Source organism: Nitrincola nitratireducens, assembly GCF_000585235.1.
Taxonomy (GTDB): domain Bacteria; phylum Pseudomonadota; class Gammaproteobacteria; order Pseudomonadales; family Balneatricaceae; genus Nitrincola; species Nitrincola alkalisediminis.
In genome coordinates, this window is the sequence record NZ_AONB01000016.1 from 56,525 (window position 1) to 97,670 (window position 41,146).

Sequence of the window (41,146 nt, forward strand, 5' to 3'; positions counted from 1 at the left end):
TGGTACATTCCTGCTAACTGAATAGGTTTCGAATTGCAGCGATGATTTCACGCTCGGGCACGATCCCTTCAGGCAAAATGACCTGAAAGATGAGGCGAAAAACAACGTAAACAGTAATTAACGAAATGAGCGCCAATCCTAATGTAATTAAAAAGTGCTTTCGGTATAAAAACTGAATACTGATGACCAAAAAGGTAAACGTCGAAACAATAAATCCTAGTTTTTCAAGTACAACGGAATAAATTAAAATAAACGCTAATATAATTGAAACAATCGGAGGTAATACGTGTGTAAAAAACAACGTGTGGTTTTCTAAAGGTTTTTTTAGCGTTTTCACAAAACTAAAACAGGCTGACATAACCATAATAGCGGAAGCAGCTAAGGGCAAAGAGCCGGGCGAGCTGATTGATGAAAATCCTGATATTGAATAGGCTTGCCAAAAAATCACTAAACTTAATATAACCAGTACGAAGCTAAAAACAACTTCACCGGGCATTCGTGTGCTGATACCAGTCATCCTGCCTCCGAATTTTACAAATTTTTAATATGAACGATGAGGAAAGGCATATAGCCTTGCCCCATCGTGTAATAACCTTAGTTATTTGGGCGAGGTATACCAAACTCTTCGGGCGAGTTTTTAGAGAAGCCTGCGTCATGCACTAACCAAGATGATACTGAGCGATAGCTGTCAAGGAACTGACGTGCTTCATCTCCAGAAATGTTCATCATGGTAAAGCCGCGACCGTTGATCAGGTCGACAAAGTCAGGATGCTCTGCACCTTTGCTATACGCATTGGTCAGTGTTTCTACAACACTGTCAGGCGTGCCATTTTTAACGAAGACACCAAAGAAGGGTCCCCAAGGCAAGTAAGAGCTAAAGCCAGGGATTTCATCGACGATTGGTGCAACACCGGGTAATAGATCGTTCGCTTCAACGTCGACGAGACCAATCGCTTTTAAGCGGCCTGCACGAATATGCTCAATGGCAGCACCGAGTACCGCTGGCATGATATCAATTGTACCGCCTTGAAGTGCTGTTAAGGCAGGACCATCACCATCGTATGGAATGGTAGTTAAATCAACTTTAACTTGGCTATCAAGCATAGCAAGGACGATGGATGTTAAACCGCCTGCTCCTGTAGAGCCTGTACGGACTTTACCAGGGTTGGCTTTAGCGTATTCAACAAACTCAGTCATTGTATTAAATGGAGCATCATTATGCGCAACAAAAATGGGGGTACCACGTGCAATAATGTTCACAGGGATCATATCGTTGTAATCGATATCCGCAAGTCCCAAGACCTTGTACATCTGTGGGTTTTCGGCGCCCAGTAATAGTGTGTAGCCATCAGCGCGTCTGGATTCGACAAAGCGTGTTGCAATGACGCCAACGCCACCTGTTCTGTTTGATAAAATAATGCTTTTACCCAGCTCTTTTTCGACATGAGGCGTGATGGCTCTCATGACGGTGTCTGTTGAGCCACCCGCACCCCATTGAATGATGCCTTGAATGTCTTTAGTGGGGTAGTCAGCCAACGCGGCACTTGAAAAGGCGATAGCGGCAATCGCGCTTATTATTGTTTTTTTCATAGGTTACTCCAATTATTATCATTCTGACTAGCAAACAAATTTTCTCTCATTATAAACTCTATGTTAACAATGAGATACTTGTTTAAGGCTGATTGAAAAATGCTATTCTGATAGAAAGGCCTACAGAAATAACGATTCAGACTTGGTACGAAGTATTGTTTGGCCCGCGCCATAAGACAATTCCATTTTTCTGACAATAATATTGTATTTTTAGATAGCGATTAGATTTTTTGCATTTTTGAAATTTCTTTTATTTCTTAAATTATTGATTTATAAGTATATATATTTTTCGTTTTTTGTTAGTTTGATATTGGCTTTCAAGGGCATTATTCTATTTTAGTATGTGTGGCTCACTCGAGAAATCTGGCACTTACTCCTAAGAAATAAGCACCAGAAGGCTGCTTTTAAATGCTGCACTGCATCAAGGCTTGGGTATTCCATACTCCTCAGGTGAGTGCTTTGAAAATCCGGCTTCATGAACAACCCAAGATGAGACAGAGCGATAGCTGCTTAAAAAGTCTTCCGCTTCTTTCCCAGAGGCATTCATGATGATGAAGCCACGGTTTTCCATTAATTCAACAAACTCTGGATGCTGAGCACCTTTGTTAAATGCGTTCACTAACGTATCGACTGCCGCGTCGGGTGTGCCTTTTTTGACGAAAACACCAAAGAAAGGCCCCCAGGGTAAATAGTCTTTGAATCCAGGGAATTCATCGGTAATCGGTGCGACCCCCGGAAGTACGGGATAGAACACTATAAGCCATAGGAGCTAGCCCATCCAGGTCAGCATGATTAAGGACAGGCTTGGAAAGGCGATGATGAGAATGTCGCTTTTGCTTCGGGGGCAAGCCTGACCACTACGATTAGGAAAATCATTATTGAGTGGTCAATTCTTCTTTTTCCAGTTATCAAAAAAATTGACTTACTAACCTTCTCGCCAGTAGTGTCTGACAAAAATGCAGAAGATCCAGAGTTGGCAGGCGTTTCAGTCGATCCGCTTATGACATTTTTAATGCAAATGTTAGTAGATCGTTAGTTATTTGATTGATGCATCCTATAATAAAATGGTCTGCTTAGAGTCTGTTTTAACCAAACGAGCATAATGGAGAGTATTATTTTATAAAAGGGGGGCAAATGACTCGATTAATAGCTCAATTGAAACTAAGAACCGTGTTGTTGATGATTTCGTTGATTCCATTGCTGTTTGCTTTTGTGATGTCAGTTTTTTGGTGGCAACAAATTCGTGTTGAAATTCAACAAGCTGATCAAGAGTTAACGACTGTAGAATTGGGTCAATACCTTGGAGCTCTGTCTCATGAAATGGCAATAGAGCGTGGGTTAACGGCTGGTTTTTTAGGGTCAGGAGGTCAAGCGCAACAGCAAGTGGCCATGCAACAGCAGCGGCAAAAAGTGGATATGTTTGTTGCATCATTTAAACAGTACGCGTCAAGTTTGCCTCAGAGTCACCGCTCGCTTGTCGCCGAGGTGCAAGCAACGTTAGAGCAGCTTTCCAGTCTTCGTGCTGACGTTGATCGCTTAAATGGCCGCCAGAGTTTTGCCTATTATTCGGAATTGAATCGGTTGGCTTTAGAGGCTAAGAGTTTGCTGATTGCGTCGGTGGTATCACCCAAAACAACAGAGCTAATGGAAGCCAATTTGTCCTTGATGTGGATGAAAGAGCGGATTGGGCAATATAGAGGAGCATTAAATGGAGCCTTTAATGCTAAAAGCGTGTCCATGGTGAATTTGGCCGAGATCCAACGTTACATCTTGGATACAAATTTGCGAGAAGCTCGGTTTCGGTACTTTGCGACAGACGAGCTACTGACGCGCTTGGACAGTGCAAAATCACAGTCACATTGGCAACAGGTGCAGCAGGTTTTATCTCAGCTCAATGTCTATCAAGAAGGGAATGAGCTGCAGGGACCCGCCAATTGGTTTGCGCTTGCAACTTCAATGATTGGTGATATAGATCAGATTTCTCAATACGCGGTAACGACTTTGATGCAAAGTGCTGAATCCACTCATGATAAAGCGGTTCAAAAACAAGTTGTGGCAATGGTGTCTTTCCTTTTCGTGCTTGGGGTTGTTTTATTGATCACAATGAGTGCGATTCGTTCGATTAATACGCGGGTTAAGCGAATTAATGGTTTATTACATCGAGTGGCAGATCAAAGTGATTTAACCTTGCGCCTGAAGGATTCCTCTGCGGATGAACTGGGGGATATCGGGCAATCACTGGATAAGCACTTATCATTTTTAGCCGCATCCATGCAACTCATTGCTAGTGAAACCGACTCAACTCAGAAGGCTTTAAAGCAGGTCAAAACAGATGTCTCGGATTCTTTAGAAAATGTGAAGTCTCAAGCAGATAACTCGGATGCGGTGGCCACTGCGATCCAAGAGCTTTCGTATACCAGCCAAGATATTGCAAAAAATATGCGTGAAGCTTCGGACCAAACGCGCCATGTTAACGAACTTGGCATAAAGAGCAGTCGTGTTTCTGACGATGTGCTTAGCGCGATTAGTGTCATAAACGAAAGCATTTTGCGCAGCCAAGGATTGGTGCAAACCCTGAAGGATGACTTTAGTGGTGTTGAACATATTCTGGAGACCATACGAACGATTTCTGAACAAACTAACCTGTTGGCTTTAAATGCGGCCATAGAATCGGCAAGAGCTGGTGATGCTGGGCGAGGGTTTGCGGTGGTGGCCGATGAAGTCAGGCAGTTGGCCAAGAAAACGCAGGACTCCACAGAACAAATAGGGCAAATGATTGTTAAACTCAATCAAAGCAGTGAGGCGGCCCTTTCATCAATGATGACCAGCGCTGAAGCGGCATCGGGTAGTAGCGATTTAGTTGCTGAAAATCAGCACGCCATTCATGAGTTGTTCACAGCAATTGAAAAAGTGAATAGTTTAATTACGCAAGTGGCCACAGCCGCTGAAGAGCAAACAGCTGTAACGGAAGATGTGTCGGGTAATGTTCAAAACGTCGCTAATTTAGCTCAATCGACTCGTGATCGTGTTCTTCATCTGAATGCTTCCCTCGATCAAATGACCACGGCGTTTGGGCAAATTGCGAAAGATGTGGGTCACTATAAATTGCGTTAATGCTATGATCCTTTTATTTTTTACAGTGATCTATGAAAAATGCGGCTGACTCAGTATTTAAGTCAAGCGGGCGTGTGCTCACGAAAAGTGGCAAGCCGCTTAATTGCAGAAGGGCGCGTTCAACTGAATCAGAAAACCGCTACGCCTCATACCCCTTTCCGAGGGGATGAGAGCGTGACGGTCGATGGTCAAAGGGTTCTGTTGTCTGAGCAGCATTTATATGTGCTCTATAACAAACCTGTCGGCATTGATTGCAATTGTCGAGCAGATGACCCCGCCAGTATTATCCATCATCTCACTTTACCACAGCGCTTATTTCCTGTAGGTAGGATTGATAAAGACTCACGAGGTCTGATGTTGTTAACAAACGATGGTCACTTATGTCATCGATTGCTTTCTCCTCAATACGAGCACCCTAAGCAATATGAGGTTCAGGCAAGACCCCATTTTCAAAACGCTGCACTTAATACTGAATTTAAAGAAAAGATGGAGCAGGGGGTCGTGCTAGATGGGCAACTCACTCAGCCCTGTCAAGTAACATTGCTCTCTCATGATCGTTTTAAAATATGCTTAACTCAGGGGATAAATAGACAAATTCGGCGAATGTGTCGAGCGCTTGGCTATCATGTGGTGGATTTGCAACGAACACACATTCTGCAGTTGAGCCTAGACGAGCTTGCTGAAGGGGAATGGCGTTACTTAACTCACAGTGAAATTGAAGCCATCAAGACACAGATTTTTCATTAAATTTGTGTTTTCCAATCTTCACAATACATGGATGATCTCATCCTAGATGATAGAGTGTTTTTCTATAACTTTAGTCGATATGGGCTGTTCATTTGTGTCGTATTTGCTAAACTTCACGGCGTTTTGAAATATATCGGGAGAGACTGCAGGCATAGCCGTAGCAGCGCCGAAGGAGCAACCACCCCGGAAACTCTCAGGCAAATGGACCGATTATTGAATAAAACTCCGAAGAGCTGTCGGTGAATCGTCACCCGGCACACCGAAGGAGCAAGCTTGGCATCATGCTGGGTGAATCTCTCAGGTCCCGAAACGGAGGGGGTATTCCATTTTAAGGTGGGATTTAACCTTTGACGTCTTTGGGAAAAATATGAAACGTATTGCTGTCATTGGTGGTGGCATCACTGGTGTTACTTCCGCCTATGCACTCTCCAAACGTGGCTTTGATGTCACTCTCTTTGAAAAAAGCCGTTATTGCGCAATGGAGACCTCCTTTGCTAATGGAGGACAACTGTCGGCCTCTAATGCTGAGGTTTGGACGCATTGGTCAACCATCTTCAAAGGCTTGAAATGGATTTTAAAATCGGATGCTCCCCTATTAGTCAATCCTAAGCCTTCTTGGCACAAGTTGTCTTGGTTTGCTGAATTTATTGCATCGATCCCCCAATATGAGCGCAACACCATTGAAACCACACGTTTAGCAATCGCCGCGCGTCAGCATCTTTTCAGCTGGGCGGAGGACGAAGGCATAGACTTTGATTTGAAAAAACGTGGAATTCTACATATTTACCGTGATAAGTCAGGCTTTGACCATGCCCAAACCGTGAGTGCTTTATTGGCTAAAGGTGGGCTTGAGCGTTACGCCGTCACACCAGAAGAAATGCGCGCGATAGAACCTACCCTGGCAGGCCAGTATTACGGTGGTTTTTACACAGAAAGTGATGCAACGGGCGATATTCATAAATACACCCTTGGCTTAGCATCGGCTTGCGAAAAACGTGGTGTCAAAATTTTATATGGGCAAACCGTTAAGTCGGTTCGTGCCGACAAGTTTTTTGCGCAAGTCACTGCGGAGTCGGAGGGGACGGTCTCAACCTCTGACTTCGATGCGATTGTGATTTCGGCAGGAACTGCCAGTCGTGGTTTGGCCGCATCGTTGGGTGATCGCGTCAATATATACCCTGTAAAAGGTTACTCAATTACCGTCAATTTGACGGATGAGGTCAGTCAGCAGTCTGCGCCGACGGTGAGTCTGCTGGACGATGAAACCAAGCTGGTGAGCAGTCGTTTGGGCGATGATCGTTTCCGTGTGGCGGGAACGGCTGAGTTTAATGGCTTGAACAAAGATATTCGAGCGGATCGTATTCGACCCTTGATTGATTGGGTTGAAAGCTGCTTTCCTGGGGTATGCACCCGCAGCGTTGTCCCTTGGGCGGGATTGCGTCCGATGATGCCGAATATGATGCCTAAAGTCGGCAAAGGCAACTTACCCACTGTCTTTTACAATACAGGCCACGGCCATTTGGGTTGGACGCTCTCGGCCATTACCGCCGATATCTTGGCTGAGTCTATTCCTCTCGATTGAGGCGTATTGCCAATATCGTTTTAATGCATAAATAACCGCATATCTCTGAAAAAGACGGAGGTGTGCGGTTTTTTTATGGTTGAACAGGGCCTAATCAGTATTTTTCGGTTTGTTGAATAAGGTATCATGTTCTGTCGATAACGGCTGACGCTTATAAAAGCGTAATCAAGGCACAATTCAAATAGTAAGTGCGTCGATCCGATGTCTGGTTTTAAGAGTAACGATATGAATGAATCTGTTCACCTGAAGGAGTGGTTATGGATATGACCTCTTCAGCACAGGCAAGTGTGCGTATAAAAGGAAGTATGACCAGTGTAGCCTGTATTCAGTTAACAGGAATAGATGAACATCAGCTATACCTGTTGCAAGATAAGTTAGATGATTTTATTGATAATGCACCGGCACTTATTCGTGGCATGCCCGTGATTCTGGAAATGTCGAACTGTTACTTAGATAGCCGAGTGTTTGCAGGCATTGTAAGTCTTGTTCGGCGTGTGGGAGCAAACCCCTTTGCGGTTCGAGGTTGTCCAGAGTATCAAGATCTGTACGAAGCACAGGGCGTTAGCTATTTAGGTGATCAACTCGACACTCAACGTCGTGCAACACCCGTAAAATCTGAGCCCAGTGTTAGCCAAGCCCCTGTGATCATTGAAACACCGATCGCAAATGAAGCCCTTATTATCACCACGCCCGTGCGTTCAGGCCAGCAAATTTACGCAAGACAGCGTGATCTGATTATTGTCTCGAACGTTAGTAATGGCGCAGAAGTCATGTCGGATGGCAGTATTCATGTCTATGGGGCGTTGCGTGGGCGTGCAATGGCTGGTGTAACTGGAAATGAAAATGCTCGGATCTTTTGTTCATCGATGGATGCTGAGTTGCTGTTGATTGACGGTGATTACCTAATACGTGACTCCATACCCGAGCATGTATTGCATAAACCGTGTCAGACGTTTAAGCACGATCAAAAAATGATTATTGATTTACTTTAACTGGCCTTGTTGATTTGTTTGGGCTTTTTCGGGAGGAATACATGAGTAAAGGTAAAGTATTTGTCGTCACCTCAGGTAAGGGTGGAGTGGGTAAAACCACAACAAGTGCCTCAGTTGCGGCAGGTCTGGCATTGGCTGGTAAAAAAACCGTTGTAATCGATTTTGACGTAGGCTTGCGCAACTTGGATTTGATTTTGGGCTGTGAGCGTAAAGTGGTGTTTGATTTTATTCAAGCCTTGAAAAAAGAGTGCAAGCTGAATCAAGCGATTATTCATGTTAAGCAAATTAGTGATAATTTGTATATGATTCCGGCATCTCAAACGCGTGACAAGGATCATTTATCGCACGAAGGCGTTAAAGAAATCATCAGCCAGTTGGTTGAAGATTTTGATTACGTGATCTGTGATTCCCCCGCAGGTATTGAAAAGGGCGCTAAAATGGCCATGTATTTTGCGGATGAAGCCATTGTCGTGACCAATCCTGAGATCTCTTCGGTGCGCGATTCTGATCGAATCCTTGGCTTCCTGGACAGCTCCACACGCTTGGCCGAAGAAGAGGGCAAACGCATCCCTCAGCACTTGTTGATCACGCGTTACTCGCCGGATCGGGTGGAGAGCGGCGAAATGCTGAGCATACAAGATATCGATGATATTTTGAGCATTCCTCTGGTTGGGGTTATTCCCGAATCGAGAGTCGTTTTGGATTCATCTAACCAAGGTAAGCCCGTTGTACTGAACTCACAAGATCCTGCCGGGCAAGCCTACGAAGATGTGATAAAGCGTTTATTGGGTGACGATGTCCCTATGAGATTTACGGAAATTGAGAAGAAAAGCTTCCTCGGACGCTTATTCGGAGGTAGATAAAGATGTCAGGTATTTTTACCTTCTGGAGAGCAAACAAAAAAACATCGGCCAGTATCGCAAAGGATCGGCTGCAAGTGTTGGTTGCTCACGAGCGCTCTGCCAATCAGCAGCCAGACTGGATGCCGAAAATGCAGCGTGAGATTCTCGAGGTGATTCGTAAATACGTGCCTATTGCCAGTGATGATTTGAAAATGGAAGTACGTAACGAGGGCGAGAACGTATCGGTTATCGAAATCAATGTTGACTATCCAATCGGCAAATAAGCCGTGGGTGCCAGCATTAAGGTTGCGACGTTTGGTTGAGTACATAACCGATAGCTTTGAAACAGGCTATCGGTTAAGTTCACTCCGTGAACAAAGGCGTAAGACGTTAAAGCGGCTTTTCAGCATTGGCCTTGGTGATGTCTAACATGCACACATCAATCGGGCTGGGTTTAGCGAAGTAGTAGCTTGGTAGGCTAAGCAGCCAAACTGCTCAAGTTGTTTTTGTTGCTCTAGGGTTTCGACCCCCTCTGCAATGATCTCCAGTGATAAGGCTTGCCCCATTGCAATAATGGTTTTAACAATTACGGAGTCTTCATTGTCTGTGGTGATGTCTTGTACAAAGGACTGGTCAATCTTCAGTTGGTTTAGGGGCAGCCTCTTAAGATATTGCAAGGACGAATAACCTGTTCCAAAATCATCCATCGAGAAGGTGACACCAATCGCTCGTAACTCAAGCATTTTTGAAATGGTCTGTTCTATATGTTCAAGGACAATAGATTCCGTAATTTCAAGCTTTAAGCGTTTGGGGTTGACCTGAAAGTGTTGTAGCGCGTCTTTGACATCCGCAACAAAGCTGTCCTCACGGAATTGGCGAGCACTGACGTTCACTGAAATCGTCAGGCTCTCGGTTGTTGGAGAGTTGGCCCATTTTGCCAGTTGTTGGCAAGCTGTCTTGAGAATCCACTGCCCCATCGGGATAATCAATCCTGTTTGTTCGGCAAGCGGTATAAAATTAAAAGGAGGAATCAATCCTTTATCTGGATGTAGCCAGCGTATTAACGCTTCAGCGCCGATAACTCTTCCTAGATGGTTGTATTGAAGTTGGTAGTAAAGACGTAATTGTGCCTTCTCAGTCGCCAGTCTTAGCTCATTTTCTAAAAGTGTGCGCTCTTCAAGTGCCTTTTGTAGATCAGGATCGTAAAAACAAACGGTGCTTCGTCCCGCTTCTTTTGCTTGATAAGCGGCAATCTCGGCATGATTTAGCAGTGCTTCTGCTTTGAGTTCTGAACCTGAGAATAATGTCACACCAATGCTGGCGCTGGAAAAATGCGTGTACTCTTCTAGCGTATAATCTACTGTTAAATGTGAGCAGAGTTTTTCAGACAAGGGTTCAATTTCAAGTGCGGCCTCGGCTAGGCTATTCGAGCGTAACTCAAGTAAGAGTGCGAATTCATCCCCACCAACGCGGGCCAACGTATCTGCCTCAGGGATCAGTGACGCCAATTGGACAGCCGTTTCTTGCAGGATTCGATCACCTGCTTGATGCCCTTTTAAATCATTAACTGATTTAAAGCGATCCATATCAATCCACAAGAGCGCATAATGGGCCGGATGATGTGCAAGTGTGCTGATTAGATGTTCTAATCGATCAATTAAGAGGCGTCTATTCGGGAGTCCAGTCAGGGCATCAGAGTATATTAAGCGGTGGTTTTCTTCTTCGGCGCGAATACGCCGTACCATGTCGTCTCGGAAGTTTAGCAGTAAATCCGCAATCCGTTTAAACTCGCCAGAAGCACTATTGGCGAGGGTTTCAATTTTGGCAAGCTTGATTGAGGGTGATTGATTGTAGGCAAGTTGACTCAGGGCATCGGCAATCACACGAATGCGACTGGAGGTTCGGTGGCTAACAAAGAGGACCAACACCATCAGCAAGGAGGCGGTAATCATCGCTAACACAAGGTAATAAAAAAACTCTTTTTCATAAATCCGTTGCTCTGCTAGATGGCTCCTCTTCGATTGTTCGGTTAGGAGTACGCTAAGTCGATTGCTAAACAAGGAAAACTGGGCATAGCTATCTTGGGCAGACGAAAAGAAACGTGAAGCGATATTTGGATCGATGGCAATGATCTCAGTCGACATAATCATTAAGCGGCGGTAGTTTTTAAACTCTTCTTGTAGAGATATAGCAGAGCCATGATTAACTATTTTGACTAACTCGGAGTTCGCTAAGCGATCCACAATTTGATTTTGCAGAGCAAGTTCATCGACAATTTCTCGATGAGCATAGTAAAGTTCAATTTCACTGAGTTGCTGCTCATCTGCTTGTTTTAAAAGCTCAATGACTCGGAAGTTCAATTGCGCAACGGTTTGATTAAAATGGGCGGCAAGTGCTAATGTGTCAATATTGGCTTCTAAAATGCGGCTGTTTTTGACAAAGTGATTTTTCAGCTGTGATAATGCCACATAGTTAAAGATAAAAGCCGCTATGAGCGTGAGTGTAGCCGGTAGAATCAACAACATGAACAGTGTTTTACCGGCTTTCATCCCTCGTTACTCCATCGTACTGATCAAGGATGACCAGTCATGCAATTCAATGGTGCCGAGGTACTCAAATCCGCTCTCTTGGCCGGACGGTTTAAAGATAATAAGCGCGCCTTCTGTTGGGAAATAATCCATCACTTCAACGAGGTTGGGGCCGTGTGCTACCAGTAGATAGTTTTCACCGGCTTGGGGTGGGGTGCTTAAAAGTTCACGAGTTCGGGCAATAATAGGTTGTTTTTCTTCAGTGGTTAGGGCGGCTACATAAATTAAATGATCATCAATGGTGTAGGTGTGATTGGGCAAGACAAGTTGGATGGTGTCTGTTGCTCTGCACAGAGGGCTTGAAAATATTTGAGTAATTTTTGGGATCAAAACGGGCAGTTGAGTCCCAAGTTGTTGCATTTGAATACGGCCATCGTCACTAAGGGGGCGCTGGGTTGAACAGTCGGTTAAATCCACCGGGACTTGATCCGGCTTCGAGGAGTCGGATGGGCCGTGGCGCAAGAAAAAGATGAATCCACCTTGGTTGAGTTGTTGGAGTGTCTCGGTTGCAGGGAGAAAGGGTGTAAACCTCGCAGGGGTTGCCTGTGCTAACGACCATTGAGGCCAGAGTAACAGGGTCCAGAGTCCAAGCATCGCATATGTTTTAAACATATAATATCCTTATGCAATATACTGAATAGACTATAGGAGTCATTCAACTACTTCAATGTCGACATTGTAAAAAAAACGTATTTAAGACGAATGTCTCAGAATGTTTGTTCATACGGATGAATAGGTTAGATCTCTACTTCTTTCACCAGTTTGGGGCTGGGTTTGCCGATATAGTAGCCTTGACCGTAATCGATACCCATGGCACGTATGGCTTCCATGATCTGTTCATCCTCTACAAACTCAGCAACTGTCTTGATATTCAGTCCCTGTGCTAGGGTAACAATGCTCTTAACGAAGGCAAGATCTGTTGTATCAGTTAGCATGTTGCGTACAAAATCCCCTTCGATTTTGATGACATCAATCGGAAAATGCTTGATGTAGTGAAAGGAAGAGAAGCCAGAGCCGAAATCATCAATTGCAAAATTAAAGCCTTCTAATTTTAAATCCTGTACGAATTTTTCAAGTAAAGCCATATTGCTCACGGTTTCGCGCTCGGTTAGCTCGAACACGATTCGACTTGGATGTATTGAGAACTCCAAAGCCAATTGCCGCACTCTTGAAATAAACTCACCAATGATCAAAGATTTGGGGGAAAGGTTAATAAAGAGCATGCCATCGTAGGCTTGCTCATTCATTTGTTCAAAGGCCTTTTCAATCAATAAATAGTCCATCTTATGGACAACACCTATCGATTCAGCAATATCAATGAACTCAACAGCTGAAACGATACGATCACCTAAGTCAATTCGCATCAGCAACTCATGGATTTTGACCTGTTTGGATTCTACGTCGAGAATTGGCTGAAAATAAGGTACGATGCGTTTTTCTTCCAATGCATTCAGTACCATCAGGTTTTTTTCACCAACGGCCTTAAATACCTCAGCCATTTCATCTTCATTTGGAATGGCAATTTGATTCTTACCCTCACGTTTTGCCTTATACATCATGTTGTCTGCAACCACAAACAAGTCTCGTGGGTCAGCTGCATGCCGAGGGTAAATAGCGATACCAATGGATGTGGTTCCTCTGACTTTTGAACCATCAGGGGCTGTTAATACCAATGTTTCAAGTGAACTGGCAATACGTTGAGCAACACTGTGAGCTTGCTCTTCGCTGGTCTCAGGTAAAATAATGGTGAACTCATCGCCACCATAGCGCGACACAAAATCACCGGGGCGAACGGCCAAGGCAAGTACCCGTGCAAAAGAGTGTAAAAATTGATCGCCAAAGCTGTGGCCGTATCGATCATTCACGTGTTTGAAGTTATCAAGATCCAGCATTAAGAGGCTGAATTCTTGATGATGGCGTTGAGATCGGCCGACTTCATAGCCTAACAGCTCGTGAAACATGCGCTGATTGTGTAAATCGGTTAAAGGATCTCGAGTTGCATAGTATTCAAGATCTTTTGTGTATTTGTAGATGGCTTTTACTGAGCCAACCAGGTTAAGTAAGGTTGTCAGAATGCTATCAATGACGATATGTCGGATCGGGTCGCGTGCCATCTCCGACTGCACACCGATGCCCACGACACCGCCGATTTTTGGGGTTTCAAGCAATAAGGATTTGGTTTGCAGTTCTATTTCATGGATGCCCAGTGTAAGTTTGTCTGAATCCTTCGCGGAAGAAGGGCGAGCGATGTGATGAACAATTTTGAGGATTGGGCAGTCTTTTTGATAATGATGGCTCGAGGCCAGTTGTTTTGATACAACGGCCTCAAAATCGGACTGCGTCTTTTTGCAGACATCGTGATGCCAGAAGACTTCAAGCTCATAGCCTTCCTCTTCAATTTGAAAGATGGTCACAAGTGTATGGGCCGTAATAATACTGTTGATATCGATCAAAAGGTCTTTGATGAAATCTCGCCAATCTTTGACGACTTCAGACGTGATGATGAATTTGCTGAGTAAACGAATCTCAAATTCGAGAATGTCTTTATCGACGGCGACATCTTTCAGGCGCTCAGTTAAAATACGGATATGCGAGAAGGTGTTGTTGAACTCTTCAAAGTAGAAGTCAACATCACTGATGTCCAAGTGTTTAAAATCAGTGACGGTATTAACTGACTCTAAACGGGTTCGTAAATGATCCATGGACAGATTGATGCGTTTGGCCACTTTATTGGCAATGATCAGTGACACAATCAGCGTTAAAATGCCACAAATAATGAATAAAAGCAGGTGTCCACGACGAATTTCATCGCTGATTAAGCGCTTATCTTCTATTATTTCAATCACGCCTAAGGCATCACCGATTGATGCGTTTGTGTGACAACTAAGGCAGGTTTGCTCAGCTTTTAGCGGGAATAGTCGGCGAGTATGGCTAGCATTTTCAATGACTTTCGCGTCGCTGCCAGTAAAAAGTTGTTGGACGTGCGTATCCGCATCCCGTTGATTAATAACGCCGTAAAGTGCAGAAACTTTGTCGCTTCGATAAATTTCAAATTCGAAAGGGCTGTTTTCATAGGCGGCTTTTGTGGTGCTAATAAAGTGCTCAAGCTCTTCTCGTGTCCATCCTTGACTCATGATTTCAAACATCAAACTGAAGGTGTGATCAGCGATTGATTCAGACGTTTGTTGGGCTTGGCGTGTGAAAATATTCTCGTAAAGAATGGATGCAGCTAAGGTGACACCTAGAAACACAAAAAGTGTTACCGCCATAATGGCGGCTACGACAAAACCCCGCAAGGTTTTAAACAGCCTAAAAATATTCTTCAACCCTATTGCACTCTTATTGTCTTGTTACAAATTCGAAAAAGGACAAAATAGGGATAAAACACGAAACTGTCAATCTAGCGACAAGTCTTAGATTCTAAATTGAAAGTAATTTGATACAAATCAAATTTGTATGTCTGACAAGAATCAGAAGAAATATAAAAGGTCAAATGTTTAAATCTGATTTGATGTTCGAGGGGAGGCATAACTTAAGTATTGAAACGCCCATGTAAGTGTACTTTACGTGGTACCAGTGGCCGGACTCGAACCGGCACGCTTTTAAGGGCAATGGATTTTGAATCCATCGTGTCTACCAATTCCACCACACTGGCGTAATTCGTAACTTCCTAAGCATTTCGTGGTGCGCATTATAGAGACTTTCGCAAGAAGGTCAATGATGACTGAAAAAAAAATTTTAATCAGTTAAAATGCAGTACCTTTTAAGTAATGAAGAAGCCCTATGCGTGTTCGTGATTTTTATTTTGAGTTGCCCGATGAATTGATTGCTCGATTTCCGTTGCAGGAACGATCACACAGTCGGCTGTTATGTCTTGACGCCCAAGAGGGGCGTCTTCAACATCGCATCTTCAGTGATATTCTTGAGCTGTTAACACCGGGTGACTTATTGGTTTTTAATGACACTCGCGTGATACCTGCTCGTCTCCATGGTCAAAAGGCCAGTGGAGGTAAGGTGGAGGTGTTAATTGAGCGCGTGTTGACTCCTAATACTGCGTTGGCACATGTGCGCTCAAGCCGTTCACCAAAACCTGGCAGTCGACTGCAGTTAGAAGGCGGGGTCGACGTTGAGGTCACCGGACGCAAAGAGAATTTATTTGAACTTAGTTTCAACATTGAAGGTCATTTGCTGGAGGTGTTAGACGCCGTGGGTCATATACCCTTGCCTCCGTATATGCAGCGTGAGGATCAGGCGTCAGACCGTGAGCGTTATCAAACGGTTTATAATCGTAAACCGGGAGCGGTTGCGGCGCCGACGGCCGGATTGCACTTTGATCAAGCATTACTAGATGCACTTAAGCGTAAAGGGGTTGATATTGCCTTTGTGACCCTCCATGTAGGAGCAGGGACCTTTCAACCCGTAAAAGTGGATCGTATCGAAGATCATGTGATGCATGCTGAATACATTGAGGTGCCAGACGATGTTGTCGATGCTGTTAAGGCGGCACGAGCGCGTGGAAAACGTGTCATTGCCGTAGGCACAACCAGTGTTCGCTCGCTAGAAAGTGCGAGCCAAGCGGGTGAAATCGCCCCTTTTTATGGAGACAGCCAGATTTTTATTTACCCAGGTTATGAATTCAAAAGTGTGGATGCGTTGATCACCAATTTTCATTTACCTGAGTCCACGTTATTGATGTTGGTCTCCGCTTTTTCGGGGTATGACAATATAATGCGGGCGTATCAAGAAGCCATTGAGCAACGTTACCGTTTTTTTAGCTATGGCGATGCCATGTTTTTAACGCGTCTTACCCAGTCAGAGGAATTAGTGTGAGTAGACAGTGTTTTATGCAGTTTGAGCAACTGGCAACCGATGGAAAGGCGCGTCGAGCACGTTTAACTTTTCCGCGCGGCACCGTTGAAACACCTGCTTTTATGCCTGTGGGGACCTACGGGACCGTTAAGGGTATGTTGCCAAGGGATATTAAAGCACTGGGTGCACAAATTATTTTGGGAAACACTTTTCACCTTATGCTGAGACCGGGTACGGATATCATCAACCTGCATGGTGATTTGCATGATTTTATGCAATGGCAAGGCCCGATCCTAACGGACTCGGGTGGCTTCCAAGTCTTTAGTCTTGGCAAAATGCGTAAAATCACTGAAGAAGGGGTGTCTTTCCAGTCTCCAGTTGATGGCAGTAAGGTTTTTTTAAGCCCCGAGCGCTCAATGGAAGTACAAAAGGCATTAGGCTCTGACATCGTCATGATTTTTGATGAGTGCACGCCGTACCCCGCTACAGAAGATGAAGCGGCTAAGTCGATGCGGATGTCGTTGCGCTGGGCACGTCGTTCCAAAGATGCGCATGGCGACAGTCCTTCAGCCTTGTTTGGTATTGTTCAAGGCGGGATGTACCCAGATCTACGTGATGAGTCAATGGCTGGATTGGCTGAAATTGATTTTGATGGTTATGCAATAGGCGGGCTTTCAGTGGGAGAGCCTAAAGATGAAATGATCAAAGTGCTGGATCATTTAGCCTACAAAATGCCAGAAAACAAACCTCGCTATTTAATGGGGGTTGGCAAGCCAGAAGATATCGTCGAAGCCGTTCGCCGTGGGGTTGATATGTTTGACTGCGTCATTCCGACCCGCAACGCGCGTAATGGTTTTTTGTTTACCTCGACTGGGGTTGTGAAAATTCGCAATGCAGTGAATAAAACGGATACGCGGCCTTTGGATGAAAATTGCGATTGTTACACCTGTCGCAATTTTAGTCGGGCGTATCTCCATCATTTGGATAAATGTGGTGAGATGCTCGGAGCACAACTGAATACCTTGCATAATTTGTATTACTATCAAACGCTGATGGCAGGTTTGCGCAAAGCGATTGAACAAGGTAAATTGTGCGACTTTGTTGATGATTTTTATCAGGCAAGGGGGCTTGAAACACCGCCCTTGACTGACCAATAACCTGTTTCTTAAACAACACTCAGGAGAGAGCCTTAATGAGCTTCTTGATTTCCCCTGCATATGCAGACGGTGCTGCGGGCATGGACCCAGGCATGTTTAACATGCTGTTCCTAGTCGGTTTTGCCTTGATATTTTATTTCTTTTTGTGGCGCCCTCAGGCCAAGCGTGCAAAAGAGCACAAAGCGTTGATTAACGGCTTGGCTAAAGGTGATGAAGTCATTACGGCTGGCGGTATCATTGGTAAAGTCACACGCTTAACAGACGCATATGTAGTACTAGAAGTAAGTAACGGTGTAGAGCTGAAGTTCCAGAAAGCACATGTTGCTGCGGAACTGCCAAAAGGTACGATCAAGGATATCTAAGGCTAGACACACCTAAGCGCCACGATACGTGGCGCTTTTTGTATGACTGAGGACAGAGCAACATGCTCAATCGTTATCCCTTGTGGAAAAATTTACTGATTTTATTGGTGCTGGTGGTTGCAGGTATTTATGCTGCACCTAACCTGTTTCCTGAGGACTATGCTGTTCAGATCTCAGGCTCCCGAGCTGTGCACCAGGTTGATGAAAATGTCATGTCAAACGCTGTGCGAGCGCTTGAAAGTGATGGAATTACGTTTAAGTCGAGTGAATTAGAAAACGGCGCCGGAATGCTGAGGTTTTCCGATGGAGATACTCAGCTGCGCGCAAGAGCTACCTTGCAAGAGCCTTAGGTGAGAATTTTGTTGTCGCTATGAATTTAGCTCCCACGACGCCTGATTGGTTAACGGCCATTGGTGCAGGCCCAATGAAACTAGGCTTAGACCTTCGCGGTGGCGTGCATTTTTTGATGGAAGTAGACACGGTTCAAGCGGTATCGCAGCGCTTGGAAGTTTATGCAAGTGATATACGTACGACACTGCGTGAGCAGCGTATACGCTATCGCTCGGTGGATTTAGACGAAAGCTCAGGTCAATTGGCGGCTCGTTTTGCAGATCAAGAGTCTCGTGATCAGGCTTTGTCGCGCTTGCGTCGTGATTATTCAGAGTTCACCTTTGAGTCTACTCAGGTGGATGATGCCTTCTTCTTATACGTCACATTGAATGAGCAAACCGTGCGTGAGATAGAAGACTATGCGATCCAGCAAAACTTGACAACCTTGCGTAATCGCGTCAATGAATTAGGTGTTGCTGAGCCATTAGTGCAGAGACAAGGTCGTAACCGTATTGTTGTCCAGTTACCGGGTGTGCAAGATGCGGCAGCGGCTAAGCGTGTTATCGGTCAAACGGCCAATCTTGAATTTCGTTTAGAGGCTACCTCCGATGCAAGTCGTGCGGCCACTGAGGTTTTTGAGTTCCGTAACGATCCAAATCGTCGAGGAACATTAGAGCGGGATATCATCATCACAGGCTCCAGTGTCGCCAATGCCAATGCGACCTTTGATGAAAACGGCATGCCTCAAGTATCTATTACTCTGGATGCACGTGGTGGGCAAATGATGAGCCGTGTCACTCGGAATGCGATTCAGCGCCGTATGGCCGTGGTCTTTGTTGAACACAAAACACGCACCGTGATCGAGCGCGTAGATGGAGAGTCGGTCGAGCGCCGGATTCCGTATACTGAAAAACATTTGATTTCATTAGCGACCATTCAAAGTGTGTTAGGTAATTCATTCAGAATTACAGGGTTGGATTCGCCAAGGGAGTCTTCTGAGTTAGCCCTCTTGCTGAGAGCCGGTGCGTTAGCAGCGCCTATTTACTTTGTTGAAGAGCGAACAATTGGACCAAGCTTGGGTGCAGCCAATATCGAGATGGGGATCACCTCTGTTAAAATCGGTTTTGCGCTGGTGCTGATCTTTATGATCTTGTTTTACAGAGCCTTTGGTTTGATAGCCAATATTGCCTTGACTTTGAACCTTGTCTTAATGATTGCAGTGATGTCCCTTATGTCAGCAACGCTGACGTTGCCCGGTATAGCCGGTATCGTTTTGACCGTGGGCATGGCGGTGGATGCAAACGTATTGATCTTTGAAAGGATTAAAGAGGAGTTACGAAGGGGAACACCGGTGCAATCAGCCATACATTCAGGCTTTAGTCAGGCATTCAGCACAATATTGGATGCGAACGTTACGACCTTTATAGCTGCGATTATCTTGTTTGCTATGGGCACCGGGCCAGTGAAAGGCTTTGCAGTGACCTTATCGGTAGGTATTGTTACCTCGATGTTTGCTGCACTTGTGATTACACGTGCCTTGGTTAATTTGGCCTATGGTGGTCGTAAAGTCCAGAAGTTGTGGTTATGAGGTTAAATGATGATTCAATTTAAACGTGATTTTAACTTCATGGGGGCGCGCAAATTTGCAGCGGCCTTCTCTATTCTTTTAATTCTCATTTCGCTTGGTTCTTTGGCGATCAACGGATTGAAATTTGGCCTTGATTTTACAGGGGGGAGCCTGGTTGAGGTTACCTATGGAAACCCTGTTGAGTTAGAGGATGTGCGTGCGAGTCTTCGTGCTGAAGGCTATGCCGATGCTGTCGTGCAAACCTTTGGTGCGGCGAATGATATCCTTATTCGCTTGGGCGAAGCGCATGATCCGCAGCTGGGGAATACAATTCTGAGTATCCTTCAGGCGAGCACAGACGATACGGTGACATTGCGCCGTAATGAGTTTGTCGGCTCGCAGGTTGGGGAAGAGCTGAGAGAGCAGGGTGGTTTAGGCTTACTGGTGGCGCTTGCATGGTGATGCTTTATTTGGCTTTTCGCTTTCAGTTTAAGTTCTCGGTGGGCGCGGTTTTGGCCTTGGCGCACGATGTGATTTTGGTGTTAGGGTTCTTCTCTATCTTCCAAATCGACTTCGATTTGACAGTGCTGGCCGCCGCCTTAGCGGTGATAGGGTATTCATTGAACGATACCATCGTTGTCTATGATCGAATTCGTGAAAACTTTCGTATACTGCGCGTGGAAGAGCCGATAGAGGTATTGAATACTTCGCTCAATCAAACGTTGAGTCGTACCATTGTCACGTCTTTAACGACGATGTTGGTATTGGTGGTATTGGCAATGTTTGGCGGTGAAATGATCTATGGTTTCTCAATTGCACTGTTGGTGGGTGTGGTTGTCGGAACCTATTCGTCCATCTATGTCGCAGGAAATATCTTGTTGATGTTGAAGGTGTCTCGTGAAGACTTGATACCTCCACCACCCAAAGAAGACATTGAGGTTGAAGAAGTTCCTTGATCAAACAAAAAAGCCGGCAGTTGCCGGCTTTTTTAATGTTTTACTGGAGCATTGCGGGTGTTAGAGTTAAGGTAGTGTCTGAGGCTGATGAAAGTCCTCAAGAAATAAAATTAAAATGGAAGACATATGAGTAAAAAATGGGTTGATAAAGATCCCGCAGCCGAATTAGAGGCTCAAAAATACGAGCGCCCTGTACCAAGTCGTGAATTTCTGACGGCATTTCTTAAAAAATGGGGTGCACCCATTTCTCATGCAAATGTGTGTGATGAGTTGGGTTTGTTCGATGAAACGGATCGAGAAGCGATTCGTCGACGTTTAATTGCCATGTGCCGTGATGGGCAATTAATCTCAAACCGCCGTAATGAATACGGTTTAATCGAAAAAATGAATTTAATAGCCGGGCGAGTTATCGGCCACCGAGACGGCTATGGTTTCTTACGTCCAGATGAAGGCGGAGATGATCTTTTTCTGAGCGCCCGCAATATGAAAGAAGTGTTCGATGGTGATCGAGCATTGGTTCAAAATGTTGGCTACGATCCCAAAGGTCGCAAAGAAGCCAAAGTCGTTGAGGTCTTGGAGCGTGGCACGCGCAAGCTGGTCGGTCGATTTGACGGTCAAAATGGATTTGGTACGTTAATTCCTGAAAGTCAAAAAATTACGCAGTCAGTGGTGATCGTTCCTGACGAAGGCTTGGCACTCGAATACCATTCAGGCCAGTTAGTGGTTGCAGAAATTATCCAATATCCGACGCGTCGTCAGCCAGCGCGAGCAAAAGTTGTAGAAGTGCTTGGCGAGCAAATGGCAGAAGGGATGGAAATCAAAGTTGCTATTCATAATTATGACATTCCGCATGAATGGCCTGCTGATGTTCAGGAAGCAGCAAGTAATCTGAGTCCTGAGGTTGCCGAGTCAGATAAGACCAATCGGTTTGATTTGCGTGATTTGCCTTTTGTTACCATTGATGGTGAAGATGCCAAGGATTTTGATGATGCCGTGTATGCTCAGAAAAAGCGTCTTGGCGGCTGGCGTCTATGGGTGGCAATAGCGGACGTGTCCTACTATGTTCGCCCCGACAGTCCTTTGGATCGAGAGGGTATTAAGCGTGGGAATTCTGTTTATTTCCCAGGCTATGTTGTGCCCATGCTACCAGAGCTCTTATCGAACGGTTTGTGCTCGTTGAACCCACATGTGGATCGCTTGGCGATGGTGTGCGAGATGACCCTGAATCGGTCAGGCAAGCTCACGGATTATCGTTTCTACGAAGCGGTAATCAATTCTAAAGCACGCCTTACCTACACGAAAGTGGCTTCGATACTGGGTGATATTCAAGATGGTCAGCAAGATGAACTCAGAGCGCAATATCGAGAGGTTGTGCCACATCTAGAGCAGCTGTTTAACTTGTATAAAGCCTTACGCAAGGCACGTGATGAGCGTGGTGCCATTGATTTTGATACCGTTGAAACACGTATTCAGTTTGGGCCAGACCGGAAAATAGAAGAGATCATTCCGGTTCATCGCAATGAAGCACATAAGATCATTGAAGAATGTATGTTGTGCGCGAATGTGGCAACGGCACGTTTTCTTGAAAAGAACAAGAAACCTGCACTCTACCGCATACATGAAGGGCCCAAGGATCAGCGATTACAGAATCTACGCGCCTTTTTGAGTGAGTTAGGCTTGAACTTGCCGGGTGGAAGTCAACCTGAGCCGAAGGACTATTTGTCCTTAGCGACGGCCATAGAGGGGCGCCCGGATCAGCACGTCATTCAAACTATGATGTTGCGGTCGATGCAGCAGGCTATCTACAGCCCTGAGAATAAAGGGCATTTTGGTTTAGCATATCCAGCCTATTCGCATTTCACTTCACCGATTCGCCGTTTCCCTGATTTGTTGGTGCATCGAACGATTCGTTCTGCAATTCATTCCGGTAAGCGAATAAAAGAGGTTGAACGTCCATCAGGGTTTGTGCCGAATCCGGCGTTTGATAAAACCTACAGTATTGAACAAATGCTGGCGTTGGGTGAGCACTGCTCTATGACAGAGCGTCGAGCCGATGAAGCGACGCGTGATGTGGTGTCTTGGTTAAAATGTGAGTATATGTTGGATCAGGTCGGCAATCACTATCGAGGTGTTGTGGCTGCGGTGACTGGGTTTGGTTTGTTTGTTGAGTTAAGCGATCTGTATATCGAGGGTTTGGTGCACATTACGGCTTTACCGAGCGATTACTATCACTTTGATGCTGCGAAACAGCGTCTTGTGGGGGATAGAACGCGTCGAGTCTTCAAGCTAGGCGATCATTTGTCCGTCAGGGTCGTGCGTGTTGATCTGGATGAGCGTAAAATTGACTTCGAACTTGAAGAAACCTTGAGCCAGAAAGCACCGCCAAAACCGAGCAAGCGTGAGTTGCTAAAAAAGGGTAAGGTTGAAGAAGCCTCAAGCAAAGATGGCAAGCGGCCTTCTTCGGGACGTTCAAGGTCTTCGGAAAGGTCCTCAAGAAAACCTAGAGCGGCTAAAAAAGCCTAGTTAAAGACTGAATCAATGAATGAAATAATTTTACTGACCATTTCAGGTAAAGATAAGCCGGGCGTGACATCTGCTATCACGCAAACCTTGGCAAATTTTGACGTTAATATTTTGGATATCGGGCAAGCCGTTATCCACGATACCCTTTCATTGGGAATTTTGGTGCAAGTGCCTGTCCAAGCCGAGTCGTCGCCGCTGTTACGGGATGTGTTGTTTAAAGCGCATGAATTGGATATGAATGTACGCTTCCAGCCAGTGTCTGATGAAGCTTATGAGCACTGGGTTGATGGGCAAGGTAAATCACGCCATATCATCACGCTTTTGGGGCGGAGAATCCGTGCTAATCATATTGCAAGCGTTACGGAGATTGCGGCACGCCATGGGCTTAATATTGATAATATCAGTCGTTTATCTGGTCGTATTTCGTTAAAGCCTGAGCTTGTTGACCAGAAAAACAATGCCTGTGTTGAGTTTTCTGTCAGGGGGATTCCTGCCAATGCGTCCGCACTGCGTGAGGAATTTCTGCAAGCAGCCTCTGAATACGATGTTGATATTGCGTTCCAGAAAGATGATATCTATCGCCGGAATCGACGTTTAGTTGTATTTGATATGGACTCTACGCTGATTGAAGCTGAAGTGATTGATGAGCTTGCACGCTACGCTGGTGTCGGTGAGCAGGTGGCAGCCATCACGGAAGCGGCGATGCGGGGTGAGTTAGATTTCAATGAAAGCTTTAGAAAACGTGTTGCCTTGCTTAAAGGGCTTGATGCAGGCGTGCTGGAAGAGATTGCGCAGAGTCTAAGGCTAACCGAAGGTGTAGAGACGCTTGTGTCTCAGCTTAAAGCGTTAGGCTTTAAAACGGCGATCCTTTCCGGCGGCTTTACCTACTTTGCAGAAGGTTTGCAACGGCGTTTAGGCTTTGATTATGTCTACGCAAATGAGCTTGATATTCAAGAAGGTAAGGTCACTGGAGAAGTTAAAGGTCAAATTGTGAATGGTGAGCGTAAGGCTCAGTTGTTGCGAGAGATTGCTGAAAAAGAAGGTGTTCGTCTTGAGCAAACCATTGCAGTAGGCGATGGTGCGAACGATTTGCCTATGCTGTCGATTGCAGGGTTGGGAATTGCGTTTCGTGCCAAACCTTTAGTGAGGCAGAGTGCGAAACAGTCTATTTCTACGTTAGGCTTGGATGGAATTCTGTATCTAATTGGGTTTCGTGACAGAGACGAGTTGTAATCCGTCTGTGACTGCTCACCGCCCGATTGGGTGATGGCTCTTGCGCAATATTGCTGATTTTCTGCTCTAGAGCTTCATCCGTTTGGTTCACATGGATGGAGCTCAGTCTTCAAAAAATACATAGTCCATTTTAGGGCGAGGGGGCTGTAAGTAATACCCCTGGACGTAATGTATCCCTAGTTTAAATAGACTGCTCATAATTTGAGTGCTCTCGACCATCGGCATGATCAGCGTTAAATTACGCTCTTTGAGTGGATCGAGTAACTCATGTTGCTGGTCCAGGGTCATTGTCTGGCTAAGCATATCTTTCATGAAGTTAGGATCCAATTTTATGAAATCCAGCTTGGCAAGCGCAAGCAAGTGCTGAGACTCGGACGAGCTGCCATAGTGCTTTAAGCATATTTTGCAATGGAGTGATTTAAGGGCTTTTGCAAAGGCTTTAAAATATTCAGGACTGGATAAAGCGTCGGATTCGTTGATCTGAAACACGAGGTGGTCGGCAGGTAGTCTGAGGCTGCGAAGTTGTTCAGACAGCTTTATCAATATCGATTTGTTGCGAAGGGTGATGCCTGTGATATTGATAAATAAGCGGCTGCGACGTTTATCGATGATGGCATCTCGCAATAGATGCGTGGCTTTGTCTAAAACCCATTGATCCATTCGGCTTAAAAGTTTGTCATTGTGCAGGGGATCAAGAAATGTGCTGGGCTGCATTTCTTTGCCCTTGTCATCGACTAAGCGTAACAGCAGCTCATACGACGGTATTCGATCATCACAGTTCAATGGAACGATCGGTTGAAACAAGAAAGTGAAGCGATTGTGTTTAATTGCATCAACCATGACTTCAGTGGCTGAATAGTGGTTATTTCGTCGTGTTAGGCTCGAATGACTCCGGTATACATTTGTGGCATTGTCGGATGTATCTCTATGTTGGATGTCTTTGGCCGCCATACGGGCACGGCTCAGCGCTTCGCTGCTGCGAACCGTGTTTTCATTTAATATGGCAATTCCAATCGAGCATTGCGTTGAAAGAGTCTCCGTGCCGAGTGTAATACGGAGCTGATTAATCGATGATGCGAGGTCTTTTGCGATGCTGTGTGCTGTTTCAAGATTGGAGCTGGGCAGGATGATGCCATAGGCTTCATCCTCAAGATGCGACATGGGATGAAGAGCAGGGTCTAGAAAGGTTTGCAGAAAGTTTCCTATCTGCTGGCTTAGTAGATCCGTACCCTCACTGCCATGTGCGTTAAACACCGTTTTATATGCATCGAGCGTCAAATAGAGTAGATGGCTGTCATGTCCGCCCTGGCTTGCTTTGCTGATGCAGTTATCCAATTCGGTCATTAAAAAATTGCGGTTTCTAAGCCCACTAATTGGATCAGCCGAATGAATAAAGTTGGGGCTTTGGGCGGCTTCATCTTTGAACTCAAGGCGAAGGATGTTTTTGGATTCGTCGGTGGCTTGCGAGATCTTGACGCTTGCTGCGATTTTGGTACTAGTTGACGTTAAAATATGAAGCATAACGTCTACTTCGGTGCTCTCTTCGGTTCTTACTGAGTTTAAAGCCTCTTTAAACAGTTCTTTTGAAGGGGGGTAATCAGAGTGTCGATACTGATTTCATCAAGGGGCGTTTCTAAGTCTAGGCCAAATAGATAAAAAAAGCTTTCATTGGCATAGGTAATGTCATTTTCAGCTAGGTAGCAAACTGCAGATCTTAGGTCGTCAGTTAGGAGTTGAATTTGGCTTTCGCATTTTTCAAGTTGGTACTCTAAGAGTCGACAGCGCCGCCGATGATTGAGCTGTTCAATCTCTTGAGTGATATACATCAAGGTTAATAAGGGTTGTGATTGGGTGAAGATTGGCCTGATGCCTTTTGTCAGCAGTTCTGAGTGATCTTCTTCGCTTAGATAGGCGTCAGTCAGAAATAAAAAAGGAATGTCCTTGTTAAGCTCCTGGAGCTTTTCGGCTGCACGCTCAGCGGTTAAAAGTGGCACCTGCTCATTGCTGTATAGAATGATATCCCAACTGCGTTCGGAGAGGCTGTTGGAAAAGCCATCAATATCGTTAATGAGCTTATATCTCGGGCTGGTATTTCCCGAAAGCATCAAGGTTTGCAAGCTGGCTGCAGACTCGCGACTAAAACCGATAAATAACGCAGAAACTGATTGATCGGTACTTTGTTGCGGATCGTTAGAGAAGGCGTTTAACTCATCCATTGAATTTAGGTTTACCATAGCTTAATGCGTGGTTAGGGTCATTGGCTTAATAGTAACGGTTAAATTCAGAAATGTCAGTAACAAAAAACGAATGTTTGGATGAAGGAGGGTTTTAAAATAGATGGCAGGGGTAGGAGGATTCGAACCTCCGCATGACGGGATCAAAACCCGTTGCCTTACCGCTTGGCGATACCCCTGTAAAATCAGGTCTTTTGTATGGTGGCAATAGCGGGACTCGAACCTGCGACCCACGCATTATGAATGCGTTGCTCTAACCAACTGAGCTATATTGCCAACATGAATATGGCAGGGGTAGGAGGATTCGAACCTCCGCATGACGGGATCAAAACCCGTTGCCTTACCGCTTGGCGATACCCCTAAAAACCTTTTGTCCTCAAAGTGGTGGCAATAGCGGGACTCGAACCTGCGACCCACGCATTATGAATGCGTTGCTCTAACCAACTGAGCTATATTGCCACTGTGCTTTGAAGGCGGCAAATTATTCGCTTTTTACGCTTAGTTGTCAATAGTCTATGTGTAAAAAACTTTAAAATGCCTTTTTGATGAAGCGATAAGAGGTTAATCTTCCTCTCGCCCCATCCATTATTACGCGCGAGATTTTATACGTTAAAGCGGAAATGAACAACATCCCCGTCTTTGACTATGTAGTCTTTGCCTTCAAGGCGCCATTTTCCGGCTTCTTTTGCACCTTGTTCGCCTTTAAATTGCACGAAGTCTTGGTAGGCAATGACTTCTGCCCGAATAAAGCCTTTTTCGAAGTCTGTGTGAATCACTGCTGCCGCTTTAGGGGCGGTGTCACCCACTTTAATCGTCCAAGCCCTGACCTCTTTAACGCCTGCTGTAAAATAGGTTTGCAGGCCTAACAGTTCGTATCCTGAGCGGATAACGCGATCTAGGCCTGGTTCGTCCATGCCCATTTCTTGTAAAAACTCTAGTTTTTCTTCGTCGTCAAGTTCTGCAATTTCAGATTCAAGTTTGTTGCAAATGGCGACAATACTAGCGCCTTCTGAAGCCGCAAGGGTTCTGACCGTCTCGAGGTGTGGGTTGTTCTCAAATCCATCTTCGGCCACGTTTGCGATATACATAGTGGGCTTTGTAGTCAGTAGATGGAAGGTTTTGATTAAGCGCTGCTCATCTTCGTTGAGTTCAAGCGAGCGAGCGGGTAAGCCTTCGCTGAGATGAGGGAGTAGCTTTTCAAGTAATGCTTTGGCGGCTACGGCCTCTTTATCGCCACCTTTGGCGTTACGGGTAACGCGCTGTAGCTGTTTTTCAACCGAATCGAGATCTGCCAGTGCAAGCTCAAGATTGATGGTTTCAATGTCGTTTAAGGGGTCGATCTGGTTGGCAACGTGGATTACATTGTCGTCTTCGAAGCATCTGACAACGTGGGCGATGGCATCTGTTTCACGAATGTTGGCTAGAAACTTGTTTCCAAGTCCTTCACCTCTGGATGCACCCGCAACTAATCCAGCGATATCGACAAACTCCATGGTGGTGGGTACGACGCGCTCAGGCTTGACGATGCTTGCAAGCTCATTGAGGCGAGCATCAGGCATAGGGACAACGCCTGCATTGGGCTCAATGGTGCAGAAGGGAAAGTTCTGTGCTTCGATGCCAGCTTTGGTTAGTGCGTTGAAAAGAGTCGATTTGCCGACATTGGGCAGTCCGACGATACCACATTTAAAACCCATGATCAGATCCTGTATTTTTTAATCAGCCTTTAAAGCTGTGCAGTTGATTCATTGCTCGTTGCCACTCACCGGAGACGGCTAACGGTAAGAAACGCAGTGCTTCATCTATAGCGGCTTGAGTTTGCAATTGTTCGGCTTTGGGTGCTTTGGTTAATACGTAGCCAGAGACTTGGCTAGCGTGGCCTGGGTGACCAATGCCGATGCGCAAGCGATAAAAGTCTTTCGTATTGCCTAAACGTGAGATGATGTCTCTAAGTCCATTGTGGCCACCATGTCCGCCGCTAAACTTGAGTCTGGCAGTACCGGGCTGTAGGTCGAGTTCATCATGCGCCACTAAAATTTGATTGGCCTGAATTTTATAGAAATTTGCGAGCGCTGCAACGGATTGACCGCTCAGATTCATAAAAGTCGATGGAATAAGTAAATGAACGCTGAGGTTGTTCAGATTGACTTTCGTTGTGAATCCGTGGAAGCGTGGTTCAGGCTTGAGAGGGGAGTTGAGGTGGGCAGCAAGCTGCTCCACCAAGTCGGCGCCGGCATTGTGACGGGTGTGCGCATATTGTGTGCCTGGGTTTCCTAAGCCTACAATCAGAGCTATTGGGTCATTCATGCCGGACACCTAGTGTCAAGAATCTTACTTCTTAGCGCCACGTGGAGCGTAGCAGTAACCGATACCTTGGTCGTGGTCTTCGCCGCGACGCAATGCAACGATTTCAACGCCTTCTGGTAAAATGATGTCTGACAAGTGGGCAATTTGTCCCATTTCGATGTTAGACAAATCAACATCTAGAACTTCTGGCAGATCTTTTGGCAAGCAAAGGATTTCAGCCGTTGAAGCTTCAGCTGCGAATTTAGCTGCTGCTTTAGACGCTGCAGATTTTTCGAAGTTGATGAAGTTCAATGGAACCTGGATTTTGATTTTTTGATCATCAGCAATGCGTTGGAAGTCAACGTGCAGTACAACAGGTTTAGATGGGTGACGCTGCAAATCTTTGATGATAACAGCTGTGTCATTACCGTCTAAGCGAACAGTTAGGATAGAAGAGTAAAAACCGTCTTCTAACAGCATACGGTAGAGATCTTTACCGATAACTGAAACGGCTGTTGGTGTTTCAGTTCCGTAGATGATACCTGGAACCATGCCTAGGTGACGCAGGCGGCGGCTCGCACCTTTCCCCTGATCTGCACGGCTAACTGCATTAACAATAAACTTTGACATTATAAATTACCTTTTGGTGTTAAAAACTGCAAAGACTCGCGACCAAATATTTGCAGTGTTAGGTTGTCCCCTAAGGGAGTAAAGCATTAGCAATGCTAGTGCTTTCAGGCTGAATTGCCTGTATCCGTACAATATTATCTGAACATTGCACTGATGGATTCTTCGTTGCAGACGCGTCTAACGGCTTCTGCCAGCATGGGTGCCAGCGTCAGTTGACGAATCTTGCTGCATTTTTTAGCTTCAGCTGAGAGTGGGATGGTGTCGGTCACCACTAACTCGTCTAATTCTGAGTTGATAATATTACTGATAGCAGGGCCTGATAAAACCGCGTGTGTAACATATGAAACGACGCGTGAAGCGCCTTTTTCTTTAAGTGCTTTTGCGGCTTTGCAGAGCGTACCAGCGGTATCACACATGTCATCAACGAGGATGCATGTACGCCCCGCGACATCACCGATGATGTTCATGACTTGCGATTCATTTGCACGCTCGCGGCGTTTATCAATAATGGCCAGATCGCAATCGAGTTGCTTTGCCACTGCACGAGCGCGAACAACGCCGCCGACGTCAGGAGATACAACCATAAGATCGGAATATTGTTGGTCTACGATGTCGTCAAGTAAAACAGGCGAGCCGTAGACGTTATCAACGGGAATATCAAAAAAACCTTGGATTTGATCGGCATGAAGATCAACGGTCAAAACGCGGTCAACACCTGCGCTGGTCATCATGCTTGCCACCACTTTTGCACTGATGGGTACGCGAGTTGAGCGTGGGCGGCGATCTTGGCGGGCATAACCAAAGTAAGGAACAACGGCTGTGATTCTCATGGCAGATGCACGACGCATCGCATCTGCAAACACAATGAGTTCCATTAGGTTGTCATTTGTTGGTGCGCAGGTCGACTGAATGATGAACACGTCTTTTCCGCGCACGTTTTCTTGAATCTCAACACTGACTTCGCCATCACTGAAACGACCAACATCTGCTTTCCCTAATGGGATATCCAGGCGTTCTACCACCTTTTTTGCCAGGTCTGGATTGGCATTTCCGGTGAAGATCATCATGCTTGACATGGGATTTACCTTCTTGATCGTTTCTGGGTGATCGACAGATGTTGAAAGGGATTCGTTCATAGTTTTTGGCTGGGGTAGGAGGACTCGAACCTCCGCATGCTGGAATCAGAATCCAGTGCCTTACCAACTTGGCGATACCCCAGTCGTCTCCTCTGCAGATAACTGCATATTTAGGAAGGGCAGTATTCTCTTTAAAACAGAGTGAAAAATCAAGTCTAAACGACAAAAAACCACGAATTTAGCGGGATCCAGCCTATTTTATTGAAAATTATAGGCGCCATTGGCTCACAATGAGAGTGATGGTTAGTCCCTCCCTCTCCATCCGAATGCGTCGAGGAAGCAACAGGTTAGGATTAACTTGTTCGAAGCGGCTGGCATCAATTTTCCAGCCTGATTGCGCAAATGAAAAACCTCGTTCGCTTTCATGCGTTTCAAAGATGACATTTGGGTCAGGGATGCCTTTTACCCAGTAAATGCCGTGACTCACTGGTAGGCTCCAGCCAAGCATGGCATTCATAAGGGCTTCAGGTGAGCGTGCTGTGTAAAGTGTTTCTTCGCCTGCTACCTGCATTTCAACAAACCCGGGTCTGCCCTCAAGGCGAGCGACGGATTGGTTAAAAGGCCCAGCACTGACATTGATTTCATAATCACGTTGCTTTTGTTGCCAATGAATTGAAACAGAGTCGGATCGATCTTCCAGTCGCAGGCTCATTCGGCCCTCAAGTATCCAATCATTTAAATCGTAGACAGGGCGCTGTGCCTGCATGCTTTCAGGTAAGAGGGGTGGTTTGCTGCTACACCCCACTAGAAGGGATAGCAACACGAGTAAAATTAAAAACTGGCGCACGGTTTACTGGACCCTGATTTTTTCAGCGGCATTCAACAAATGTCGATCATCTGGATTGTCGCGTAGGTGGTTCAATAAGAGCTCTTCAGCGGCATCTTGCTGTCCTAGCTCTGATAATACCCGGATTAAATGAGCCGCAACTTCTGTATCAGGATACAGTAGATACGCGCGTTGTAAGTAAGAGAGAGACTCGTTTAAGCGACCCAGTTTAAACAATGCCCATCCCATTGAGTCTAAGATAGCAGGATCATCGGGTTTTTGTCTCAGTGCATCTTGAATCAGTTGGTAGGCTCTATCGTAGTTATTTGTATGCAATAACAAACTGTATCCGAGTGCATTCTGAATCATAGCACTGTTTGGGTCGATTGAAAGTGCACTTTCCAAGTCTGCCAGCATTAGGCTCGAATCTTGGTCATCATAGAGCAAAGCGCGGGTGTAGAGTAATCGGGTATCGTTTGGGTGAATGCGAATGGCTTCCGATAGGTGTTTTACCGCTTCTTGCTGAAAGTCATATTGAGTGAGCCAATTTGAAAGAAGAATGGTGAGATCTGTCGTGTATTCCGGCTGAATGTCTTGAGCAAGTGCGATGGTGTTAATCACATCGTTTAGGTACTCGCTGGTGTTGTAGAGTTCGAGCAGACGCGCACGTGATTGTAAAAACGTTGAGCCAGCGCTTACAGCTTGGTAGTGCGCCATAGCCAGTTCTCGTTGACCCTGGAGTTGGGCAATGTGGCCTAGATAAAACTGAACCTCTTGCATGTCAGGATAGAGCTCGGCTAAGCGATGTAAAAGGCTCTGGCTTAGATCGAGTCGTTGATGGTCCAGTAACAGCAGTGCAAAGTAAATGTGAAGTTCTGGATCATCAGTGTGGTCATCAAGGAGGTCGTTAATTAATTTTTCCGCTTGAGACGTTCGATTGCTCAGCAGTAACAGTTGAGCGTACTGAATTCGAATTTGTTGTTGGTGTGGATGGCGAGCATGTGTTTCTTGCACAAGTCGAAGGGCTTCGTTGAGTCGTTCTTGTTGGCGGAGCAGTTCCGCTTTTTGCAGGATCAAGGGTGGGTAATAGGGTGTATGGGTTAAGCCTTGATCGAAGATGCGCATCGCCATCTCTGGGTTGTTTTCACGAAGATGCAAAAGACCGAGGGCAAGGTGTACATCCGAGCGGGTGGGGTGCTCTTGTAAGGTGGCGGTTAGTAATCGAATGTATTCGCGTGCGATATCGGCACTTAAGGATTCACTTTGAGAACTGACCAACAATAAAATATCGGATTGAGGGTCGTTGATGACTTCACGAAGTAGGGGGAGCGCCTCGCTGAAGCGTCGCTCATGCAACAAAATGCTGACCACTAAGTGTTTTGGTTCGGCTGCGCTCGGATCTGCGGCAGACCACAGGCGAGCGGCCGCAATAACGGCTTCACTGTTGCGTAAGAACTGCGCGATACGTGTGGCGCGTTCTGCCACCGCTGCGTCTTGGGTTAAGTGGGCTTGGCGAAGGTAGCGCTCAAGAGCTTCATCATAATAGCCGAAGCGGCCGCCCATTTCGGCGACGAGTAAATCAAAAAGGATTTCACGATTGAGTTGGCCGGGTAAGTAGACGACGGGCTCAAGAGGGATATCGTTAATAATTACATCCGTTGACTGATTATGAGTGTCAACACGGCTCGCGCAGCCAGACAGCATCAATGCACTAAGTAATCCCGCCAAAAACATTTTCATCTACACACAGTCCTCTGTATACACGGATTTTATCACTATAGAGTAACTCAATAAGGCTTGTCGATTGATACATTCATCATTTTAATACGCAGGTGTTTTGGGCTTGGTTTGCTAACGGACAGTCTCTGTCGCTCAATTGACTTAATCCTTGCAAGGGAAAGGTGTATGATTGGCGACTTAATTTTAGGTTGTTAGGTAGTGTATCTGTCCTTATGGCATTGCTGGCGTTAGGTATTAATCATAAAACAGCACCTGTGGAGGTGCGTGAGCGTGTTGCTTTTGCTCCAGAAAAGCTGGCGCAAGCGCTGCATGATGCGCAGCTTAAAGCAGGCTTACAGGAGATTGCAATCTTATCAACCTGCAATCGAACTGAGTTGTATTGTTGCGCACATCAAACGTCTCATGAAGCGTTGATCGATTGGTTGGCGTACTATCATGCGCTCAATCCAGATGCATTACGCCAGTGCCTGTATCTGCATCAAAATGATGCAGCCGCGCGACATATGATGAGAGTTGCCAGTGGTTTGGACTCCTTGGTACTGGGTGAACCTCAGATCCTAGGGCAGCTCAAATCGGCATACAGTATTGCGCAAGAAGAAGGTTTGGTCGGAGCTGAATTGGGGCGTTTATTCCGGCATACGTTCACGATTGCAAAAAAAGTAAGAACACAAACCGCCATTGGACAAAATCCAGTATCCGTGGCCTATGCAGCTGTCAGTATGGCCCAGCATATTTTTGCTGATTTAAGTGAAAGCAAAGCCTTGCTGATTGGAGCTGGTGAAACGATTGAACTGGTTGCACGTCATTTGCATCGTGCAGGTGTGCGCAGCCTAACGGTTGCCAATCGTACGCTGCCACGTGCTTTGGATTTGGCCAGTATTTTTGACGGAAAGGCCATCGCATTGGGTGATATTCCCGATGCTTTACCCCATGCCGATATCGTTATTTCGTCAACGGCGAGTCAGTTGCCCATTTTGGGTAAGGGAGCCGTAGAAACCGCATTGAAAAAACGCAAACACCGCCCCATTTTTATGGTGGATATAGCGGTGCCAAGGGATATAGAAGCCCAAGTGGGTGACCTTGAGGATGTCTATTTGTATACGGTAGATGATCTTAAAGAAGTCATAGAAGAAAATCAGCGTGGGCGAGAGTCTGCCGCGCGTGAGGCGCAAACTCTGATTGATCAAGGCACTGACGAGTTTATGCGACAGCTTCGTGAATTGGATGCGGTGGATACACTCACGGCTTTACGAGAGCATGGACATGCCATTTGTGAAGACGCGTTGCAAAAAGCATTAAAGCAACTTCATGCCGGAAAACCTGCAGAGGAAGTTCTACAGGTGATGGCACGGGGACTAACCAACAAGTTATTGCATCAGCCAACCGTTCGATTACGTCACGCCTCAGCTGAAGGGCGGGATGATTTACAGAGATTGGTGACCGATCTTTTTCAGCTCTCCGAGCGTTCGACAGTCGACGATCGATAACAGGACCTAGATTAACATGAAAATTTCGATACAAAATCGGCTAGACAATCTCGCCGATCGTTTTGAAGAGCTTTCTGCATTGCTAAGTGAAGCAAGCGTCATTACTGACCAAAATAAGTTTCGCAGTTATTCGGTAGAGTATTCAGAACTTGAACCTGTGGTCGTTAAGTTTAAACAGTGGCAGGGTGCACAGAGCGATCTTGAAGAAGCTAAGGTAATGGCCAGCGATGCCGATCCTGATCTTAGAGAAATGGCGCAAGAAGAGATTGAGACAGCGCAAGAACGTATTCAGCAGTATGAAAGTGAGTTGCAGCTCTTACTTTTGCCGAAAGATCCTAATGATAACCGCAATGTCTTCTTAGAGGTGCGTGCGGGCACCGGAGGCGATGAAGCGGCCATTTTTGCCGGGGATTTGTTCCGCATGTATTCACGCTATGCTGAGGTCAAGGGCTGGCGTGTCGAAGTGATCAGTGCAAGCGAAGGTGAGCACGGTGGTTTCAAAGAAATTATTAGCCGTATTGTTGGACAGGATGTATATGCGCATTTGAAATTTGAATCGGGCGCACACCGTGTGCAGCGTGTACCCGAAACTGAATCTCAAGGGCGCATTCATACCTCAGCCTGTACCGTGGCAGTGATGCCGGAGATGGATGAGGCCGCCGCCATCGAAATTAACAAAGCCGATTTACGTATCGATACCTACCGTGCGTCTGGAGCGGGCGGGCAGCATATCAACAAAACGGATTCCGCAATTCGTATTACCCATCTTCCCACGGGGTTGGTGGTTGAGTGTCAAGAAGAGCGGTCACAGCATAAAAATAGAGCCAAAGCACTTGGTTGGCTGGCCTCCAGACTGCAACAAGCGGAATTGGATCGTCAGCACGCCGAGCAAGCCAGCACCCGAAAAAGCCTAGTGGGCAGTGGCGACCGTTCAGAGCGTATACGGACGTATAATTTTCCGCAGGGGCGCGTGACGGATCATCGGATTAACCTGACGTTGTATAAGCTTAATGAGATTGTTGCGGGCGAGCTAGAGGCCGTGATTGCTCCCTTGAGGCAAGAGTATCAAACGGAGCAGTTGGGTAATCTCAGCGATGAAGGTTAAGGATGCCTTGGCGTGTGCGCGGATATTAACTGATTCCGACTCGCCGCGAGTGGATACCGAGACCCTTTTGCTCTGGGTGCTGGATAAGCCGCGAAGTTATGTGTACACATGGCCCGATGCAGATCTGAGCCCAGCGCAAGCTGCACAGTTTACTGAGCTGATTGAAAAACGTCGCCAAGGTGAGCCCGTGGCACACTTGATTGGCTATCGTGACTTTTGGACACTTCGACTGGCCGTGTCGAATGCAACCTTGATCCCTCGCCCAGAGACAGAGATGTTGGTTGAGTGGGCGTTGGAGCATTTGCCATCCAGCGCTCAACGAGTGGCCGATCTTGGGACGGGAACGGGGGCTATTGCGCTTGCGTTGGCCAGTGAACGGCCTAGTTGGCAGCTAATTGCAACCGATCGAATACCTGAAGCGATTGAGCTGGCGCGCAGCAATGCTTGGCGCTTAACTTGCCACAGGTGGATTTTCGATTGGGGAGTTGGCTGGAGCCTCTGCAAGAAACGTTTCATTTGATTTTAAGTAATCCTCCTTATATCGATCCGCAGGACCCGCATTTAGATAAAGGGGATGTGCGGTTTGAACCGAGGTCAGCGTTGGTTGCTGACGAGAAGGGATTGGCCGATATTCGGTGGATCATTGCTCAGGCACCTTCATATCTAGTGTCTGGCGGCTGGTTGGTGTTTGAGCATGGCTTTGATCAAGCGGCAGAGGTACGGGCCCTTTTTGAAGCACAAGGATATCAAGATGTGTTTACGCGGCAAGATATAAGTGGGCACGATCGTATTACCGGTGCTCGCACTCCTCATTAAGCAAAGGTGAACAGTATATGGCCAAATCAAGGGTTGAATTAGATGATGCGGGATTGTTGCGTTACAGCCGTCAAATCATGCTGCCTGAGATTGATGTTGCGGGGCAAGAGATGCTTCTCAATAGCCGTGTACTTGTTCTGGGCTTAGGTGGTCTAGGGAGCCCGGTTGCACTGTATTTGGCTGCAGCGGGTGTCGGTGAGTTGTGGTTGGCGGATGATGATGAGGTCGATGTCTCAAATTTGCAGCGCCAGGTTGTGCATGCTGAGCACAGTGTGGGCCTTTCAAAGGTTGCGTCCGCCATCAAGACATTAAAAGACTTGAATAGCCAGACAGTTTTCAAAGCCATTGAACAGCGGCTCGAAGGGGCGGCGTTGCATGATTGTGTGAGTCAGGTAGACCTTGTTGTTGATTGCACGGATAACTTCAAAACACGTTTTAGTTTGAATCGCATGTCCGTAGCCACAAAAACACCCTTGGTATCCGGTGCAGCAATCCGTTTTGATGGACAAGTCAGTGTTTATGACCCTCGTGATGCGGCTTCGCCCTGTTATCAGTGCCTGTATGATGAAACAGACGATGAGCGTTTGACCTGCTCAGAGTCGGGAGTCATCTCGCCTCTTGTGGGTATTATTGGGTCGGTACAGGCACTTGAGGCCGTTAAGCTTCTCACAGGTGTAGGGCGTTCACTCCAAGGACGCTTGTTGTTGCTCGATGGTCGTCGCATGGAGTGGCGAGAAATGAAACTGTCGAAAGATCCCGCCTGTCCTGTGTGCAGCTCACCTCAAACTACTCACACTGCTTAAGTCACACCACGCCTAGCAGTCTAACCAAATAAATGGCGACGCTAAGGGTAAGGACTGATCCTAGTGTTGTGGTTAAAATAATATTGGCAGACAGCTCGGCGTTTGATCCCATCGTTTTAGCCATCACAAAGCTTGCTGCAGCCGTTGGGCAGGCAAACAGCACCATCATTATCGTCAAGTCTTGGCCTCTAAAGCCCATTATCCATGCACCGCTTGTCAATACTAAGGGCAACAAAATGAGTTTAATGCTGGTGGCCCAAAAGGCTTGATAGGAGGTATCTTTTAAACTTTTCAGGTTCAAAGTGCCACCGATTGCCAGCAAGGCTAAGGGTAAGGTCAGGTTTGCAAAGTAACGACCCGTTGTCGAAACAACCTCGGGTAAGGGCACCGAAAAGTAGGACAAGGGTAGAGAAAATATCACAGCTAGAATTAAGGGGTTTTTCAAAATCTCAGTGAGCATTGAACTCAGTTTAACGGATTGGTTGCTGCGCAGCGGAACCGTTAGGCAGATAATCGCCAAGATATTGTATAAGGGAATCACCAAGGCTAGCAGTAAGGAGGCTTGCGCCAAGCCATTGTTTCCGAATAGGTTGAAACTAACAGCCAAGCCAATAATGCCAAAGTTACTGCGGAAGGCACCTTGAATAAATGCACCGATATCGGTTGGTTTTTTTATCCAATGATATGCCGCAAGCCAAATGAGTACATAGGTCACTAACGTGCCGATCAGCACATATCCGAGCTGACCTGGGTTGAAGACAGCATGAAAATCCGTCTGCGCCACTGACATGAAGACGAGAGCGGGCAGGGTGATCGTGAAGACCAGCTTTGAACTGATGTTGATGAATTCAACATTGATTAACCCCATGCGTCTTAACAGATAGCCTAAGAACACAATGAAAAAAATGGGGGCGACAATGTTGCTGTAAAGCCAAGGGTTGATAGATAAAGATCCAATGTCTAGATTCCTGTGATTCAGACCTATATGGAAGGCGTGTGGTTAGAAGTAGAGCGCCCGCTGTTTATTCTGAGCTATTATGACATATTCTTTATCTCGATTTTATGAACCTATGAGCAATAAGGGAAAAGCATCTTGTGTTTTTTCCGTTTTTCAGAAATGGCGTATACGAAGAGGTTGCTGGACTTTGCCAAAATCAGCCTCTTCGCAGCCGATCCCTTCTATGTTCGACAGCCGAATAGTATGGATGGAAAAGTGAAAAGCCAAATCAAGGTTGACCTTTCAACGTATTAATTGTTTAAATGCTCACTTTACAACAAGGAAGTAGTCGCTGCTTCATGGATGAACACCCTCTGTGCTGAGCCTAATCGCTTTGCGTCCTGTTTTTCCATAAGCATCAGTCCTGCTAAACAGTAGGTTACATTGATGTATTCACAAAAATCCCGCTTGCATGCAATCGACGCACCCTCAGGTGAAAATGTTTTTCTATGGCTCCGCGTCGAAGATGAAGGCCAAGAAGCTCTGCCAATTCCGTTTTTGTTTGCTCAGTGCTTGTTTGTCTTGCTTAAAAGTAGAAACCTCCTCCTGCTTAAAAAGTGCTTTAAAAAAAAGAGATTCTATATCAGCGAGGTCAAGTCATGACTCCCTTTCTTAGCCGTTGCTACGCCTCCCGCGGGGCTGAGCATGTAGAGCTGATTGCGGCTGCGCTTTGCGCAGATCGGCAGGATTATGAACTGCTGGTGATAGAGGCGCTGAGTGATAAGGGGTATCAGTTTTATTGGTCAGGCACTGTTTTGCCTGCAACCTCTTGGGTGAAGCAATACCCAGCAGAGGCTGCCTATGCTGTGGCTTTGGCGCGCTCGGTGAATGAGGGGCGGCAGCGAGTTGCGCTTGGAGCGATGACGCGTCAGCCTGGTTCAAGAGATGTGGCGGAAGACGATAAATGGCTTCAGATAGAAACGCTTGGTCCTTTTACACCTCTTGACGCGCAGTTTTCTGTCTATCCGAAGAAAACAGTCCCCAATATGCTACGTGAAACTCTGTTCGGTCAGCCTGACCCGACCAAAGCCGAGCGCGATGAATTCGGAGACCATACTCCACCGTTGGCCACCTATGCAGTTTTAGATGCGGCCAAAATGCCCTATTTGCTGACTAGTTTTCTGGAGGATTCAGGTCTTCGGTATCAGTCGCTTTTTCAGGGCAAAGCGCAAGAAGAGCTTGCCGAGCATGCGCCTTATTTGGTGGAACTCACGGAAGACAATCACTTTACCTGCCGTTTGTTCACGGGTCCTGACGGAATTGGCGGACTGTGGGAAAAAGAGTTGGGGATTTTTTTGCGTTGTAGGGCTGGGTTTGACGCGTTACGCAAGCACCTGCGCAAATTCATTCGTTTGCAAGATGCAGATGGGCGTTGGTTTTACTTCAGGTTTTGGGAACAGCGCTATGCGCATTGTTTTTTCAGTACCGCTTGTGCTGAAACACACTGGATGATGATGGTCACTCAGGAACACAGCCTCGCGGTCATCTGCCCTAAAGGCTCATCAATTATAATTGCTCACGCGCATAGATCTGTAGAACACACGAATATCATCGCATCAAAACCGACCGAGGAGTGGGTGGCCGGATTAGCTGAAGAGGAAAGCAATAGGGCTTTTCAAAATAAGTTGATCGATAAATTCATTTTTTCTAATTCAAAGTATGGTCATATTGAGCATGAGAAAGCTCAAGAGATTGTAAAAATCTTACTTGAGCAAGCACAAGGTTATGGGTTTGAAAGTGAGTATGCCCTTAGCACCTATGTAAGCGTTGCTCTAGAGTTGTCGCAATTCCCTGCAGAAAACGAATGTTACCGAAAACTCCTTGAATCAGCTAAACATCCGGATACCAAAGCCGAGTTAATGCTCAAATCAATTGTCTATGCAAAAGGTGATGCTGATGACTGAATTTTCCCGCGACCGTATTCCAGGTCAGGTGTGTACGCCGTGCCAACAATTCAACTTGTTTCGCTTCTCTATTGCCGACGGTATTGATTGTGACAGTGTGATCTCCTGTAGTGTTGGGGGTAAAATCACACCCAGTTTGCCAGAGAACTACACTTTGCGCTTTCCTAATAGCCTTGCTGAAACGAGCGGTCCTTTAGTTGTAACGGTTGATGGTAAAACACATCGAATATTTGAAGATGTTGGAGCTTTTGGTCGTCTAAAAGCACCGGAAGATCTCCGCTTTCATATGATACTTGAGCCAGCGCCCGCCGCTCCGGCGATCATTCGTCCAGAGGTACAGGCGCTAGAAGACCGTTTTTCTAATCAGACAAACCGTACCCGACAGACGGATCAAATTTTGAACACATATGAGCAGGAGATATCGTGTCGTGCAGATGGTCGCTATGACGAAAATGGCATGCCAATAGCAGGGGGTGATCCATATATCATTACACTTGAAATACCCGCGGGTGGTTTGGGGGATGGTGAACATGACGTCTCTGAGCTAACAGAGGAAGCCGCCGCTTGGCTACGCCACGCTATTTATCAAACCCTCAGCGATGAAGCCATCGGGGTGGTGACACGTGAAACAGGCGCCGCGGCCATCGGCTATCAACAGATGCTGCGCGAAGGCAACAATCGTCGTTTTTTGCAGGAAATGGCGGGTAGTAAATTGACGATAAAACGCTTAAAAAATGGAACGCGCGTACTTGCCTTTGAAGGCAACTGGCATAAAGCGATGTTATGGCACAGACCTCATCTACAATATGGAGCCGCGGGCATGAGTCGGTTGCAGGTGACCTCTATGACAGTT

General features: G+C 46.2%; 34 protein-coding genes, 6 tRNA genes, 2 pseudogenes and 1 riboswitch (1 of these 43 only partly in view). Of the genes and pseudogenes, 20 read left to right on the forward strand and 22 right to left on the reverse strand.

Annotated elements, in window-relative coordinates:
- From D791_RS22200 to D791_RS13345, 4 genes are all read right to left on the reverse strand, one after another.
- On the reverse strand, nt 1 holds a 1-nt sliver of the coding sequence (locus D791_RS22200; RefSeq protein WP_272944848.1) for a tripartite tricarboxylate transporter permease. It extends 827 nt beyond the left edge of the window; only 1 of the gene's 828 nt is visible here; the start codon is cut by the window's left edge — 1 of its three bases falls inside, at nt 1; the stop codon falls past the left edge of the window.
- 12 nt (nt 2-13) lie between these two features.
- Nucleotides 14-517, reverse strand: coding sequence for a tripartite tricarboxylate transporter TctB family protein (locus D791_RS13335; protein ID WP_036512560.1), 504 nt, complete (start codon nt 515-517; stop codon nt 14-16).
- 77 nt (nt 518-594) lie between these two features.
- Entirely contained in the window at nt 595-1,590 is a 996-nt protein-coding gene (locus D791_RS13340) for a tripartite tricarboxylate transporter substrate binding protein (RefSeq protein WP_036512562.1), read from the reverse strand.
- A 421-nt stretch (nt 1,591-2,011) separates the two neighbouring features.
- The gene (locus tag D791_RS13345; RefSeq protein WP_036512565.1) at nt 2,012-2,344 is read right to left on the reverse strand and encodes a type 2 periplasmic-binding domain-containing protein; all 333 of its coding nucleotides are present in this window, start codon (nt 2,342-2,344) and stop codon (nt 2,012-2,014) included.
- A gap of 380 nt (nt 2,345-2,724) precedes the next feature.
- On the opposite strand from D791_RS13345, the gene D791_RS13350 reads away from it, so the two are divergent.
- From D791_RS13350 to minE, 6 genes are all read left to right on the forward strand, one after another.
- On the forward strand, nt 2,725-4,704 hold the full coding sequence (locus D791_RS13350; RefSeq protein WP_036512568.1) for a methyl-accepting chemotaxis protein: 1,980 nt from the start codon (nt 2,725-2,727) through the stop codon (nt 4,702-4,704).
- Nucleotides 4,705-4,743: 39 nt separating this feature from the next.
- The gene (locus D791_RS13355; protein WP_036512571.1) at nt 4,744-5,451 is read left to right on the forward strand and encodes a pseudouridine synthase; all 708 of its coding nucleotides are present in this window, start codon (nt 4,744-4,746) and stop codon (nt 5,449-5,451) included.
- A gap of 124 nt (nt 5,452-5,575) precedes the next feature.
- A riboswitch (glycine riboswitch) is annotated at nt 5,576-5,670 on the forward strand.
- Between the two features lie 148 nt (nt 5,671-5,818).
- A complete protein-coding gene (locus tag D791_RS13360) occupies nt 5,819-7,033 on the forward strand; it encodes a D-amino acid dehydrogenase (protein WP_036512575.1) in 1,215 nt (404 codons plus the stop codon).
- Nucleotides 7,034-7,290: 257 nt separating this feature from the next.
- On the forward strand, nt 7,291-8,025 hold the full coding sequence (gene minC / locus D791_RS19115; RefSeq protein WP_051514527.1) for a septum site-determining protein MinC: 735 nt from the start codon (nt 7,291-7,293) through the stop codon (nt 8,023-8,025).
- Nucleotides 8,026-8,066: 41 nt separating this feature from the next.
- Entirely contained in the window at nt 8,067-8,888 is an 822-nt protein-coding gene (minD, locus tag D791_RS13370; protein WP_036512578.1) for a septum site-determining protein MinD, read from the forward strand.
- A 2-nt stretch (nt 8,889-8,890) separates the two neighbouring features.
- A complete protein-coding gene (minE, locus tag D791_RS13375) occupies nt 8,891-9,151 on the forward strand; it encodes a cell division topological specificity factor MinE (protein WP_036512581.1) in 261 nt (86 codons plus the stop codon).
- A gap of 141 nt (nt 9,152-9,292) precedes the next feature.
- On the opposite strand, the gene D791_RS13380 is transcribed toward minE, so the two are convergent.
- The 4 genes from D791_RS13380 to D791_RS13395 form a co-directional block, all read right to left on the reverse strand.
- Nucleotides 9,293-11,416: a putative bifunctional diguanylate cyclase/phosphodiesterase gene (locus tag D791_RS13380; protein ID WP_051514528.1), complete on the reverse strand. Its 2,124-nt coding sequence runs from the start codon at nt 11,414-11,416 to the stop codon at nt 9,293-9,295.
- 6 nt (nt 11,417-11,422) lie between these two features.
- Nucleotides 11,423-12,067, reverse strand: a complete 645-nt coding sequence (locus D791_RS13385; protein WP_051514529.1) for a histidine phosphatase family protein — start codon at nt 12,065-12,067, stop codon at nt 11,423-11,425.
- Between the two features lie 125 nt (nt 12,068-12,192).
- Complete coding sequence (locus D791_RS13390) at nt 12,193-14,781, reverse strand: putative bifunctional diguanylate cyclase/phosphodiesterase (RefSeq protein WP_036512584.1); 2,589 nt, start codon at nt 14,779-14,781, stop codon at nt 12,193-12,195.
- 242 nt (nt 14,782-15,023) lie between these two features.
- A tRNA-Leu gene (locus tag D791_RS13395) sits at nt 15,024-15,110 on the reverse strand.
- A gap of 128 nt (nt 15,111-15,238) precedes the next feature.
- Here D791_RS13395 and queA point away from each other — a divergent pair.
- From queA to serB, 7 genes and pseudogenes are all read left to right on the forward strand, one after another.
- Nucleotides 15,239-16,285: a tRNA preQ1(34) S-adenosylmethionine ribosyltransferase-isomerase QueA gene (gene queA / locus D791_RS13400; RefSeq protein WP_036512587.1), complete on the forward strand. Its 1,047-nt coding sequence runs from the start codon at nt 15,239-15,241 to the stop codon at nt 16,283-16,285.
- 14 nt (nt 16,286-16,299) lie between these two features.
- On the forward strand, nt 16,300-17,421 hold the full coding sequence (tgt, locus tag D791_RS13405; RefSeq protein ID WP_036512590.1) for a tRNA guanosine(34) transglycosylase Tgt: 1,122 nt from the start codon (nt 16,300-16,302) through the stop codon (nt 17,419-17,421).
- A 35-nt stretch (nt 17,422-17,456) separates the two neighbouring features.
- Nucleotides 17,457-17,783, forward strand: coding sequence for a preprotein translocase subunit YajC (gene yajC, locus D791_RS13410; protein WP_036512593.1), 327 nt, complete (start codon nt 17,457-17,459; stop codon nt 17,781-17,783).
- Nucleotides 17,784-17,845: 62 nt separating this feature from the next.
- Nucleotides 17,846-19,701 (forward strand): annotated as a pseudogene (gene secD, locus D791_RS13415) (protein translocase subunit SecD).
- Between the two features lie 9 nt (nt 19,702-19,710).
- Nucleotides 19,711-20,636 (forward strand): annotated as a pseudogene (secF, locus tag D791_RS13420) (protein translocase subunit SecF).
- 126 nt (nt 20,637-20,762) lie between these two features.
- Nucleotides 20,763-23,159, forward strand: coding sequence for a ribonuclease R (rnr, locus tag D791_RS13425; protein ID WP_036512596.1), 2,397 nt, complete (start codon nt 20,763-20,765; stop codon nt 23,157-23,159).
- Between the two features lie 15 nt (nt 23,160-23,174).
- The gene (serB, locus tag D791_RS13430) at nt 23,175-24,392 is read left to right on the forward strand and encodes a phosphoserine phosphatase SerB (protein ID WP_036512599.1); all 1,218 of its coding nucleotides are present in this window, start codon (nt 23,175-23,177) and stop codon (nt 24,390-24,392) included.
- A gap of 102 nt (nt 24,393-24,494) precedes the next feature.
- Here the strand turns inward: serB and D791_RS13435 are convergent, their stop codons facing one another.
- From D791_RS13435 to D791_RS13495, 13 genes are all read right to left on the reverse strand, one after another.
- On the reverse strand, nt 24,495-25,913 hold the full coding sequence (locus D791_RS13435; RefSeq protein WP_036512602.1) for an EAL domain-containing protein: 1,419 nt from the start codon (nt 25,911-25,913) through the stop codon (nt 24,495-24,497).
- Nucleotides 25,914-25,951: 38 nt separating this feature from the next.
- Nucleotides 25,952-26,608: a hypothetical protein gene (locus tag D791_RS13440; RefSeq protein ID WP_036512605.1), complete on the reverse strand. Its 657-nt coding sequence runs from the start codon at nt 26,606-26,608 to the stop codon at nt 25,952-25,954.
- Between the two features lie 122 nt (nt 26,609-26,730).
- Nucleotides 26,731-26,805, reverse strand: a tRNA-Gln gene (locus D791_RS13445).
- Between the two features lie 20 nt (nt 26,806-26,825).
- Nucleotides 26,826-26,902: transfer RNA gene (locus D791_RS13450), tRNA-Met, on the reverse strand.
- 10 nt (nt 26,903-26,912) lie between these two features.
- Nucleotides 26,913-26,987: transfer RNA gene (locus tag D791_RS13455), tRNA-Gln, on the reverse strand.
- Between the two features lie 21 nt (nt 26,988-27,008).
- A tRNA-Met gene (locus tag D791_RS13460) sits at nt 27,009-27,085 on the reverse strand.
- 143 nt (nt 27,086-27,228) lie between these two features.
- Nucleotides 27,229-28,320 (reverse strand): redox-regulated ATPase YchF, encoded by a 1,092-nt coding sequence (gene ychF / locus D791_RS13465; protein ID WP_036512608.1) that lies wholly within the window; start codon nt 28,318-28,320, stop codon nt 27,229-27,231.
- A 22-nt stretch (nt 28,321-28,342) separates the two neighbouring features.
- A complete protein-coding gene (pth, locus tag D791_RS13470; RefSeq protein WP_036512610.1) occupies nt 28,343-28,930 on the reverse strand; it encodes an aminoacyl-tRNA hydrolase in 588 nt (195 codons plus the stop codon).
- Nucleotides 28,931-28,954: 24 nt separating this feature from the next.
- A complete protein-coding gene (locus tag D791_RS13475; protein ID WP_036512613.1) occupies nt 28,955-29,539 on the reverse strand; it encodes a 50S ribosomal protein L25/general stress protein Ctc in 585 nt (194 codons plus the stop codon).
- Between the two features lie 134 nt (nt 29,540-29,673).
- Nucleotides 29,674-30,615, reverse strand: a complete 942-nt coding sequence (locus tag D791_RS13480; protein WP_089503636.1) for a ribose-phosphate pyrophosphokinase — start codon at nt 30,613-30,615, stop codon at nt 29,674-29,676.
- Nucleotides 30,616-30,681: 66 nt separating this feature from the next.
- Nucleotides 30,682-30,757, reverse strand: a tRNA-Gln gene (locus D791_RS13485).
- A 126-nt stretch (nt 30,758-30,883) separates the two neighbouring features.
- On the reverse strand, nt 30,884-31,462 hold the full coding sequence (gene lolB, locus D791_RS13490; protein WP_157682368.1) for a lipoprotein insertase outer membrane protein LolB: 579 nt from the start codon (nt 31,460-31,462) through the stop codon (nt 30,884-30,886).
- Between the two features lie 3 nt (nt 31,463-31,465).
- Nucleotides 31,466-33,181 carry a tetratricopeptide repeat protein gene (locus tag D791_RS13495; protein WP_036512619.1) on the reverse strand — a complete coding sequence of 572 codons (1,716 nt, stop codon included), beginning with the start codon at nt 33,179-33,181 and terminating at the stop codon, nt 31,466-31,468.
- 212 nt (nt 33,182-33,393) lie between these two features.
- Between D791_RS13495 and hemA the strand changes: the two genes are divergently transcribed.
- From hemA to D791_RS13515, 5 genes are read left to right on the forward strand one after another with little or no spacing between them, the layout of a single operon-like run.
- Entirely contained in the window at nt 33,394-34,668 is a 1,275-nt protein-coding gene (gene hemA, locus D791_RS13500; RefSeq protein WP_036512622.1) for a glutamyl-tRNA reductase, read from the forward strand.
- Nucleotides 34,669-34,684: 16 nt separating this feature from the next.
- Nucleotides 34,685-35,773 (forward strand): peptide chain release factor 1, encoded by a 1,089-nt coding sequence (gene prfA / locus D791_RS13505; protein WP_036512625.1) that lies wholly within the window; start codon nt 34,685-34,687, stop codon nt 35,771-35,773.
- Entirely contained in the window at nt 35,763-36,293 is a 531-nt protein-coding gene (locus D791_RS21825) for a N5-glutamine methyltransferase family protein (RefSeq protein ID WP_337588653.1), read from the forward strand. Before prfA ends, D791_RS21825 begins: the two co-directional genes overlap by 11 nt.
- Nucleotides 36,290-36,589: a hypothetical protein gene (locus D791_RS21830; protein ID WP_337588654.1), complete on the forward strand. Its 300-nt coding sequence runs from the start codon at nt 36,290-36,292 to the stop codon at nt 36,587-36,589. Before D791_RS21825 ends, D791_RS21830 begins: the two co-directional genes overlap by 4 nt.
- Nucleotides 36,590-36,606: 17 nt before the next feature.
- A complete protein-coding gene (locus D791_RS13515) occupies nt 36,607-37,392 on the forward strand; it encodes a HesA/MoeB/ThiF family protein (RefSeq protein ID WP_036512628.1) in 786 nt (261 codons plus the stop codon).
- 1 nt (nt 37,393) lies between these two features.
- On the opposite strand, the gene D791_RS13520 is transcribed toward D791_RS13515, so the two are convergent.
- A complete protein-coding gene (locus D791_RS13520) occupies nt 37,394-38,260 on the reverse strand; it encodes an AEC family transporter (protein WP_237748647.1) in 867 nt (288 codons plus the stop codon).
- A gap of 728 nt (nt 38,261-38,988) precedes the next feature.
- Here D791_RS13520 and D791_RS19120 point away from each other — a divergent pair.
- Both D791_RS19120 and D791_RS13535 read left to right on the forward strand, forming a co-directional pair.
- A complete protein-coding gene (locus tag D791_RS19120; protein ID WP_051514531.1) occupies nt 38,989-40,293 on the forward strand; it encodes a DUF4123 domain-containing protein in 1,305 nt (434 codons plus the stop codon).
- Nucleotides 40,286-41,146 (forward strand): hypothetical protein (locus D791_RS13535; RefSeq protein ID WP_036512636.1); only part of this gene is annotated, 861 nt, incomplete at its 3' end. The genes D791_RS19120 and D791_RS13535, both read left to right, overlap by 8 nt.

What these genes read in the sequence shown, in the direction of transcription:
- D791_RS13335 (WP_036512560.1), bottom strand. Translation starts at nt 517, where the DNA reads ATGACTGGTATCAGCACACGAATGCCCGGTGAAGTTGTTTTTAGCTTC.
- D791_RS13340 (WP_036512562.1), bottom strand. Translation starts at nt 1,590, where the DNA reads ATGAAAAAAACAATAATAAGCGCGATTGCCGCTATCGCCTTTTCAAGT.
- D791_RS13350 (WP_036512568.1), top strand. Translation starts at nt 2,725, where the DNA reads ATGACTCGATTAATAGCTCAATTGAAACTAAGAACCGTGTTGTTGATG.
- D791_RS13355 (WP_036512571.1), top strand. Translation starts at nt 4,744, where the DNA reads ATGCGGCTGACTCAGTATTTAAGTCAAGCGGGCGTGTGCTCACGAAAA.
- D791_RS13360 (WP_036512575.1), top strand. Translation starts at nt 5,819, where the DNA reads ATGAAACGTATTGCTGTCATTGGTGGTGGCATCACTGGTGTTACTTCC.
- minC (WP_051514527.1), top strand. Translation starts at nt 7,291, where the DNA reads ATGGATATGACCTCTTCAGCACAGGCAAGTGTGCGTATAAAAGGAAGT.
- minD (WP_036512578.1), top strand. Translation starts at nt 8,067, where the DNA reads ATGAGTAAAGGTAAAGTATTTGTCGTCACCTCAGGTAAGGGTGGAGTG.
- minE (WP_036512581.1), top strand. Translation starts at nt 8,891, where the DNA reads ATGTCAGGTATTTTTACCTTCTGGAGAGCAAACAAAAAAACATCGGCC.
- D791_RS13380 (WP_051514528.1), bottom strand. Translation starts at nt 11,416, where the DNA reads ATGAAAGCCGGTAAAACACTGTTCATGTTGTTGATTCTACCGGCTACA.
- D791_RS13385 (WP_051514529.1), bottom strand. Translation starts at nt 12,067, where the DNA reads ATGTTTAAAACATATGCGATGCTTGGACTCTGGACCCTGTTACTCTGG.
- queA (WP_036512587.1), top strand. Translation starts at nt 15,239, where the DNA reads ATGCGTGTTCGTGATTTTTATTTTGAGTTGCCCGATGAATTGATTGCT.
- tgt (WP_036512590.1), top strand. Translation starts at nt 16,300, where the DNA reads ATGCAGTTTGAGCAACTGGCAACCGATGGAAAGGCGCGTCGAGCACGT.
- yajC (WP_036512593.1), top strand. Translation starts at nt 17,457, where the DNA reads ATGAGCTTCTTGATTTCCCCTGCATATGCAGACGGTGCTGCGGGCATG.
- rnr (WP_036512596.1), top strand. Translation starts at nt 20,763, where the DNA reads ATGAGTAAAAAATGGGTTGATAAAGATCCCGCAGCCGAATTAGAGGCT.
- serB (WP_036512599.1), top strand. Translation starts at nt 23,175, where the DNA reads ATGAATGAAATAATTTTACTGACCATTTCAGGTAAAGATAAGCCGGGC.
- D791_RS13435 (WP_036512602.1), bottom strand. Translation starts at nt 25,913, where the DNA reads ATGCTTCATATTTTAACGTCAACTAGTACCAAAATCGCAGCAAGCGTC.
- D791_RS13440 (WP_036512605.1), bottom strand. Translation starts at nt 26,608, where the DNA reads ATGGATGAGTTAAACGCCTTCTCTAACGATCCGCAACAAAGTACCGAT.
- ychF (WP_036512608.1), bottom strand. Translation starts at nt 28,320, where the DNA reads ATGGGTTTTAAATGTGGTATCGTCGGACTGCCCAATGTCGGCAAATCG.
- pth (WP_036512610.1), bottom strand. Translation starts at nt 28,930, where the DNA reads ATGAATGACCCAATAGCTCTGATTGTAGGCTTAGGAAACCCAGGCACA.
- D791_RS13475 (WP_036512613.1), bottom strand. Translation starts at nt 29,539, where the DNA reads ATGTCAAAGTTTATTGTTAATGCAGTTAGCCGTGCAGATCAGGGGAAA.
- D791_RS13480 (WP_089503636.1), bottom strand. Translation starts at nt 30,615, where the DNA reads ATGTCAAGCATGATGATCTTCACCGGAAATGCCAATCCAGACCTGGCA.
- D791_RS13495 (WP_036512619.1), bottom strand. Translation starts at nt 33,181, where the DNA reads ATGAAAATGTTTTTGGCGGGATTACTTAGTGCATTGATGCTGTCTGGC.
- hemA (WP_036512622.1), top strand. Translation starts at nt 33,394, where the DNA reads ATGGCATTGCTGGCGTTAGGTATTAATCATAAAACAGCACCTGTGGAG.
- prfA (WP_036512625.1), top strand. Translation starts at nt 34,685, where the DNA reads ATGAAAATTTCGATACAAAATCGGCTAGACAATCTCGCCGATCGTTTT.
- D791_RS21825 (WP_337588653.1), top strand. Translation starts at nt 35,763, where the DNA reads ATGAAGGTTAAGGATGCCTTGGCGTGTGCGCGGATATTAACTGATTCC.
- D791_RS13515 (WP_036512628.1), top strand. Translation starts at nt 36,607, where the DNA reads ATGGCCAAATCAAGGGTTGAATTAGATGATGCGGGATTGTTGCGTTAC.
- D791_RS13520 (WP_237748647.1), bottom strand. Translation starts at nt 38,260, where the DNA reads ATGGGGTTAATCAATGTTGAATTCATCAACATCAGTTCAAAGCTGGTC.
- D791_RS19120 (WP_051514531.1), top strand. Translation starts at nt 38,989, where the DNA reads ATGACTCCCTTTCTTAGCCGTTGCTACGCCTCCCGCGGGGCTGAGCAT.